Genomic DNA, 56,199 nt, shown 5'->3' with positions numbered 1-56,199 from the left:
TGGCATCATCGGGATCGCCTCCAGGATGTGTAGTTATAGCCAGTTTAGTCCGAAACGGCAAGGACGTACAGCGTCGCCCCGAGGGCACGCCGACTCCCGGGGGAACAGCGGGCAAGGCGAGACCCAGCAGCGACATCGTCGCGATGCGGCTCGCTGACCGCCCCCAGGAAAGCGGCGTGCCGGACAGGGCGGCTCGAAGGGCAATGAAAGCAGATGAAGTTTTTCAGTGCCCTCGGATAGATTCTGAGGGCTTTTCTGCTGCCCGGTGCCTTTGTCGACTAAGTAAATCTGGCCATTCCCGTCTCATACCAAGACGGTCACACTTCATCGTTCGGGCAAGCACGGAGCTGCTGTTTCACACGTGAATCGTTCCCCCTACATGGTGTGTGATGTCCGTCTCCGTCGGTTCGAACACGCCCGCTTCGGTGATGAGTCCGGTGATCAGTTCAGGCGGTGTGACGTCAAACGCCGGGTTAAAGACGGTGATCCCGACCGGCGCCGTCGGTTGTCCGCCGATATGGGTCACTTCTAGCGCGCTCCGCTCCTCGATTTGAATCACATCGTCCGCCGTTAAATCAAACGTCGAGTGCGGGGCCGCGACGTAAAACGGGATCCCGTAATGTTTAGCCAGGACGGCGAGCTGGAGCGTGCCGATCTTATTGGCGACGTGACCCGTCCGTGTGATGCGGTCAGCGCCGACGATGATGGCGTCGACTCCTTTCGCCTGAATCGTCCAAGCGGCCATATTGTCGGTGATGAGCGTGACGTCGATGTCGGCCCGGTCGAGCTCCCAGACGGTCAGGCGTGCCCCTTGGAGGAGCGGCCGCGTCTCACAAGCGAAGACGTTAAACGCGATACCTCGCTCTTTCCCGACGTAAAACGGCGCGAGCGCAGTCCCGTAACGCGACGTCGCGATCGCCCCGGCGTTACAGATCGTCAAGACGTTCCCCCCTGCCGGCAGCACCGTGAGCGCATGCTCCCCGATGGCCCGATACGTGTCGACGTCTCGCTCGAACAGCGCGATGGCCCGATGTTTGATGTCAGTCGCGATTCTTTCAAAGTCGTCTCCGACGTTGAATCCGAGAAGCGACTCGATCACGTTTTGCAGATTGACCGCCGTCGGACGGGTCGCGATCAATCGACGGCCGACGAGGTCGAGCCGGCGTGTGAAGTCCGGGTCATCCTGGAGGCGGACCGCTTCTTTCGCGAGCACGAATGCGCCGAAATAGGCGATGGCCGGCGCGCCTCGGACTTGTAACGTCTCGATGGCGTGCTCCGCCTGTTCGAGCGTCGCGATCGTCACGTACCGCTCTTCATGGGGCAGTAACGTTTGGTCTAAAATGACGAGCTCGTCCCGGTTCGGGTCGAAGCGAATGTTTTGGACTGTCATACGCGTACCCCCGCTAACAGCGTCACTAAATCATCGATCGAACGGATATCGTGGCGCTGTTTAATGAGCGTCGTGCCGAGCGTGAGCGCTTCCCGTTTCCGCTCGAGCCGGACCGTTTCCGGTAACGTCTCGAGGTCAGCGACTCCGGCGAGGCCGATGGCGCGGCGAATCAGTTCGCATCCGGCATAGCCGATCGTGTCGCTAAAGATGGTTTGAAGTAGCTCATCGACGAATCCGTCCGTGTTGAACGGTTCGACCGCCGTCTCAAACTTCGTCCGGAACGTCTTCTCAAACGTCTCCCATACCGTCAATACGTCCGTGAACCGTTCGAACCGTTTGAGTGGGTCATGGAACGTCGATAGCGTCAAATGGGCGACGATTTGCCCGATGTCAAAGCCGAACGGTCCGTAAAAAGCGAACTCTGGATCGATGACTTTCGTCTCTTGTTGCGTCGCGAAGATACTGCCTGTATGTAAGTCTCCGTGCAAGAGCGCGTCGTGTTTCGTGACGAAACCGACTTTCAGTTTCGTGACCTCCACTTTCAATTTCTGGTCACGCCAAAGCGCTTCGACGTCCTGACGGAGCGCGGTTTCGATGTTGTTCGATTCGGCATCTTTGTACGGATCGGTGAAGATCAGTTTTTCAGTGATGTCGCACAGTTCCGGGTTGTAGTAATCCCGTTCTTTCCGCTTCTTCTCAATCGGGCCGGCCGTATAGTCTGACGTCTCAAACAACGTCTGTCCTAAAAACTCACCGATGTGACGGGCGAGTTCAGGATACGTTTTCCCTTCCAAATAGCCCGTCCGGACGATATCAAAGTCGGACAAGTCCTCTAAAATCGTGTAGGCGAGCGTCCGGTCACTGCCGAGAACGACCGGGACGAAACGCGGGACGACGCTAGCGAATTCGCGCAACGCGAGCTGCTCGATCCACGCCCGTTCAAGTGTGAGCGGCCAACTCTCTCCGACGACTTTCGCATACGGTAGCGCCTGCTTGACGATGAGGCTCGTTTCGCCTTGACGGATGCGGAAGACGAGGTTCAAGTTGCCGTCCCCGATCTCCTCGCAATGCGCGATGCCCCCATCTTCGAGTAACCCTAACGTTCTGACGTGCTCGACGACTGTCTGTTCTGTAAATGGTTGATAAGCCATGTCTGTTTCCCCTTTCGGTATATTCCCCACAAAAAAAGCCCCTTTCTCCGCGAGAAAGAGGCACAGCCGTAACGGTTGTTCCTCTCATCTGTCAGACGTATGTCTGGTGGATGTAGCACCGTGCCTACTGGTCGGTTGCTGCGGCGTCATCGGGCCAATTCCCTCTGCCAACTCGCGATAAGAGTGTCATATTCGATTGTGTGAACTTGTTGTGATGAATGTTACTTACTCGAGCACCAAGTTGTCAACGTCAATTTTCGGACCCGGTGTTGTCTTTTCCCGGGCATATATAGAAACAATGAATTCAACTATTTTTTCTCAAAAAAAGGAATTGACGAACCGGATATTGTGTGACAAAATTCAATTAAATTTCACAACTTCAAAATACATTCTTATCAAGAGCAGACGGAGGGGACAAGCCCGATGATGTCGCAGCAACCGACCCGATTGGGCACGGTGCTAATTCTTGCAGCGTAAGCTGAGAGATAAGAGTTCATTTTTTTATGATGACCTCTTGCCTCGGCATGGGGTCATTTTTTGTTTGACCGGAAGGAGGAACGAACATGAGTATTACTGCCACATATGAAATCAGCCGGACGAACCGCGTCGCGACTGTCGCCGAGAAAATCGCCCTTGAACTGACCGTCGGCACATGGACGGAACTGCCCCACCTAGAGCAAGAACAATTAAAGGCGTATCGGGGCGAGGTCGTCTCAACGACGCACACGGAAACGACGAGTCGCTTCACAATCCGTTATCCGCTCCATAACGTCACGCCCGACTTCTCATCCATCTTGACGACGACGTTCGGGAAATTATCGCTCGATGACTCGGTACGCTTGATCGACTTGACGTTACCCGAAACGCTTGCGTCTGAATTCCCCGGAGCAAAGTTCGGTGTTCAAGGCGTTCGTGAGTTGCTCGACGTCCATGATCGCCCGCTCGTCATGAGCATCTTTAAAGGGATCATCGGCCGTGATTTACGCTTCTTAGAACAGCAACTTCGAGACCAGCTCGCCGGCGGCATCGACATCGTCAAAGATGATGAAATCCTATACGATAATCCGCTCACTCCGTCGCTTGAACGAGCTAAAATCGGGGCGGCCGTCATCCAAGAACAGTTCGAAACGACCGGGAAACGTTCGCTCTATGCCATCACGCTCAGCGGTCCGGTGTTCGGGCTACGTGACCAAGCGCTCCGCTTGATCGAGGCGGGCGCGACGGCACTGTTGTTCAACGTCTATACATACGGGCTCGACACACTCCGCGAACTCGCGAGCGATCCAACAATTAACGTCCCGATTTTGGCGCATCCGGCGTTCGCCGGCGCCTTGACCGGCTCGATCAGCCACTCGCTCTTGCTCGGGAAATTGTTCCGCCTCGCGGGGGCCGACTTGACGCTGTTCCCGTCCCCATACGGTTCACTCGCGACACCGTCCGATGAGGCGTTCGCGATTCGGGATAGCAGTGCTCGGCCGCACTGGGCGAAGCCGATTCTACCGGTCCCGTCGGCCGGCATCCATCCGGGGCTCGTCCCGGACATCATCCGTGATTTCGGCACAGACGTCGTCATCAACGCCGGCGGCGGCATCCACGGTCACCCAGACGGCGCGGCTGCCGGGGCCCGGGCGTTCCGACAAGCGATTGAGCAAGTAGTGGGCGTGGCGAGCCAGACGAACGAGCTCGAGGCCGCGCTAAAGGCGTGGTCAAAACAATGACGATTCACATCTTGTGTGACTTCGACGGGACGATCACGGCCGAGGACAACATCATCGCTTTGATGCGGGCGTTCGCACCGCCCGAATGGCACGCGCTCAAAGACGACGTGCTCGCTCAAGACATCTCGATCCGCTCCGGGGTCGGACAGATGTTCCAGCTGTTGCCGAGCGCTGACGCTTCGGCGTACCGTGACTACTTGCTGGACCGCATCACCTTGCGCCAAGGTTTCTCGACGTTTTTGGCAGAAGTCCGGCAACAAGTTTGGAAGTTCGACGTCGTCAGCGGCGGCATGGACTTTTTCGTGTACCCGATCTTGCAAGACCACGTCGCGCCGGACCACATCTACTGTAACGTCGCCGACTTCTCGGGCGAGACGGTACGCGTCGACTGGCCCTACGCCTGTGACGCGCATTGCACGAATGATTGTGGTTGCTGCAAACCGACAATCGCCCGGACGATCGTCGATCCCGTTGATCGCTTGATCGTCATCGGTGACTCGGTGACCGACTTCGAGATCGCCAAACGGGCCGATTTCGTCTACGCCCGTGGGCAACTCATCACGCTCTGTGAAGCAGAAGGCATCGCCTACGCCCCGTTCGAGACGTTCGACGACATCACCCATCACATGAAGGAGGTGCACGTATGAGCGTGACCGCACGTTGGCTTGAACTCGCCGACATTAAAGACGAACTCGCCGCGCGCGACTGGTTCCCCGGAACGAGTGGCAATTTGGCGATTCGTGTCTCCGACGACCCGCTGACCTTCCTCGTCACGGCGAGCGGACGCGATAAACGAAAACGGACCGCGGACGATTTCGTCCTCGTCGACGCGGCCGGCAGGTTACTTGGCGAACAAACTGGCAAACCGTCCGCTGAGACGTTGCTACACGTCGAGGTGTTCAACAAGACTGCGGCGACGTGTTCACTCCATGTGCACACGGTCGACAACAACGTCATCTCCGAGCTCCATGCCGTGAACGGTGAGGTCGTCTTCACGGGGCAAGAGATCATCAAGGCACTCGGGTATTGGGAAGAGGACGCGGTCGTCCGGGTCCCGATCATCGACAATCATGCCGACATCCCGACGCTCGCGGCCGCCTTCGCGCCTCACGTCCATTCAAGCGCCGGTGCCGTCCTCATCCGTAATCACGGCATCACGGTCTGGGGCGAGACGCCGGCTGCGGCGAAACGTTATTTAGAAGCATACGAATTTTTGTTCAGCTACACGTTAAAACTACGCGCCTTAGGCGTCCATTCATAAGGAGGAACTATCTATGGCAACTGTCTATTTCCAACAAACCGAAGAACGTCTCGTCGACCAATCTGAAGTGAACGTATTTTTAGAATCGCGCGGTATTCTGTATGAGCAGTGGGACATCGCTAAACTTCCGGTCGCGCTTCAAGAAAACTACGAACTGACGGACGACGACAAGCAAGCCATCCTCGCAACGTTCCGTGACGAGATTCAAGACGTGTCGGAGCGCCGCGGCTATCAAACGGCCGACGTCATCTCGCTGTCTGACGCGACACCGAACTTGGACGAACTGCTCGTCAACTTCCAAAAGGAACACCATCATACGGACGACGAGGTCCGCTTCATCGTCAGCGGGCACGGCATCTTCGCCATCGACGACGCCGAACGTGGCTACTTCAACATCGAACTCAATCCCGGCGATTTGATTTCGGTCCCGGTGAACACGCGCCACTACTTCACGCTCCAAGACGACCGCCAAGTCGTCGCCGTCCGCATCTTCGTGACGACAGAAGGCTGGGTGCCGATCTACGAGAAGCAAGACGTGACTGCCTAACAAAAAATCCTGCCTTCCGCATACGCGAAAGACAGGATTTTTTTAATGCTTGACCGCTGTCGGTTTGGAAGAGAACCAACCCCAAACAGCAATCCCGACCATGACCGACCAGAAGAACAGTGTCCAACCTAACGAGTGGACAAAACCGTCTGGAAGACCCATGAACGCGAACGGTGTACCGGCAATCAGTTCCTTGAAGCCAGGGTGTTCGAGGACGAGTACCGTCAACTTCACACCGACCCAGCCGACGATGAGGAAGGCGGCCGTCTCAAGTGTCGGACGTTGATGCAGCAGCTTCACGAAGACGCGGGCCGCGAATCGCATCAAGATGACCCCGATGAGTCCACCCGTCAAGACGACGAAGAATTGACCTGAGTCGATTCCACCGATCTCTCCAAGACCGAGCGGCGGCAAGCTGACTGCGAGTGCGACCGCTGCCAAGATCGAGTCGACCGCGAAAGCGATGTCGGCGAACTCGACTTTTACGACCGTCCACCAAAACTCTTTTTTCGTGACCGGCTTCTCGGTAATTGCCGTCTCTTCTTTCGCCTCAGCGGCGAGGTCTTGTCTTGGATCCATCTTGCGCGCCTTGTACGTCATATATAGATGTCGCGCGCTCATCCCGATCAAGTAAAGGGCACCGAGTGCTTGGACTTGCCAGACGTTGATTAAGAACGAGATTAAGAATAATGCGATGAAGCGGAAGACGAACGCTCCTAATAAACCGTAGAATAGCGCTTTCTTCTGTTCTGTCCGCGGCAAGTGCTTGACCATGACGGCCAACACGAGCGCGTTGTCTGCAGATAGTAGCCCTTCAAGACCGACGAGTACGACGATGATCCAGGCGTACTGCAGGATTAACTGCCAATCCATTTAAAAACATCCCCTTTTTTTGTGTGTTCTTTCATATTTAACAGTGATCTATTTTTAAGTTCACAGGAACATTTTATTTCTGTGCGTAAATTAAATCAATCTTCTTTCGTTCAATGTCTGAAGTTTTTTCCGCAGAACAGGTTCAAAGCATGTTCGCGAAGCAAAATGATACCCAGTTTGTATCCATTTCGTGATAAAATCCTAACAAGAACGAGTGGCGGTCATTTGCCCTCTTAAAAAAGGAGAATCCGATTATGTCTACAAGCCATGTCGCTTTACCTACTAAAGCAGAACGACATAAACTATTCGGCTCGGTCCCGCCGGTCAAAGGTACGAAACCGACAGAAAAAGATAAAATGGTCGATCTTCAAAATACACCTAAGAACTTCTTGTTCGCACTCGACAGCGTCGGGATCTCGAACGTCAAACATCCCGTCAACATCGAAACGCCAGACGGCATCCAAGCGACGGTCGCAACGTTTGAATTAACGACATCACTCGTCCAAGATCGTAAAGGCATCAACATGTCACGCTTGACGGAACAGCTCGACGCGTACCATACGCAAGGCTGGACGTTATCAAACCGCTCGCTCATCGAGTTCGCCCAAGAACTCGCCGAGCGTATGGAACAAACGGAAGGTCAATTGACGGTCCGCTACCCATGGTTCTTCAGCCGGAAAGCACCGGCGACGGGCCTCAGCGGTCTTATGAACGCTGACGTCATGCACAACGTGACATACAACCTCGAGACAGGTATGGCGAGCGTGACGGTCGGTCTCGTCATCAACGTGACGACGCTATGCCCATGTTCAAAAGAGATCAGCGAATACAGCGCCCATAACCAGCGCGGCTACATCACAATCGAAGCCGGTCTTGACGAAGCGTCGCTCGACGGCTTCGACTGGAGACTCGCATTGCTCGATGCGGCGGAGTCGAACGCATCGGCACCACTTCACCCGGTCTTAAAACGTCCGGATGAGAAACGGGCTACAGAAATCGCTTACGAAAACCCGCGTTTCGTCGAAGATATGGTCCGCTTGATTGCAGCCGACTTGTACGAGATGAAACAAGTCGTCAACTTCTTCGTCGAATGCCGAAACGAAGAGTCGATCCACCAGCACGACGCCATCGCGTCAATCACGTTCGATAAACGTGACAACTAAAAACGAGTGAAGCCAGATACTTGGCTTCACTCGTTTTTTTATACACTTTGTATGAGGCGGATCGTCAACAAAAGGACAATCAGGACGATCCACACCGCCCAGATGGTGCGCCATCTGTTCCAGTCGAGACGCTTCACGAACGCGTATACCGTCAAATAGAGGACGATCAAGAGCGGAATGACGACCCACGGATTGTCGAGCATCACGCTTCGACGTCACCGTCCCAAGCGAGCATGCCGCCCTCGACGTTGACGACTTTGAACCCTTCCGATTCCAAATAGTCGCACGCCGTCTGGCTGCGTCCGCCCGAGCGGCAGATGACGTGATAGACGTTGTCTTGCGCGAGCTTCTCGGTCACGCCCGGGAATTCAGACAGCGGATAGAGCGGCACGTTCGGGATATGGCCCGCGTCGTACTCGTCTTGTTCGCGTACGTCGATGATGTGGAGCGACTCCCCGTTCTCAAGCTTTTCACGTAATTCGGTTGCATGGATGCTTTGCATGCTGTTTCCCCCTTAAATTGTTATCCCCTACTAGTTTACCTCAGTTTCGTGTCGGACAAACTCCAATTGATGATCGTCTCGTCATCGCAGTAGAAACCTTTCAGACCACAACGTTCGACCATGTCACTTACCCAAGACTGACTGCCGCAAAATAAAGTGAAGTGGCTATCCCATGGCGGTACGATGAGCCAATCATGCTGATAGCCGAAAAACGTGCGATGATTCATGTGCCATGTATCGGCTGCAAGAACTTCTCGAATATTGATAAGATGGCGCTCCGTACAAAATTCGTCGCCGCTCCATATCCATTCTTCTCCCGTCTCCAGAAGCGCCCTTAATACCCGATTCTTTAAGAAATCAGACAGCTCGCCTTCGCCAGGTGGGAGCAAATTCTCGCGCTCGCAAAATTCAATGATTCGATTTGCGCCTTCTTTATCTTCGGCATGCGGTTTCAACGCCCCAATCATCGTTCGGAGTGCGTGATCGATACGTTTGACGTCTTCAAAACCAAGTTGGCGTCGCATGTCTTCCCATGCGACGGCATGAAAATGCTGTTCCACTTCGTTTTTGTTCATCTCGACATATCGGTCAATTGCGGTAGGATCTTCTATCGGTCCGAGAAACGGATGGTACGCGACGAACACTTCTTCAAACACGCCCTCATAGTAAGTTTTAATCGGAAAATCATCTCCACCGCCGAACATGGCGTAGCGATGTCCTTCCGGTAAAGTGATGGCTCCCTCAATCTCCTCCATGTGACCGCCTCCTTTTCCAATAGTTTACAACTACGCATCAAAAAAAGCATCCTCCACTGTGGGAAGATGCTTCTGACTTACGCTTCGTTGCGCTCGTCAATCGCTTGTGCCGCTGTGATGAGCGTCAATTTATAGACGTCTTCTTCATTACAGCCACGCGACAAGTCGTTGACTGGCTTGTTGAGACCTTGCAAGATCGGTCCAATCGCTTCGTATCCACCGAAACGTTGAACCATCTTGTAGCCAATGTTCCCGGCTTCGAGGCTCGGGAAGACGAACACGTTGGCGTTACCGGCAACTTCAGAGCCCGGTGCTTTCTTCGCTGCCACGCTCGGGACGAACGCTGCGTCGAACTGAAGCTCACCATCGATTGGAAGGTGTGGCGCTTTCTCTTTGGCGAGACGCGTCGCTTCGATGACTTTCTCGGTTTCAGGCGACTTCGCCGAACCTTTCGTCGAGAAGCTGAGGAGCGCGACTTGCGGCTCGATGCCGAACGTCTTCGCCGTCAACGCTGACAAGTAGGCGTTCTCGGCAAGGTCGGCCGCGTCCGGTGCGATGTTGATCGCACAGTCCGAGAAGACGTATTGCTCATCGTCACGTACCATGATGAACACACCTGATGTCTTTTTGATGCCTTCTTGCATCTTGATGATTTGAAGTGCCGGACGGACCGTATCGGCCGTCGCATGCATCGCACCCGAGACAAGACCTTCCGCTTTGCCCGTGTGGACGAGCATCGTACCGAAGTAGTTCACATCTGACGACAACAATTCACGAGCTTGTTCAGCCGTCGCTTTGCCTTTACGGCGCTCGACGAACGATTCGACGAGCGTGTCGATATCTTCGTATGTCGCTGGGTCATACTGCGTCAAGTTCGAGATATCAAAGCCGTGTTTCGCTGCGACTGCATCGATGTCCGCTTTCGGACCGACGACGATCGGGTTGACCATGCCGTCATTTTTTAAACGGACTGCAGCTCCAAGGACGCGCTCATCGACGCCTTCTGCTAAGACGATGGTCGGACGAATCGGGCTGACTTTTTGCTTCAACGTGTCAAATAATTTCATGGTAAGTGAACTCCTTTTCGATTGGAAGATATCTATGTTTTCTCTTTAGGACACATTTGTCCGTATGCGTGTTTTATTATACACAGTCCTTTTTTTAAAATAAACTATTCTGCCCATATCGTCATAAATCGCTTGAAATCAGTCATTATATGAATAGAACAGTTATGTATTTATGACTGATACAGGTTGCTGTGAAGCCGTTTACATTTCTGCGTCCGCTTTTCCCCTTTCCTCGTCTCGATTGTGATTAGCCTCACAGACAGCGCCAAATTTGCCAGGCTGTAAAGTGTCTGTGGTAAAATAAACAGCGAAGCCAAGTCTTGAAAGGAGTTTTTTCATGTCAGAACGTCCAGCACCGACAACCGAAACACAGCACGCAGCCGCCACATTAGACGGTTGGTATACGCTCCATGATTTCCGCTCGATCGATTGGACACGTCTAAAAGCAGTCGACAAGGCGGCGCGTCAAGAAATGATTGAGGAGTTCGTCGCCTTCCTCGCCTCGCTTGAAGACGTCGAAACACGCGGAGAAGGCAGTCACGCCTTCTATTCAATCCTCGGTCAAAAAGCGGACGTCGTCCTCATGGTCCTTCGTCCGACGTTCAAAGAGCTCGAGCAAGTCGAACTCGCCCTTCGTAAGACGAAACTGTACGACTTTATGATCCCATCGTACTCTTACGTCTCGGTCATCGAGCTCGGCATGTACCGTGGCTCTGGTGACGGGGATCCGTACGAGAACCCGCACATCCGCTCGCGCTTGTACCCAACGTTGCCAAAAACGGCCCACATCTGCTTCTACCCGATGAGCAAAGCGCGCCGTGACGAGGATAACTGGTATACGCTGTCGATGGACGAGCGGAAAGACCTCATGTACCGCCACAGCATGATCGGCCGCAGCTATGCCGGCAAGATCCAGCAGTTCATCGGCGGATCGACCGGATTTGACGGCTGGGAATGGGGCGTCACGCTCTTCGCGGAAGACTCGCTCCAATTTAAGAAGATTGTTTACGAGATGCGTTTCGATGAAGTCAGCGCCAAATATGGCGAGTTTGGTGACTTCTACGTCGGAAACATCCTTCCAAAAGAAGAACTCGGCACATTCCTCGGTTGATTGAGGTTTACGCATCGACTCCCTCGGGAAACATCGTTGTAGAGGCACTTACAACAATGATCAATGAGGTGAACAACGATGCGCGTGTTCAAGGAATCAGATCGAGACACTGCAAAACGTTTAGATTCGTTCATTGAACGAATGGCCCCGACAGCAGAGCTAGTCCAAATTCGATTTGAACAACAATTACAACATACACAGCGAAAGGGTCAGGCGAAAGCCTGACCCTTATTTTGTCTTCGCGTGAAGCGCGTCGCCAAGGAACGTCGCTAATTCAAGCATGCCGTATTGACCTGCCTGCGCTTCCGCGTCCGAGTTATAGTTCGTGTTCGTGTTGACGTCGTACGCATAGACGTTGCCGTCACGGTCTTCGATGATCTCGATCCCCGCGACCGCGATATTATTTGTTGCTAAGAACGCTTCTAACTGATCGATGATCGGGTCGGCAAACCCGTCGACGATTTCAAATTTGGCCGGCGGCGTCTCGCCGACCGGACAGAATTGGTCTTCAATCGAGCACGCATCCGCCGGGCATAGTTCGAACCCTTCCGACGTGTCGACCCGTACCGCGTAGAGGAACTTTCCGCCGATAAATTCACAGCGCGTGATGAACGGTTTCGGCGCTTCGATATATTGTTGGATGAGCGTGATGCCATCGACCGAGTCCTCGAACGTCGGTCCGTACACATACCCTTTCAACGCCTCAATCGAATGGAACAGCTGCACGCCAAGCCCTTTACCGGCCCGGTTATGCTTCGTGATGAACGGACTCATACCAAGCTTCTCGGCCGCCTCGATGATTTGTTTTTTCCCGACGGCAGCGATCGTCCTCGGCACACGGATCCCTGCTTGACGAAGCGCCGTATATTGGTTGACCTTGCTCACTTCGAGGCGAATCGCCCGTGTCCCGTTGAAGACGGTCCGTCCGTTCGCCTCGAGCCAGGCAAGTACCCCTTCCGTCAGCTCTGGCGCGTAGCGATGCCCGCGCGTATGTGACGAGGCACTCATCCGGTTATAGAACACACCATCCGGCGGCGTCGCTTCGATATCGATGGTTCCTTCATCTAAATGCCACAGTTCATATGGAAGCGATAACTCCTCGAGCCGTTGGACGAGATGGTCCGTCCACTCATTGTTTTCATGCAAGACGTGAATTTTAGCCATATGAATCCCCCTTTGATACTCCTAATGTACCACACCGATATCCGACTATTCCAATTAGCATAATTGATGATACGTTCATTCTTATTTCATAACGGTTTCATGGTATAATGAACTTAATAATCTATATGAAAAGTGACAATTTCAAAGGGAAGTGATGTGTTTGACCGCACCTATTTTAAGTACAGACGTTTCAATCCTCTTGTTCGGCCTCCTCCTTGTCGCAGGAGTTTTGGCCACGCGCGTGTCGACCCGTTTTGGCCTGCCCGCCCTGCTTTTGTTCATGGGCATCGGCATAATCATGGGCAGCGACATCACCGGCTTAATTTTCTTCGATGACTCGAACCTCGCCCAGATGATCGGGATTTCCGCTCTGATCGTTATTTTGTTCGAAGGTGGTCTGCAGACGAAATGGGCCTCGTTTCGGAGTGTCCTCGTCCCGTCCGCCTCGCTCGCGACGATCGGGGTCTTATTGACGGCCGGGCTCGTCGCCGTGGCCGTTCGTTTCGTATTCGGTTTCGACTGGATTGAATCTTTCCTGTTCGGTGCCATCATCGGCTCGACCGATGCCGCCGCCGTGTTCGCCGCCTTCAAAGGAAAGAATATCTCGCCGAAAGTCGGCGCGACACTCGAAACCGAGTCCGGCACGAATGATCCGATGGCGATGTTTTTAACAATCCTCGCTCTCGACTTCATGTTGAAACCGGAAACGACGATTTGGGACGGCATCTGGATGTTCATCCTACAGATCATTGTCGGGGCGTTCGCCGGGTACATGCTCGGGAACCTGTCACGGCTCATGCTCAATCACTTGCGCCTTGAATCAAGCAGCCTGCACGCCGTCCTCATGATTTCGATGGCGTTCATGACGTATGGTGTGGCCGCCTACTTCGCTGGCAGCGGCTTGCTCGCCGTCTATCTTGCCGCGATGATTGTCGGGAATGCCCACACCGCCCATGAAGTGACCATCGTCCAATTTTCGGAGGCGCTCGCTTGGATCATGCAAATTATCATGTTCGTCATCCTCGGGCTTCTCGTCTATCCGAAACAACTGTTCGACCCAGAACTCATTTGGAAAGGGCTGTTGATTTCATTTTTCCTCATGTTCGTCGCCCGTCCGATCGCCGTTTACTTATCGACGATCGCGATGCCGTTCACGCATAAGGAAAAGCTGTTCATCTCCTGGGCCGGCTTAAAAGGAGCGGTCCCGATCGTACTAGCGACGTTCCCGCTCATCGCCGGGATCGACAACAGCCAACTCATCTTCAACGCCGTCTTCTTCGTCGTCGTGACGAGCGCGTTGATTCAAGGAACGACGCTCACACCACTCGCGGCCAAACTGAACCTGCTCGGCCCGGATAAGATCCGCTCGCCGTATACGATCGCGCTCGTATCGAGTAAACAGTCACAGCATCAGCTCGTTCCGTACGTGGCGACAGAAGCGTCATCAATGATTGGACGCACGCTCGCCGACATCACGTTACCGCCGAACACGGTCGTCAATGCGATCGTCCGCAAAGACTATCTGATCCCGCCGACCGGACAGACGAAAATTGAGCCGGGCGACTTATTGTACGTCCTCGCCTCGACGTATCGTCACGACCAACTCGATCGCAAGTTCGGCGAAGACGGGCTTGAACGCGTCGAGCTATGAACGAACAAGGACCGTGCCTCAGGGCACGGTCCTTGTTTTATGATTTGACTCGACGCGCCGATGCGATCAATTCGGCGACGTCTTGCTCACGTCCGGCGTGGAGCGCCTCGACGATGAAACTGCCGACGACGACCCCGTCACACACCTCACCGAGCGCTTGCACTTGGTCTTCCCGATGGACACCGAATCCGGCGAGTACCGGGACCGGAGACCGTTCTGTCAATGACCGTAAATGAGCGAGCAGTTCGTCCGGGAACGCGTCGACTTTTCCGGTCGTCCCTTTGAGCGTCACCGCGTAGACGAACCCTTCGGCCTGACTTAAGATCGTGTCAATTCGTTGTTTGTTACTCGTCAATGTGACGAGCGGGACGACCGCGACCCCGTTCCGTTCAATCCCCGCGAATAGTTCGAGGCTCTCTTCGAACGGCAAATCGGGGATGATGACACCGCTGACGCCGCATGCGGCCGCACGGTCGAAGAACGGCTGGATTCCGAACCGGAACACCGGATTCAAGTATGTCATGAGGACGATCGGGACTGAGAAACGCTCAGTTCCTTCTATTAAACAATCCAACACACTAGAGAGTGTCACCCCGTCCGCGAGGGCCCGCATCCCGGCCGCCTCGATGATCGGCCCGTCCGCTACCGGATCTGAGAACGGGATCCCGAGCTCGATCGCCGTCGCGCCCATCGCTTCGAGCCGCTCGATCGTCGGAATGAGTTGATCGAGTCCGCCGTCTCCAGCCATGATGTAAGGGACGAACGCTGCCCCGTCTCTATTTCGAATCGCTGTCTCTAAGCTCATTTCCGTCCCACCCTTTCTCGAATCGTATGCACATCTTTATCACCTCGGCCGGACAGACAGATGACGAGCAGATCGTCCTCGTCCATCGTCGCGGCGAGCGTCTCGGCATAGGCGAGTGCATGTGACGACTCGAGTGCCGGGATGATGCCTTCATGTCGACTGAGTGACATACATGCCTCTAACGCCGCCTCATCGGTGACCGCCGCGTAACGGACACGCTCGATGTCTTTCAAGAAACTATGCTCTGGTCCGACCCCAGGATAATCGAGTCCAGCCGAGATCGAGTGCGCTTCTTGGATTTGTCCGGCCCCGTCTTGCAGCACGTACATGAGCGAGCCGTGGAGCACGCCGACTTCCCCTTTGGTGAGCGTCGCCGCATGCTTGTCCGTATCGACGCCGCTTCCTGCTGCCTCGACACCGTACAAGGCGACGTCCTCGTCATTCAAGAACGGGTAGAACATCCCCATGGCGTTGCTGCCACCACCGACGCAAGCGATGACGGCATCCGGCAAGCGTCCGGTCTTGTCTAAAATTTGGCGCCGCGTCTCTGTTCCGATCACACTTTGGAAGTCACGCACCATCGTCGGGAATGGGTGTGGTCCAAGGACAGAGCCCATGACGTAGTGCGTATCGTCAACGTGTTTGACCCAGTAGCGTAACGCTTCGTTGACCGCATCTTTCAACGTTCGGCTGCCTGACTTCACCGGAATGACCGTCGCCCCGAGCAGTTCCATCCGAAACACGTTCAACTCTTGCCGTTCGACATCGACCTCACCCATGAAAATCGTACATTCTAAATTGAGCAACGCGCACACCGTCGCCGTCGCCACACCGTGTTGTCCGGCACCGGTCTCGGCGACGATTTTCTGTTTCCCCATCCGCTTGGCGAGCAGCGCCTGCCCGATCGTGTTGTTGATCTTATGGGCACCGGTATGGTTCAAATCCTCCCGTTTCAAGTAGACGTTCGTCCCGAGGCGTCGGCTCATGTTCTCCGCATAATAAAGCGGGGTCTCCCGTCCGACGTATTCGCTGAGCAACGCGTCGAAGCGTTCTTGAAATTCAGGATCTAACTTCGCTTCCTCATAAGCCACCTCGAGTTCTTCAACGGCCTGCATGAGTGTTTCCGGTATATATTTTCCTCCGTACGGGCCGAACTTCCCGTTCACTGGTTGTGTGTACATGGTGTTTCCTCCTTGGCACGTCTGATGAACGTGCGGATTTTATCGATATCTTTCTCTCCATCTGTCTCGACGCCGCTTGAGACGTCGACCCCGTCAGGCCGTAAGTCGTGCATCGCTTGTTTCACGTTGTCGGCCGTCAAACCGCCGGCGAGCCAGAACGTTCGCTGCGGACGTTCCAACTGCAACCAGTCGAGCGTCTCCCCGCTCCCGGGCGTCGGCGCATCGAGTAAGACGATATCCGCCTCCGTCTCGCTGCTCGCTTCGATGATCGGCAGATTGAACTGTCGGAACGTCTCAAGCGGCAACGTGCGCCGGTGCAGCTGGATATCCGTCAATCCACAAGTGATTGCCGTCTCGACCTCATCAAGCGTCGGGTCGAGAAACACTCCGACGACACGGACGTGATTCGGGATCAACTGCCGTAGTCGTTTCGCCGTCGTCACATCGACTTGGCGTGAGCTGTTCGCGAACACGAAGCCGATCGCATCGGCCCCGGCTTCAACCGCCGCCGTCACACTTTCTTCTGTTTTCAATCCACATATTTTAACGAACACGTCTTCAACTCCTCAATCAACGCCGTCGGGTCATCCTGTCGCATAAGCGCCTCTCCGACGAGAATCGCTTTGGCTCCCGCGTCTCGCAGTCGGCTCGCTGCTTCGCCGGTGCTGACTCCGCTCTCACTGACGAAAGCCACGTTCGGATAACGCTTCATCAATTCAACCGATGTCTCGAGCGATACGTCGAACGTCTTCAAGTTCCGGTTGTTGATGCCGATCAACACTTCCCCGAGTTCGAGCGCCGTCTGGAGTTCGGATTCATCGTGCACTTCGACGAGCACGTCGAGGCCGATCAGGCGCGCGTGTTGCTTCAACGCGTGCAGGCGAGTCGGATGTAACGCCGCGACGATCAACAACGCCACGCTCGCGCCGGCCGCTTTCGCCCGGTTGAGTTGTCGTTCATCGATGATGAAGTCTTTACACAGGACCGGGATATCGACGGCGTCAGCGACTTGGCGTAAGTCATCGAACGACCCGTTAAAGTACGTCGTATCCGTCAGCACCGAGATCATCGTCGCACCGGCCCGTTCGTAAACCTGAGCCCGTTCGGCTACATCGAGTTCGGCTCGAATCACGCCTTTTGATGGGGACGCCCGCTTAATTTCTGCGATGATATGAAACCCGTCCGCGACTAACCGCTGTAACGAGATCGGCTCCGTCGCCGTGACCGTGACGTCTTGCATCTGGTTGACCTCTTCGATTTTCGTCCCGATAATTTTCGTCAAGTAACTCATGCACCCACCTCCGTTTTTTGTAGTTGCTTAAGGACGCGGACGGCGTGGCCCTCGTCGATGCTTCGGCTCGCCTCGGCCACACCTTCACGCAACGTCTTGACGGCACCATATGTGCATAACGCGAGTGCCGCATTCAACAAGACGACGTCCCGCGCCGGTCCGGCCGCGCCGTTCAAGACGGCGACGAGCGTCTTCGCATTCTCTTCGGGTGTACCACCTTGTAGCGCCGACAGCGGCGCCCGCATCAACCCGACGTCTCGCGGGTCGACTTGATATCTCGCCGTCTGCTCTCCGTCAAAGAAGAGTACCTCGTTCGCACCAACGAGGCTCGCCTCGTCGAGCCCACCGGCCCCATGGACGACCATGCCCCGTTCGACTCCGAGATGGCGCATCGCCGTAGCCATCTTCTCAATCAAGTCTGGATGGTAGACGCCGATCAATTGCCGTCTCGGCTTGAGCGGGTTCGTCAGCGGACCGATTTGATTGAAGATCGTCGCCGTCCCGAGCCGTTTTCGCACCGGCATGACATGTTTCATGATCGGATGGACGTGTTGGGCGAACAAGAAGCTCAAGTTCGTCCGCTCAAGTTCAGCTAACACGTCGTCAGCACTTTGGACGATCGGGATATTCAACGCCTCGAGCACGTCGGCGCTACCCGACCGGCTTGACACGCTCCGATTCCCATGTTTCGCGACCGGGATACCAAGTCCGGCGAGAACGAACGCGACGGTCGAACTAATGTTGAACGTGTTCGCTCCGTCACCGCCGGTCCCACAAACGTCGAGCACAGGGAGCGTCGTCTCCGGGAACGTCGCCGCTTCACGGATATAATCGGCCAGCCCCGCCATCTCTTCGGCCGTCTCGCCGCGTGCTTTCAATGCGAGAAGCACCTCGGTGATTTGCGTTTCATCCGCTTGAAACAACTCGGAAGCCGCCTGTTTCATCTCGGTCGTCGTCACTTGGTTCGTCAGTAGTCGTGTTAACATGTCCGTTCCTCCTTAAGCGATTTGGGTATAAAAAAACTCCATACGACGTCTGTCGTATGGAGGACGGTATGGACCGCGGTGCCACCTCTCGTTGGATCAATCGATCCCACTTTCCGATGCTATCACATCGTATCCTGATAACGGTGGAAGCCGTCACGGCCTACTAACATTCAGCCGTGCTCTCATGAGCCCATTCACGTGACGGTCTCGGTCAGGATCCCACCACCCCTGACTCTCTGTACGAGACTTCTTCACGCTACTCTTCTCAATCATCGATTTAAGATTTAATTTGAAAAACAAAAAAGGGTCACTCGGTCCAACTCACAGCTCACGCTATGAGAAGGACGAGTAACCCCGTGGTGCCACCTTCGTTGGTTCATGTCGAACCCACTTCACGGACAATCATCCGCTTCCCCGTGATAACGGTGGGTAACCCGCTAAAGCCTACTAAAAATTTCGGTTTAGAGCTCGGAAGTCCATTCGCGACGTCCCACATACTGATTCACACCAACCATCAGCTCTCTGTCATGCGGGGACCGTCGTTACTTCTCTTCGTCGACGCCTTTGTTCGTTTCAGTTAAGTTAACTCGTACTATACCGTTCCCGATTCATCCTGTCAAACAAAAGTGTGCAAAAAAACTTTGCTTCTATAAGTGCGGACGAATCGACCGCATGTTTCAGAACGTCGCAAGTTGACACGTGATTTTTTTGTCTGCTATAGTCGTCCCCAACAACACTTCACTCAACTAAAGGAGATTTGACTTTGGAAACTAGCAAACTAAAACGTGAACTGTCGACCCGACAGCTCACGATGATCTCGCTTGGCAGCGCCATCGGAACGGGCCTCTTCCTCGGAAGCGGCCTCGCCATCCAAACGGCAGGACCGAGCGTGCTCGTCAGTTACGCCATCGGGGCGTTTATCGTCCTCTTGCTCATGGGTTGTCTCGCCGAGATGACCGTCGCTCATCCGACTTCGGGCTCGTTCGGCACGATCGCCGAGCGTTATGTCCATCCGCTCGCTGGCTTCTTGGTCCGTTATTCGTACTGGATCGCCAACGTCCTCGCAATCGGGGTCGAAGTGAGCGCAATCGCGATTTACATGCGCTACTGGTTCCCGGATGTGAACGGATTCGTCTGGGTCGCCGTGTTCGGCGGATTGCTCATCTACGTCAACGCTCGGCACGTCCATACGTTCGGGACGACCGAATACTGGTTATCATTCATCAAAGTCACTGCCATCATTCTTTTCATCGTCCTCGGTGCGGCCGCACTGTTCGGCCAACCGGGCTCACCGATCGAATCGATCACGACCGGAAATGAAGGGTTCTTCGCTTTCGGATTTTACGGCATGTGGGTGACGATCTTCATCTCGCTCTTCAGTTTCCTCGGGACAGAGCTCGTCGCCGTCACGGCTGGCGAAGCGAAAGACCCGGACCGCGCCGTACCAAAGGCGTTGCGGGCGACCGTGTTCCGCTTGACGTTCTTCTATTTGATCACGATCGCCATCATGCTCATGCTCATCCCATGGCAGCAGGCCGGTATCGATCAAAGCCCGTTCGTCCTCGTCATGCAGCAGTTTGATGTGCCTGGCGCGGCTAGCATTTTGAACTTCGTCATCTTGGTCGCCGCCTTGTCGGCGATGAACGCGCAATTGTATGCCTCGACGCGCATGATGTACTCACTCGCCGAAGCCGGCGACGCACCGCGTATCTTCAAAAAAGTAAGCACAAGCGGGATTCCGATGCCTGCCTTGTTCGTTTCGACAGGCGGAATCGTCCTCGCGGCATTGCTTCAAGTGTTCATGGAGACGTCGTATCCGTTCCTCATGGGCATCTCGATGTTCGGGGCGATCTTCACATGGTTCATGGTCTTCGTCTCACACTTATTCTTCCGCAAAAAATGGACGGGGCGTAAACTCCCTGTCCGTATGATTGGCTATCCGTTCTTACCGCTCCTAGGTGCCGGGCTGTTGCTCAGCTTAATGATCACGACATGGTTTACCGATTTCAACATCTTGCTCAAGTTCGGGATCCCATGGTTGGTCGGCTTAACGATCATCTATCTCGTTCGCGAGCGATTCCGTATGACTGACACAAAACAAGACGACATCGAGCAAGCTAAGTGAACTACTCACCACTTATTTGCTTCGCAACTTGAAGTGGGAGCTTCTTGGGAAGACCGTGCTCTTACCAGCCACGGTTGTGGACCAAGCTCGTCGGGCAGTCCCTGCCCTGGAGTGTTTCAGTCGGCGAGACGCAACAGGTTGAGGCTCGCGTTGACGTCGCGGTCATGGTGCGTGCCGCATGCGGCGCATGTCCACTCGCGGACGTGCAGGTCCTTCTTGCCGCCGTTCTCGCCACAGGCCGAACAAACCTGGGTCGAGGCGAACCACGGGTCGGCCTGGATCAGTGTGCGGCCGTGGAACCTGCATTTGTAGGCGAGCTGGCGGACGAACTCGCCCCACCCGGCGTCCCCGATCGACTTTGCCAGGCGGCGGTCCTGCATCATCTCCCTCGGTTTCAGCGTCTCGACGACGACGACTTGGTTCTCGTCGACGATGCGTCGTGACAGCTTGTGGAGGAAGTCATGTCGGCGGTTCCGTACCTTTTCATGCTTTTTGGCCAACAGGAGCCGCGCCTTCTCGCGGTTCCGGCTGCCGGGCTTCTTGCGGGAGAGCGCGCGCTGCGCTCGTCTCAGCCGTTCCTCGGCCTCGCGTAGGTTGCGCGGGTTCGGAATTGTCTCCGTCACGAGCGCGTCGTTCGTCATGACGGCGAAGTGCCCGAGGCCGAGGTCGATCCCGATTTTGTGCTCGGCCGGGACCCACGGCTCGTCGGGCTGCTCGACGAGGAGCGACACGAAGAACTTGTCCGTCTTCGTCATCGACACGGTCGCGGAGCGGATCTCGCCGTCGAAGATTCGGTGCTGTGTGAACCGGATGAACCCGACCTTCGGGAGCCGGACCCGGTCCCCCTCGATGCGGATCGTGCCGTGCTGGTTGTTCGTCGTGTAGGACGCGCGCGCCTTTCGTCTCGACTTGAACACCGGGAAGCCGGCCGTCCCGGCGAAGAACTTCGCGAACGCCGTGTCGAGGTGCAGCTTTGCGTTGGCGAGCGCGAGGCTGTCCGCCTCACACAGGAACGGGAACAGGGGCTTGTAGGAGGCCGGTGTCGGCGGCTTCCGCTTCGACCCGCCGCTCGCCTTCGTCTCCTCGTGGATAGCGATGCGGTCCTCGAGCAGCTTGTTGTAGATAAAGCGGGCGCAGCCGATCGTCCTGACGAGGAACTCGGCCTGTGCCGCGGTCGGGTGGAGCCGGTATTTGTAGCCCTTCAGCATGTCTGCGCCTCCTCTCGACCGATGATCGTGATGAACGCCTTCCTCATCCGATACCCGCGGCGGGGGAAGGGAAATCTGACGGAATCACGAACTTCTGTTCGTCATATCTGTCACAGGGATGGCCAAGAGGTTTATGTACGGGCGATTCATCTCCCACCTACGCTGGGCTATGCCCCAGACGCTTAGAGGTGGGAGAATTCTCGCTTAATTATGTTAAAAATAGTGCCTATCCGCAATGGATGGGCACTATTTTTCCGCAAAAACGAGCACCCGTCGCGATTGACGAGTGCTCGTTTGTTTAGGATTAGAAGAACTGACGTGGGTTGACGGTGCTACCGGCGCTCGAAGACGAGTACGAGTAGCTGCCTTGGTGGATTTCAAAGTGAAGGTGCGGGCCTGAAGAGTTTCCAGTGTTCCCGAGCGTTCCAATGTTTGACCCTTGCGTCACACGCTGACCAGCGCTAACTGATACCGAGTTCATGTGCGCATAGACAGTCGTCCAGACTTGACCGCCAATAACGTGGGCGATCATGACGTGGTTCCCATAAGCGCCACCCCATCCAGCCCGGATGACCGTTCCAGTTGCCGAAGCCCGGATCGGTGTACCGACTGGTCCGGCGATATCGACACCGTTATGGAACGAATAGCCGAACTGTCCGCTTGCCGGTCCGAAACCTTGCGAGAAACGACCAGTCGTCGGTTGAATGAATTTCGCGCTCGATGGTGCCGGTGCCGAAGCTGTCGGCGTAGTCGGTACCGGTTTAGGAGCCGGTGCCGGTTTTGGTGCTGGCTTAGGCTTAGGTGCCGGTGGTGCAGCCGGTTTAGAAGCTGTCACATTATTTTGTGTCGTTTGGTTTGAAGACGACGATGACTGGGAATTAGTATTACTGTTCTGCTTTTTCTGAGCAGCAGCTTGTGCAGCCGCAGCTTTAGCCGCTTCTTCTTGACGTGCAGCTTCAGCTCTCGCTTCTTCGGCTTGTTGCGCGGCCGCTGCTTTGGCAGCCTCAGCTTGGCGTGCCTCTTCAGCTTTACGAGCCGCTTCTTGACGTGCTGCCTCTTCCGCACGACGACGCGCTTCTTCTTCTTCACGGCGCTGTGCTTCGATTTCAGCTGCAATCGCCTCTTCTTGAGCGATCAACGTCGCTTCGATTTCTTGTAGGTCGAAGATTTGCGTTTCAAATTCGATATTTTTCTCTTCAAGTTCTTTAATGCGAGCTTCACGCTGTTTCATCTTCTTCTCGAGTTCGGCTTGACGCGCTTCAAGTGCTTTCTGTTGCTCTAGAAGTGAGGCCCGCTCTGCTTTGAGTGCGGCTTGTGCTTCTTGAAGAGATAGACGTGTCGCTTCGTAGTCGTTGAACAACTCTTGGTCGCTACGTTGGATCGTACCAGCCGTGATCATGCGTGTGATCAAGTCAGAGAAGTTTTTTGATCCAAAGATGAATTCTGCCCAGTTGATTGAACCGCCACCGTTCGTTTGCATCGTGGCCATCCGCTCTTTCATCATTTTTTCTTGAGCGATCATCTTTTTCTCGTAACCTTTAATGTCCACTTCGAGATCTTCAATCTTCATCTCTGTACGTTTGATTTCTTGGCGTTTTGCCGCTACGTCGTAGATGATGTCTTGAAGCTGAGCGTCCATTTTGTTGACTTCTTCTTGTACCTTCGAGATTTCTTTAGTGTTCTGTTGAATTTTCGAAGACGTATTCGATTGATTCTGTTTGACGCTATTTCGTTGCTCTTTAACTTTTTTCTGTTGCTCTTGCTTCTCTTTGATTGTCGTCGAGGCATCGGCTACCGAGTGCGTGCCGAGGAGCAAGGCGCTCAGCGTAAGTGCTGAGACAGTACGTTTCCAATTAATCAATGCAGACATCCTTTCTAATTTGACGGGCTAGTTTTACATACTCTATTTAAGTCGGTCGTTTTTCTATGTAACAAAAACGATTAATTTTTTAGTTTCAACACGACTAATTATATCGAAGTGTCGAATGTTTTCCTGTTAAAGTTATATTTCACTTTGATTACGACAAAGAAGAGGGAAAGCCGTTGGCATTCCCTCTTCTTTGTATTTCAACGTTTTTTCGATTTTTTATGGTTTGAAACGTTTCTGTAATAGTAATTGAAAACCGTAAATCATTTACCTTATTTCAAAAAAGCATATTCCAGCATTTTTTCTAAACTCATCCATTCCCAAAAAAAGTAAAAATGGTCAGTCTGACTTCTCGCTCAAGGCGAAGATGACAGGACTGACCGAACGTTCGTTGCGGGTGTGAAATCGAGGGGTCTCACACGTCTAAGGATACAGACGAAGTGTTAACGCTCGATGGATATTTCGTTACAGTTTGAATGCACCGATAATGACGAACACCCATGCCGCGATGAAAAGAACACCGCCGATTGGTGTGACCGCTCCAAGTTTCGTGATACCTGTAAGCGCCATGACATACAAGCTGCCCGAGAAGAATAGGATGCCGGCAAACATGAGCCAACCGGCTGTGTTGAATTGACTGATGCTCACTTTCGTCAAAATACTAGCAAGCGCAATGATGCCGATCGCATGGATCATGTGGTACAAGACCCCCGTCTGCCAGTTCGCGAGCATATTCGGCGCCAGACGCTCTTTCAATGCGTGAGCCCCGAACGCGCCGAGCGCGACACCGAGCGCCATCAAGGCAGCACCGGTAATGAGTAATAATTTCATATGATTTCCCCCTTATCTCACTTTTCGTGCTGGTAAATTCCACTTCCGATAGTAGGATATCACTCGAAGCGTCGCTACGACAATCAATAACGCATACACCGGAAGTCCGCCTTCGAGCCGGAAGTAGTACGTGACGACCGCGATGATGATCGCCCAAATCGCGTACACTTCCGCCTGCAAGACGAGCGGTTTCCGTCCGGCAAGCAAGTCGCGGACGACACCACCGCCGACTCCGGTCAGGACGGCCGCCGCAATCGCTGCCGACAACGGCAAATCCAATTTGATAGCCACTTGCGCCCCTTGGAAAGAGAACGCGACCAAGCCGATCGCGTCGACGATGACGCCCCATCTTTCCCAATGCGGCAAGACGACGCTCGGGAGCAGGAAGATGAGGAGCGCGACGAGAAAACAGAGAATAAATAAATCGTTTTGTTGCCAAATCAAACTGACGGGGTTGCCGAGCAAGACGTTACGGATTGCCCCGCCGCCGAAAGCCGTCGTGAAGGCGAGCAACCAAACTCCAAAAATATCGTACTTTTCGTCCATCGCGATGATGGCTCCACTCGCCGCGAACGCAATTGTTCCAACGACGTTCAATAATTCCCACTCCATAAACATCCCTTGCCCTTTCTCGAAAGCATTATATGGTAAAGTAAAGATACAAAAAAATCAGATCAGTCGAGCGACTGCTTGTAAAGGATGTCGGTATTTTTATGAAACGAATCGCCTTGTTCCGCATATGGATCATCGTCACAATGTTTGCCCGATTCATCATTAAGATTTATGCATTCTCACGCAAACAGCAGCAAGGTCTCGCCTCTCCGGAAGAGTACGAGGCGCTCATGTTGCAGCTCGCCCGCGAGTATAAACGTAACGCGCTCCGCCTAGAGGGACTGTTGATCAAGCTCGGTCAATTCTTGTCGATCCGGGCCGATTTGCTGCCGCCGTCCGTCCTCAATGAGTTGTCCGAGCTCGTCGACCGCGTACCGACGTCAGGTTGGGATAAGTCTCGTGCCATCCTCGAGGCCGAATGGGGCGTACCGTACACCCAAGTCGTGAAAGACGTCGGCATCGACGCCGTCGCCTCCGCCTCGATCGGGGAAGTCTACGGGGCCACGCTCCTTGAAAACGGGAAACGGGTCGCGCTCAAAATCCAGCGTCCGGACATCGAAAAAATCATCCGCACCGACTTCAAAGCGATGCGAATCGTCACGACGATGCTCAAACGGACGCCGCTCGCCAAATCGACCGACTTAGATAGCTTATATCGCCAAATGATTTTTGTCATCGGGGATGAACTAAATTTCCAAACCGAATTAAAAAACGCGCTGTATTTCAAAGCGAAGTATGCTGAAAACCCAAACGTCTACATCCCGGGCTACTACGATCATTTATGTACGAATCGGATATTGACGATGGATTGGGTCGACTCCCGTCGCATTACAGATATTGCGTTCTTAAAAGAAAACAATATCGACCGCTCCGCTCTCGCCGAACGGCTGTTCACGATGGCCGCGGAACAGCTATTATTCGGCGGACAGTTCCACGCCGACCCCCACCCTGGTAACGTCCAGATCCGGGCCGACGGAACGATCATCCTGCTCGACTTCGGCATGGTCGGATCGTCGACCGCGCAAGACATGGCGACGATCCGAAAGATCTTGCAGGCGTTCATCTCGCTCGATTACGACGGTGTCGTCGATGCCCTCGAAGACTTGCGCTTTTTGTTGCCGACGGCGAATAAACATAACATCCGCCAAGCAATCGAAAAGGCGGTCACATTCTATTTAGAGACCGACATTGATACGGTCGATACAAAATTGATCGAAAAAGTGCTGCAAGATATCCAACTGCTCGTGAAGAACGAGCCGATCCAACTGCCGGCCGAGTTCGCCTTCTTCGGTCGTGCCGCCTCGACGTTGCTCGGGATTTTACAGATTCTCGACCCGAAAATCGATTTGTTCACGCTCGGTAAACCGATCGTGATCCAATGGCTCGAATCAGACGGGACGACGATCCAAAACCGCTACGTCATGACGGCGCTCAACTACGGCAAGAAACTGTTGAACGTGCCGCCGTTGCTCGAGAACTATTTGAAAGAGCCGACCCGGAAACGGTTGTCCGAGCAGGTGATGTTCCAACGCGAGCTCGAATCGAAAGAATTGCTCCATCGCCAGACGTTCAACTCGGGCGTCATCGTTCTCGGATTGTTCGTCGGTCTGTTCGGCTATATCCGGCCTGATGAGTGGCTGTTTTGGTCGGGTGGTGTCGTCTCCGTCGTCGCCTACTTTAACTCAAGGCGCCTCGGTCGAAAGATTCGCCATTTGGCCCGCCAAGATTTTCGTGTCTGATCCCGTCACTCATCTGAGTGACGGTTTTTTGTCGTGCCCCGCTGTAAAATTGTGTATGTTTTTTTAAATCGGGTACTTTTACAGTGTGACACAGACGAAAGGGGAGAACACGATGCGAGCTGAGAACAACTTCATTAACGGTGACTGGATCGAGACGAATGAGACAATCGAGGTCCGGAATCCGGCGACCGGTAACGTAATAGCAACCGTGACAAAGAGTGACGACAGCGAGGCCGGCCTCGCTGTCGACGCGGCCCAGGCCGCTTTAAAAGACTGGCAGCAGCGGACAGCCGAAGACCGGGGCGCCCTACTGCTCGAATGGCATCGCTTGATCGATGAAGAGACGGAAGCGCTCGCGCGAACGATGGTCGAAGAACAAGGCAAACCGCTGAAAGAAGCGATCGGCGAAATCCGCTATGCCAACGGATTCATCGAGTGGTATGCCGCGGAAGGACGGCGCGTCTATGGTGAGACGATTCCTGCTTCTTCAAAAGAGAAACGCATTTTCGCGATCAAACAACCGGTCGGCGTCATCGCTGCCATCACACCGTGGAACTTCCCGGCGGCGATGATCACCCGCAAATTGGCACCGGCTCTAGCAGCCGGTTGCACCGTCGTCTTGAAACCGGCCTCGGCGACACCGCTCACAGCGATCGAACTCGTCAAATTGGCCGAGAAGGCCGGTTTCCCGAAAGGTGTCATCAATCTAGTGACCGGCAGTGCCGCTCGTATCGTCAACGTTTGGCAGCACGACCCACGTGTACGCAAGCTGACGTTCACCGGGTCGACCGAAGTCGGCAAGACGCTCATGCGCGGTGCCGCCGACACGATGAAGAAAATCTCGCTCGAGCTCGGTGGCCACGCCCCGCTCATCGTCACGGCGAAAGCGGACCTCGACAAGGCCGTCCCACAAGCGATTGCGACCAAGTTCCGTAACGGTGGACAGACATGCGTCTGTGCCAATCGGATTTACGTCGAGAGTTCGATCGTCGACGAATTCTCGGAGCGGTTCATCGAAGCCGTGCAAGCGCTCAAGGTCGGGAACGGGCTCGACGACGGCATCGACATCGGTCCGCTCATCGACGAGGCTGCGGTCGAGAAAGTGATGAAACACCTCGAGGACGCCCAAATCCGTGGGGGTGAGATCACTGGCGGTGAACAGCTTGACGGCTTGTTCGTCCGCCCGGCCGTCGTCCGCTACGCGAACGAGGATATGCTCTGCATGAACGAGGAGACGTTCGGGCCCGTCGCCCCGATCGCTTCGTTCAACACGCTCGACGAAGTCATCGAGCGGGCGAACGCCACGCCGTTCGGCCTCGCGTCTTATATCTTCACACAAGATATTAACGAGGCCCTTTACTTGGCGGAATCGCTCGAATACGGGATTGTCGGCGTCAACGATGGCCTGCCTTCGACCCCGCAAGCGCCGTTCGGCGGATGGAAACAGAGCGGTCTCGGCCGTGAAGGCGGTCATCACGGCATCGAAGAGTTTTTAGAAGTGAAATATATTTCGCTCGGACTATAAAAAAACGCCTGTTGAATTTTTTCAACAGGCGTTTTTTCAGTTGTCGAGCCACGTCACCAAATCGTTTGGCGTCGCGATCACATAATCGGCGAGCGCCCACTCGTCCTCGTTCCCGAAGCCGAATCCGGTCAAGACGACCGGGAAATCATGGGCCCGGCCCGCTTCGACGTCCGACTTGCGGTCACCGACCATGACATAATGTGCATCCCCGTGGCGCAGGCGGTGCGCCGTCAAAATATCGGCCTTCTTCTCGCCACCAACCGATTCGAGACATTCAGGTGCCGTCATGAACTGACGGATGCCTTGCGTATCGAGGATCAAGTTCATATAGTGAACGCCACAGTTGCTTGCCGTCGTCAACGTATGCCCGTTCGCGCGAAGCGTCTCAAGCATGTCGTAGATGCCGTCAAACAAGACGTTTTGCCCCGCCATCGCCTGCTCGAGCGTCTCGTGACGAAGTTTACGGATTTGACGGATCTCTTCGCGCGTCGCCTCCGGGATGACGTGCTCCCAAAAGGCGTCCCCAGCCAAACCGTAGCCAGACCGGACCGCGTCCTCGCTCGGCTTTTCAAGATGCGGAAGCTGTTCGAGTGCCTCGTGAATCGCTTTCGTCATCGGAACGGTCGTGTCGACGAGCGTCCCATCGATATCGAATAAAATGACTGCCATGTCGGTATCCCCTCTCTCTTTCCTATTCTCCTACCGTAGCAGACTCGCTTCCAAATCAAAAGTAGAAACATCAGCCCACAAAAAAACGGCTGAACGAAATCGTTCAACCGGTTGTTGCTCAGCCGCGCCAGAAGCTCATGCCGCCTTTGACCGAGTAGACGTCTGTATAGCCCGCACTCTTCAGCATCGCCGCTGCCCGCTGGCTCCGCATCCCGCTTTGACAGATGACGTAAACGGGACGTTCTTTATCTTTTGGGTATTGTGCTGCCGCGTTACCGAACCCTGAGAGCGGTACGTTTTTCGCTTGTTTAATGTGTCCGCCTTTATATTCGTGCGGCTCCCGCACATCGAGTAGTTGAATGTTGCGCTCTTCCGCAATCTTTCGCTTCAACTCGTCCGTCGATACTGTTTTCGTGCTGTTTCGCTTCGTCCACCAAAAATAAATCAATCCGATCACCACTGCGACAAACAAAAAATCAAGCATGGGCACGCCTCCGTTGTTTAAAAGTTTTAGTATCTCCATTATACCCCCTATGGTATATAAGTCAATGTGGACGCCTCATAAAAAAAGCCATGCCACGAGGGCACAGCTTAGAAATCGAGCAGCGAATCGGTTTTAGGTTCGTCTTCATCCTCTAGAGGGATGCCGAGGAATGCGGCCATTTGCCGGTCTAACGGTTGCTTCGGCTCCGCCGAGACGACAGGTGCCTGCGCGACCGGTGCGGCGGGTGTCGTCTCCGCCAACATGAGCTCACAGTAACCCATCAACTTGGCCAGATGGCGCTTTTGCGTCTCTCCGCTCGACTGTTCGATTTGACTCATCACGTGTTTCATTTGCGCGATGACTTGTTGCTCAGTGATCATAGGTCGAACACATCCTTTTCCCTCTCATTTTGAAACAAACCCGTCCCTCACCGCAAGTGTCTTGCTCGGTTCAGTCGGATTCAGACCGTATTTCGACCCATGATGTGAACGCCTCGAAATCGAAACGAACTTGATTGGCGTAAAAATGGGCCCAGCGTGAGATTTGACGAACGAACAACGGCAGCGCCTCTCCGATGGCTTCCGCAATCCGCTCGCTCGCCTCATACTCGAGAACGTTCGCGTCCGCATCGGCCCGGGCATGGATTTTCGCCGTGATCTCGGCTTGGACTTTTAACGTTTCGATCAGCGACGATTCGTTCTTGATGTGCTTCGCTTTCACTTTCCGTTTGTAGGGCGAACGTTGCCGCACGTAATACTCGTTGCCGTCGATCGTGAAGTAACCGAGATACGGGTCTTGGCTATGCACCATGGCACGCTGGGCAGCGATGACCCGCGCACCTTCATGGGACAGACCGTCCTCGAACAACGGATGGGTCAGCAAAAACAAGGACGGGACGGCCGATTGCGCTTGCTTCATCTCTAAGATGACATCCTCGTCATGTTCCTCGTCGGCCCCTTCGATCAAGATATAGTACCGTTCGAGCCCGATCGAGGCCGTCCCGCTCTCGCGTTTAATGGCGATGTCTTTGATGTCGTAATGATCGGCGTGATGGCGATGCTCTCCCGACAACGAGTTCAAATACTCAGGCCACGCCTGTTTGATTTTCGTCGCCGTCTTCTCGCTGACCGGGATTAAGTCATCGCTCGTCGCGAAGTAACGTTCTTCGTCCCGGACTTCGGTCCGTTCCGACATGAACGCGTCTTGCTTCTTCTCTGCCTTCTTGATCACTTTTTTGATGGCTTTAGACGTATTCGCTTTCGTAAACTGCACGTCTCCGTCTTTCCCTTTCGCGTACCGTCTGATGGCGAGCGCATACGTCTCGGCGTACACTTCAATCGCTTCGTTGGAATCGAAGCCCGATTCGGCGGCGAACAAGTCGACAGAAATGGCCATTCTGAGCACATCGAACAAATACGAACCGAGGTATGCCTCATCAAAGTCGTTCACATCATAAATGATCGTCCCGGCCCCGTCCCCGAACACCCCAAAGTTTTCAAAGTGAAGATCTCCTTGGATGAACGTCGGATAGGCCTCGCTCGTATCGAAAGCGAGCGGTACTTTCGCAAAATCGTAATAGAACAAATGCGAGCTTCCACGAAAGAACGAGAACGGACTCGTACTCATCTTGTCGTACTTTTCCCGCCGTGCCGCTTCGGTCAGGTTCCGGATCGAATGATCGTAATAATCTAGAACCGTCGCGATCGTATCACGGCGAATTTGTTGTTTGACGGATGTGAACATGGCTGTCTCCCCTTCATGCGTCGAATAGATGTTTGTATTCCCCGTATCCCGCAGACTCGAGCTCTTCTTTCGGGATGAATCGGAGCGAAGCCGAATTGATACAGTAGCGTAAGCCGCCGAGTTCTTTCGGACCATCGTCAAATAGATGACCGAGGTGACTGTCGGCATGCTTCGAACGCACTTCCGTCCGGACCATGTGGTGCGTCGTGTCCATGTTCACATCGAGCCGCTTCTCTTCGATCGGTCGCGCGAAGCTTGGCCAGCCACAGTTCGACTGGAACTTGTCGCGAGAAGTGAACAGCGGCGTGCCATCGATCACATCGACGTACAACCCTTCCCGTTCCTCATCCCAATACTCGTTTTGGAACGGCGGTTCAGTCCCGTTCTCTTGCGTGACTTTGAACTGCATCGGCGTCAAACGGTCTTTCAGTTCTTGTTTTTGTTTCTTATCGCTCCACGCCTCTTTCACGAACTTGGCGCGACCCGAGCCGACCCGGTACATCTCGTAGCGGAACGGATTTTTCTTATAGTAGTCTTGATGATAGTCCTCGGCTTCCCAAAACGTCTTGGCCGGACGGATCTCGACTTCGATCGGACGTTCGAACCGTCCCGAATTCTCGACTTCTTGCTTCGAGCGTTCGGCCGCGTCCCGTTGTTCTTCCGAATGATAGAAGATGGCCGGTCGATACGATTCGCCGCGGTCGTTGAACTGTCCGCCCCCGTCTGTCGGATCGATTTGTCGCCAGTAAATCCGAAGCAGCTCCTCGTATGAGATGACCTCCGGGTCGAACGTCACTTCGATCGCCTCTAGATGACCCGTCGTCTCCGAACAGACTTGTTGGTAGGTCGGATTGTCGACGTGTCCGCCTGTGTAACCGGACACGACTCGTTCGACACCTTCGTATTTATGAAACGGTTTGACCATGCACCAAAAACAGCCTCCCGCAAATGTAGCTTTTGCCATAATGAATCCCTCCTTACTATGTAGTGTACCCAAAAAAGCACGCCGACAACAAAAAACGAGAACCCCAAACGTGTTCTCGTCTTCAGTCTTCGACCCGGTTCATATGGCGCATCACTAAAAATAAAATCACACCGACGATCGCTGCCCCAAGTATGGTCAACACCAGGTTGTTTCGTGCCGATAATGTGTAAAAGATGGCTAAACCGATTAAGATGAGCGCGATCGGAATGAACGCTCGTTTAAAATGATCCCAATAACGCACGGACAGTCCCCCTTTTCATCTATCATACCAAACTTTTTTGCTATTATAGAGAGGAAGATACAATCACGGCCAGAAGGAGGATCCATCCATGGATTTTGACCAGTTGTGGGCGAACCGCCCAACCTTGTTGTGGGAAGACCGGCTGAACGAAGGCGACGACGTCTATACGCTGTCGGCGATCCTCGCTGTCGACGCCGCGCTCCGGCGTTATACGAGCGCTTTGACCCATTCCGACGGCTCTGAAGCAGCGATCCTCTGGGCAGTCCGCGATGTCGTCCTGCGTTTGAACGGCCTCGACGAAGAGCACGACCATTTTATCGAGACGCTCGAACGTGAGGAGCTGTACGACTTCATCCGAGCCGGTGCAGCCATCGCCGGGTATGAAACCGATGAAGACATCACGGAGGAATGGCGTGAGTGGTAACAGCTTGACGATTCATCGCGATCCAGAGTTTTCATACTTGAATTAATGATTTCTATCTCGCACAAGGGGACACGTGTATGCTCACCATCATCAACTCTTTTTTCATCAACCTTTGTATTCTGTTCACCCTGTTCACCATCTCGTTCTTGCCGTTTCGTAACCGGCCTCGAATGACGCCGCAGTCGTTTTTAAAGTTGCGTATCCTGCTCGGTATCCAGAGCGGTCTCATCGCCTTGATTTTGCTCGCGAACGCGCTTCATCTCGAAAAAATATTGATCGACCTTCGTTCCATCCCGATTATGCTCGCCGTTTTGTTCGGCGGTTGGGTGAGCGGTGTCGTCGCCGGTATGTTGTTTCTCATCGGTCGTTTTTTCATGATAACGGATGGCGAATACGTCGGATTTTACTTAGCTATCGCGACGATGGTCGCACTCGTCCTGCCGACAAGTCTGTTGCGGCTCAAGCTCGACAACACCCGTAACACGCTCCTTGTCTTCACGACGATCAGCGTCGCTGCGTTCGGGTCGGCGCTCTACTATGCCCTCCCGCTCGAACTGTTCTATCCCATTTTATTCGTCTATATCGTTGTGATCTACGCCGGGGCATGTGCCGCTTATCGCTTGCTCCAAGAGCTGAGACGTCACTTTGAGAACGTTCAGCATCAGCAGCAACTGGCCCGTACCGACGCTTTGACTGGTATCGCCAACCGCCGTCTGTTGAATGAGGCGATGGCCAACTTGACCGTCGAGGCGGAAGCGTACGCCCTCATCCTCGTCGATATCGATCACTTCAAACGCGTCAACGACACGTACGGTCATGATGTCGGGGACGACGTACTGCGCGAGCTCGGCATGTTGCTCGTCACCGAAAGTGACGACCGACATCTCGTCGGCCGTTTCGGTGGTGAAGAATTTCTGATCATCATGCCGAACGCTCAAAAGGACGAAGTGTCCCGTCTCGCCGAATCTATACGAGAAAAAGTCTCGACGTTCCCATTCGAGACGAGTGCAGGCACGCTTCACATCACGGTCTCGCTCGGGGCCTGTCATTCGAACGATATCGAAGTTGATAGCGTCTTGAAGCATGCCGACGAAGCGTTATACCACGCAAAAGAATCTGGACGAAACCGTTTCATTTTGGCTTTATAAAGCCGATAACGTTCTCAAAACTTTACTAACTTTGACAGTTTTCCCGCTTTACTTTCAACTAGCGAATCGGTACACTAGGCTAGACTTTGGTTAGAATAAACATAATTAATCATAGATTTGACTAGAAAAAGGGGAAACACATTTCATGACAATATTGTTATCGCTATTCGGATTGATGTTCGTGGGATCGTTCGTCCTTGACTATCAACGTGGCAAGACGTTCCGACAGTCGCTCTTTGGGGGAGTCGACACAATCAAACAGAACTTACTCATCTTTTTACGCACGTCCCTTTCGATGATGATTTTCATCGGGCCGCTCTTGCTTATGTCCATGTTTGCCTTCTCAAAACTTGTGACGTTCGAGACGGTAGCCGCCTTTATGATCGCCGTGCTTAGCATCGGCTTCGCCGAGCGCATCATCGGAATGATCGTCGCCCCGCTCGTCCGGACGTTTTGGCATCAACGCGGCAAGCTGATGCCGCTCTATCTCGATGCTGGACTCTACGTCTTCTTGCTATCGATTCTCATCTTGGAGTTTCTCATGAACATTCCGGGTGTCGAATTGAACGCACCGGCAGTCGCTGTATTTTACGCGTTCGCCTTGTTCTACATCCGTTATTTGTTCAGCTTGATCCGCTTTACACTCAGTAAAGGCGTTCCGTCAAACTGACTCGACTCGTATGACCTCGACCGCAGACATCCCGTCTGCGGTTTATTTTTATTTTTATAATTGACAATGAGAATCGTTATCACTTATACTCGAGTTGTAGCTGCCACAGCTGGACGTAACCGTTCCCCAAAACTTGTTACGGCCCGTGGATTCCCCTCCACGACACTCTTTTTGAAAGCATTGCGACAACCCCCATTTGTTGCACCCAGATTTGCCATATAAAAACGAGCGGCTCTCCGACGGAGCCGCTCGTTTTTTTCGTTCAGGCGAACACATCTTGTTCGATTTGTTTCAACTCATAAAACATGCCGCGGGCGCGCATCAAATCGTCGTATGACCCTGACTCGATGATGCGACCTGCTTCCATGACGATGATTTGGTCGAACCGTTCGAGCCCGGTCAGACGATGGCTGACCATGACGAGTGTCGCCTCGTCCGCCTTCCGGAAGATTTCAGTGAACACATCGGATTCGGTGCGCGCGTCTAACGCCGACGTCGCTTCATCTAAAATCCAGAGCAACCCGTTCTTCAACAACGCCCGGGCGATGGCGAGCCGTTGCCGTTCCCCTCCGGACAAGTTCGCCCCTTTCTCGAGCATTGGCTCATCGAGCGCGAAACCGAGGCGGACGCTTCGCAGCGCCAGCTCCATCTCGTCATCGGAGAAGTCTCCGGCAAGGGCCAAGTTGTCTCGGACGGTACCGAAAAAGAAGTGGTTCTCTTGCATGACGACACTCGCTTGAGACCAGACCGATGTTTGTGTGACCTCATTCAAGCGCTGACCGTCGATTCGTACTTCGCCTGTCTCTGGCCTTACAAACGCGAGCAACAGTTGCAGGAGCGTCGACTTGCCAGACCCGCTCGGACCGACGATCACGGTCTTCGATCCGCGCGGTAACGTCACATCAACTGTGTCTAGGACGGCACGGAACGTATCCGGATAGCGGTAACTTACACGTTCAAACGAAATGTCAGGCGCCGTCTGAAGCGCTATGTCGTCACGGGCCGCTTCTGCAGCCACGAGGTGCTCACTCGGTTCGACGACCTCAAGTAAGCGGTTTGCCGCTTGTTTACTATCGGCGTAGTGACCCGGGAAGACCGCCATCGGTGTCACGTTCTCAAACGCGGTCAATGACATCATGACGAGCATGGCCAAGAACAGGCCGTCCAGTTCGCCATCGACGACAAGGTAGGCACCGATCGCGAGCACGCCCCACGACACGAGCAGTGACGCGGCGACGACGAGCGACGAGTTAAAGAACTGGTTCGTCACGTCTTGGCGCTGTGCGGCGGCGTAACGATCGCTTCGAGCGAGCAAGTCGTCACGGGTCTGGCCGAGCTGGTCGTGCAACAATAAATCGCGGTACCCGTACATCATCTCGGTCACCCCGCTCGACAAATCGCCGCGCAAGGCCCGAATTTCCTGGTCATGCTTCGCTCGGATGCCGGCAAACAAGATCGGAATCAAAAAGCCGGTCACGAACACCCCGAACACGAGCCAAAGGCTGACCGTCATCGAGAAGAACGTGACGAAGAAGATCGTGCTCAAGAAGACGAGCACTAAGATGATTGGCGGATAAAACACCCGCAAAAAGTAGTTTTGAAGGCTTTCGACGTCCCCGACGACACGGGCGAGCAAGTCCCCGCTCCGGTATTTGGCGAAGATGTTCGGCACGAGCGGTTCGAGCTGGCGATAAAACCGGACGCGCAGTTCGCTTAAAATCGTGAACGTCGCCCGGTGTGACGCCAAGCGTTCGCGGTAGCGGCTCCCCGCCCGAATGACGCCGAACAGCTTGATCAGGACGACCGGTACCATGAGCGCATAGAGGGGCGGCACAAGGCCGGCCCGCGACACGAGATATCCACTCGCCGCGAACAAGGCGACAGCCGCGAGTCCTGCCGTATAGCCGAAGAAGATCGAGAGGATGATATCCTTTTTCTCTTTCATCATCCATTTTGTGATCGTCCAAAGTGAGTTCATCCTCTCACCCCTTTCTGTAACGTGAACAAGTCGGCGTAGGCCGGGACAGCGAGCAACTGTTCATGTGTGCCGTTCGCGACGAGGTTCCCCTCGTCCATGAACCAAATCGCGTCCGCTTGCTTGATCGTATGGAGACGGTGCGCGACCGTGACAAGCGTCGCGTCACGCGACAACTCCTCGATCGAGCGCCGAACGATTCTCTCGGTCACCAAATCGAGACCGGTCGTCGGTTCATCGAACAAGATGATACCTGGACGCTTCAAGAAGGCACGGGCCAGGGCGAGGCGTTGCCGCTCACCACCGGACAATCCGTAACCGCCTTCTCCGAGCTCGGTATTCAATCCGTCCGGCAAATTGGCGATGACCTCGACGAGGCCGGCGGCTTCAGCCGCCCGCATGATGTCAGTCTCGTCCGCCGTCTCACCGAGGGCGATATTAGCGGCGAGACTGCCGGCGAACAAATACGGGTTTTGCGAAATATACCCGATTGTCCCGTACCAAGACGTATCGGTGAACGATTCGAGCGGCTCCCCGTCGACGAGGACGCGGCCGCTGTCCGGTTTCACAAGACCGGACAGCACGTTCAACACGGTCGTCTTGCCTGATCCGCTCGCGCCGACCAAGGCGACGTGTGACCGTGCCGGGATTACCCCGCTCAGCGGGTGGAGCGTGAAGCGCCCCCCTTCATATTGGAACGAGACCGCATCGAGAACAAGTTCGGGCGTCCGGTTTGTTAGCGGTCTGTCTCCCCACTCGATGCGGTCGTCCGGGGCGTCGAGCGCCTCGAAGATACGATCGGCCGCACCCATGCTACCACGCCCGGTATGGAAGGCGCTGCCGAGGTCTTTGATCGCTAAATAGTATTCCGGGGCCAAGACGAGAATCAAGAAGCCGGCGAAAAACGTCAAGTTTTGCCAAACGACCATCTGGAGCGCCACTTCTAAGGCGACGACGCCGGTGCTGAGCATCGAGATGAACTCGAGCATGAGCCCTGACAAGAAAGCGGTCTTTAAGACGACCATCGTCGCGTCCCGGAAGTCGAGACTGCTCTTCTCGATCGCTTGCGCTTCTTGCTCGGCACGTCCGTATAGCTTGAGTGTCGTCAATCCTTGAAGGACGTCTAAAAATTTCCCTGAGAACTGGTTCATTTTCTCCATCTGCTCTTCAGACTTCTTCTGGGTCGCGATACCGATGATGATGAAAAAAATTGGAATGAACGGCGCGGTCACCATCATGATGACACCCGAGATCCAGTGCTGACTGAAGACGACGACGAGAATGAGCAGCGGGATGATCGACGTCTGGATGACTTGGGGCCAGTACTGGCTAAAGTAAGCATCGACCTCATCGACCGCATCCATATAGACACTGACTTTCTTCCCGGACTGTCCGGATAGAGACGTCTCGATCGGATTCGATGTGTAGCGGTCGAGCAGTTGACGTCGAAGCGTCCGCTTCGCCCGCTCCGACAAGTTGGCACCGATGCGTCCCGAGACATACCCGAACAAGGCACGTGCGAGCAGCGCGAGCACGAGCCAACCTAGAGACGGGATGACACTTTGGAACGATTCGTTTTTTAAAAATACTCGGTCGACGACGTCGACGATCAAATAAGCCTGAGCCAAGATGGACAACCCGATCATCACCGCGGCGATGACGAGCCCGACGATATGTCCTTTCTCGGCCAAAGCGAGAGCTTGCAGTCGTTTCACTGCGTTCATCCTTTCTAAACGTGCATGACAATTTTTCTTTGTGATGATTCTCACTAATTATAACTGATGTAAGGGTCCATAGCGAACGCTTCGCTTGTCGAGACGTGCAAAAAAACGCCACGAATGGAGCGTGGCGTCAGTGTGTCGCTTGTTCAAAATACTCAGGATGCAACGTCACGAGTTGACGGGCGTCGAACTGGAGAATGTCTTCTTTGCGCAGTCGCGATAAGATGTGGGACACGGTCTCGCGCGATGTCCCCGACAGTCTCGAGATTTCAACTGTCGTGAACGGACAACGTACGCGCACACCGTCGGCTTCTTTTTCTCCGAGGTCTTCAATCAAGTAATGGATCGTATTGATCACCCGGTCGCTCGCACTCGGCGTGATGATTTCCTGAACACGGCGTTCATGAAGGTCAAGGATTCGATTCATCTGACCGACGATGTGCAAGAGCATCGTCGCATTTCTTGAGACGAGCGCTTCAAAGCGATCCGTCGGCATATAAATGACTTCAATATCGGTCAGCGCTTCCGCCGAATGTTGGTAATACGTTTCCGTCAACAGTCCCCGGTACGGAAACAGCTGCTTCGGCTTCAAGTAGTCGGTGTATTGATGGGTCGCCGTTTCATTGCACCGCTCGAGCCTCACATACCCACTGATTAAAAAGTAGACGCGCTCACGTGGGTCGCCTTCCATGAATAAAAGCTGCCCTTTGCGGTACGTTCGACAGTATACGTGCGGTAGCAAGCTCTCTAGCTCGCGGCTCGTGCATTTATTGAAGATATCGAGTTGTCTTAAATCGTCGACTGTCCATTGCTGTCTCATGTTCAATCCCTCGCTTCCCGAACTGGTGATCTTTCTTTTAGTATACGAGACCCAGCTTGTGAAAACGCTTTCAAATTCCGACAGTTTTCTGACAAGACAAAAGAGGGGTTGCCCCCTCTCCTCAGTCGAGCATCAATTCCATGATCGCATCTTGCAAATCGCGTTCGAGTTCAAGCGCATGCAGATCGAACAGCCATGCTTCGAGTCTCGTCTTCGACGCCGCCATCCGGTAGAGGCGGTCTTTCAAATCGTAAGATATCTCGGCGCGGTCAATGAAGCGATACAAGCGCTCCAGTCGATGACCGTTGTTCGTCACCTCGACAGGGAGCGACACCGTCACTTCCTCATCAATTTTACCGAGTTCGTGTCGTAACGTCTGCGTCTCCGGTTTATACTCGCCCAAACCGGTCACCCCGCGTACGAGTAATGTGACGGTCCGGTCTGACGGTAAGACGGACGTGTCGCCCGTGATATGAACGTGCAGGCTGCGCTCGTCCCAGTCGAGGGTGAACGTCGTCTCGGCGTAAGCCCCGGTCTCATAAGCCCGGTCGGTCCCGTTATCCTCATACAGCGTGAACGTGTTCGATGCCCCTGGGAAGACGACGACCTCGAGATCGGTCGGGTTGTCGGTGTCGTTGCGTCCAGAGCGATGAGCGGCCAGCGGGACGATCGCTCCAGCTTTCGCGAACACGGCCTGCTCGTCAAGCCCACGGAACACTCGGATCGACTTATCACCTTCGTAGCGATGACCCGTAAAGAAGTCGAACCAATCGCCTGTCGGCAACCAGACGTTCGTCGCCGCGACGTGAAGCCGCTTGTTCATCGGCTCGACGATCGGTGATACGACGAGTTCACTGCCGAAGTAGTATTCATTCGGCACGCCATACGCCGCTTCTTCGTCGGGATGATCGTAATACATCGGGAGGATGAGCGGGAGCGCATCCTGATGATTACGCCGGTTCATTGTGTACAAATACGGGATGAGTTGGTGGCGGAGTCGTAAAAACGACTTCATCGACCGTTCGGACTCGAGACCGAAGCGCCACGGCTCTTTGCCGTTAAAGATACTGAACGTCGAATGCAAGCGCATGATCGGGCTGAACACCCCGAACGCGACCCAGCGTGCGGCGAGCTCATCGTCTTTCGACCCTCGGTAATGCCCGCCGATGTCGTGGCTCCACCAGCCGTAACCGATATTCGATGCCGTCGCCGTGAAGTAAGGCTGAAACGCAAGCGACGCCCAAGAGATGAGCGTATCTCCCGAGAAACCGACGGGGTAACGATGGCTGCCCGGTCCGGCATAACGCGAGAAGATCAGCGGACGATTTCCGTCTCGGGAAATATCGGCCGCATGATAATGGTTTAACATCCACATCGGGTCGAGCCCTTCCATTTTCGAGGTCGACCCTTGCTGCCAGTCGATCCACCAAAAATCGACGCCGTCTACCTCGTGCGGATGATGCATCTGTTCAAAATACGCTTGAATGAAGCGTTTATCAGAGAAATCGAACGGGATGCGATCCCCGTTCGATGAGTCGATCCCCATCGCTTCGGCCATCGCCACGTATTGGTCTTCGAACGCCCGGACCCCGTCGGCTGGGTGCAAGTTCAGCGTGACGAGCAGGTTCTCTTCTTTCAACCACGTCAAGAAGCCTTTTGGGTCCGGGAACAGATTCTTATTCCATGAGTAGCCGGTCCAACCGCTCCCGTACTCTTCAGGGACGTCGGTGACGTGCCAGTCCATATCGATGACGCTGACCGAGAACGGGATATCTTCTTCTTTGAACCGGCGCATGAGCCCTTTGTACTCGGTCTCGTCATAGCGCCAGTAGCGGCTCCACCAGTTACCGAGTGCTTTTCGTGGCAACAACGGCGTCGGACCTGTCAGCTTATAAAAATCGTGAAGCGCTTGCTTGTATTCGTGTCCGTAGCCGAAGTAGTACAAATCATGGATACCTGTTCGTCTCGGCTCAACGAAGCGGTCGTCTGTCATGAGAAATGAGTCCGAGTCGTCGATGACGGCATAGCCTTGCTTGGAGACGATCCCCTCCCCGAGCTCGGTCGCTCCATCGACATGGTCGAGCGTTCGGGCCGTCCCTTTCAGCGTCCGTTCCGGGCCGTTGAACGTGTAGCGGCTATAGTACGTACTAAAGTTCCCTTTCACGTCGACGTAGAGCGTGTTCGGCGCGAACGGTCCTTTCGTATAATACAGATGAACGTGCTCGGTGATGATTTGCAGTTCACTCTCGTCCTCGATGATCCGGAAGTCAGGGACGTCAAAGTCCCGGTTCCACACGACTTGGGTCGGTCGGTCTTCGAACACACCGTCCTCGGCGTACTCCATCCGGATCAACTGGCTCGTCAATACCGTGAAGCGATAGCAGCTCCCTTGGACGACGGCACGTTCATCTGCAAGTGGCTTCATTTGCTGTGTGTATACGTTCTCCTGTTCAAATAGACGCATAAGTTCGAGCGTTGCCGCTCTTCGTCACATCCTTCCCCCATATTAGTGCAATCGTTTACAGGTGATGATAGCAATGTCAGGTTTGACATACAACAACCCTTCCCCTTGTTCGCGGTTCAAAAACGGCCGGTCCGCGTTATGCACAAAAAAACCGTAGACGAGATGTCTACGGCGTTGATCATTGTTGGAGCGTCGCGGCGAGCCGGACTCTCGTCCCGACGTCTCCTCGGACAGCAGCGTGCGCCTGCTCGAGCGACGTGATGACGGATACGCGTCCCGTTCCCGACTCGGCAAACTGCAAGGCGGCCCGAACTTTCGGTAACATGCTGCCCGGTGCGAACTGACCTTCGGCGATATACGTCTCGAGTTGCTCGTTCGTCGTTTCGGTTAGCGCGGCTTCCTCGGTCGTCCCGAAATTGACGTAGACGTACTCGACGGCCGTCAAGATGAGTAACATGTCCGCTTCGACGAGTTCCGCGAGCTTCGCGGCGGCAAAGTCTTTATCGATGACCGCCTCGACCCCGACGTATCCGTCTGGAGTGTCGATGACGGGAATCCCGCCGCCGCCGGACGCGACGACGATGTGGCCGTTGTCGACGAGGTCACGGATGACCGTATGCTCACAAATCGCTGTCGGGTACGGACTTGGTACGACGCGGCGATAACCGCGGCCCGCATCTTCTTTGAATATGTGACTCGTCGATCGTTCGAGCGCCGACGCTTCCGCTTCTGAATAGAAGGGACCGATCGGCTTCGTCGGGTGACTGAAGGCGCTGTCGTTCGGATCGACGACACAACGCGTCACGATTGGGGCGACGGAACGTTCGAGGCCGCGCGACCGAAGTGCCTTCGTGAGGGCGTTCTCGAACCAATACCCGATCATCCCTTGCGTCATCGCTCCACAGACGTCGAGCGGCATCGCCGGCGTCGCTGCACTGTCCGCGGCCGCCTGTTGCAAAATTAAGTTTCCGACTTGCGGACCGTTCCCGTGCGTGATGATGACGTCGACGCCTTCTTCGATGAGGGCGACCAACGACTGGGCCGTCGCCTCGACGGCCCGAATTTGAGCGCCCGCCGTCGCATCTTTTCCTTGTTGAATCGCATTCCCGCCTAAGGCGATGACTACTCGTTTGTTACGCATGCTCGATTCCCCCGATCATATGACTGAGATGTTGCCTGATACAATCCGTACGACTGCCAAGATCGCGAGTCCGGTCAAGATGCTGGCCACGATCCATTCGGTTTTCGTCAACGTCTTAATTCCGTTCTCACGCTGCGCTTTAATATAGAGCAGCGTCCCTGGTGCATACAGAAGTGTCGTGAGCAGTAAATAGTCGATACCGGCCGCATAGATCAGCCAAATCCCGTAAATCGAGGCGACCGCACCGATAATAAGGTCACGCGTCCGACGTTCGCCAACATTATAACCGAGCCCGTTTTTGGCGACTTTGACTTGGTAGAACGCCGAGAACGCATACGGGATCAAGATGGCGCTCGAAGCGAGTGAGAACGCAAAGTTATAAGCAGCGTCTGAGAACAGGAAGGTGAAGAGGAACAACTGAATCAACCCGTTCGTGAGCCAGAGTGCATTGGCCGGTGCGTTATTTTTATTCTCTTTCGTGAACCATTTCGGGAAGACACCGTCTTTACCGGCGACAAATGGGATTTCCGCCGCAAGCAACGTCCATCCAAGCCAAGCACCGAGTACCGAGATGACGAGGCCCCCGTTGATCAGCATCGCGCCCCACGGCCCGACAGCCGATTCGAGCAAATACGCCATCGCCGGTTGCGAAGCGTTCGCCACGCTCTCAGGGTTCAGCAATCCGAGTGACATGATCGAGATGAGCAAGTAAATGACGAGCGTACCGAGTAAGCCGATGACGGTCGCTTTCCCGACGTCCGAGCGCTTACGGGCCCGGCCCGACAAGACGACCGCCCCTTCGACACCGATGAATACCCAAAGTGTGACGAGCATCGTCGACACGACTTGGTCTCTCACACTGCCCCACGAGAAGCCGCCTTGGCCCCAAAAGTCGAACGTGAAGTTATCGATATTGAAGAAGAACAAGGTGATGGTGATAAAGGCAAAAATCGGAACGAGTTTCGCGATCGTCGTGATGATGTTGATCATCGAGGCTTCGTGGATGCCTCGTAAAATCAACGAGTGCACGAGCCACAACATGATGGAGGCGCCGATAATCGAGGCGATGTTTTGACCACCTTCAAAGATCGGGAAGAAGTAACCGACCGAGCTGAACAATAGTGTGGCGTAGGCAACGTTACCGAGCCAAGCAGATAACCAATAGCCCCACGCCGAGTTGAAGCCAACGAACTGGCCAAAGCCGGCCCGGGCGTAACTGTATACACCGCCGTCTAGGTCAGGACGACGCATCGTCAAGTTCTGAAAACTGAGACCGAGTGTGATAATCCCGATACCGGTGATGACCCACCCGATCAAAATAGCTCCGGCGTTCGCGCCTTGGGCCAAATCGGCCGCCAAGTTGAAGGCGCCCCCTCCAATCATCGAACCGACGACGAGGGCTGTCAGTGCACCAAGACCTAACCGTTGATCTTTTTTGCTAGGACTCGCACCAGCCGAACCACTTGAGTCATGATCTAATTTAGTAGACATATAACTCATCCCTTTCGTTTAGTACGAATGAGGAGGACATGCCTCCTCGTTCGTTAGCGTTCGAGCCATTCAAACGTATCGGTGAGTGTCGCCGCCATGACGGCTTTGATCGTGTGCATCCGATTTTCCGCCTGATCGAACACGTATGAATGGCGGCTGCGGAACACCTCGTCGGTCACTTCCATCTCTTTCAGTCCATATTGTTCATGAATCGCTCGCCCAACCTCGGTCTCTAAATCGTGGAACGCCGGCAGGCAATGCAGAAACATGACGTCTCTATTTCCGGTCTTCTCGACCATGTCCATATTCACTTGGTACGGATGAAGGAGCTTGATCCGCTCTTCATATTCGGCTTCTTCGCCCATCGATACCCACACATCGGTATAGATGACGTCCGCATCAGCGACAGCTTCGTCGATGCTCTCCGTCAAGGTGATGCGTGCTCCTGTTTCAGCCGCGACCGAACGCGCGTAATCGACGACCTCGTCAGACGGCCAGAGCGATTTCGGCGCACAGATTCGCATGTCCATGCCGACTTTGGCACCACCGATCAACAGCGTGTTGCCCATATTGTTGCGTCCATCTCCAACGTAGACGAAACGAATGCCAGCCAAATCACCTTTTTGTTCTTTGACGGTCAAGAAGTCGGCCAAAATTTGCGTCGGATGATACAAGTCCGTCAAACCGTTCCAAACCGGGACCCCGCCATCCCGTGCAAGACCTTCCACCGTTTCGTGAGCGAAGCCACGGAATTGGATGCCGTCGAACATGCGTCCAAGCACGATCGCCGTATCACGGACCGATTCTTTTTTCCCGAACTGGATATCCGATTTCCCGAGGTATTCAGGATGCATGCCGAGGTCGATTGCCGCAACTGTGAACGCACAGCGCGTCCGTGTCGACGGTTTTTCAAACAAGAGCGCCACGTTCTTGCCTTCACAAATCCGGTGGGGAATCCCTTGTTTCTTTTGACGTTTGAACGCTGCCGATAAGTCGATCAAGTAGTTCAGTTCGTCCCGCGAAAACTCGTTAAGCGATAAAAAATGACGACCTTTCAAATCAAAGTTGAACGTTGTGGACATGTGTTTCTCCTCCTCGTTAAATATCTTCACGGATAATTGGACAACTCATACAACGTGGGCCTCCACGGCCTCGTGATAACTCACTCGACATGATTTCGATGACTTCGACCCCTTCTGAACGGAGCAGCTCGTTCGAAACGTAGTTCCGGTCATACGTAACGACGACACCTGGGGCGATTGCGAGCGTGTTCGACCCATCGTTCCATTGCTCGCGCGCCGCAGCGATCGGGTCGCCACCACCACATGGGATCAACACGATTTCCTCTAGGCCGAGAGCCGATTTTAACACTTTCAACAAATCAGTGTGTTGCGTGATGTGCAGCTCACCTTCCGCGTTCAACGTCAGTTCGAAGATGTTCATCTTGCCGCCCGGTCCTTGGATGAACGGATGGATCGTGAACTTATCGTGGTCGACCATCGTGAAGACGGTATCAAGGTGCATGAACGCACGCGACTTCGGAATCTCGATGGCGATGACTTTCTTGAACGTGCCTCCGTTCGCGAGCAAGTTGAGGGCGACGCGCTCGATTCCTTGGGCGGTCGTCCGTTCCGATATCCCGATGGCGACGACTTCTTTTGATAGGACGAGTTCGTCTCCGCCTTCCATCGCGAACCGATAGTCACGATCCGACCAGATCGGGATATCATGCTTCGCAAAGCGTGGATGGTATCTCATAATATATTGCGTGAACAGTGATTCGCGGCGACGCGCCGGTTCTTTCATGCGATTGATCGACAAGCCGTTCCCAATCGCCGCGGCCGGGTCGCGCGTGAAGTACAGGTTCGGCATCGGGTCGAGAAAGAACGGATACGTGTCCTCGATCATCTCGTGCAGATGACGGCGCTTTTCGCGCTTGATCTCGGTTTTACGGATACCGGCCATGACCGTCTCGATCAACTGTTCGTTATCATAAGCGAGTAAATACTCTTTGAGCGTCTCGTATGAACCGTTAATATTTGATTTTGATTCCGAAAGAATGTCGGCGACGAATCGTTCACGTACGCCAGGCAGCGATAACGTCTCTGCCATCAAGTTTTCTAAATAGAGCACCTCGACGCCCCGGTTTTGTAGCACGCTCGCAAAGTAGTCGTGCTCTTTTTGAATGACCGGCAAATGTGGAATGTCGTCGAACAAGAGTCGTTCCAAATACTCCGGCGTCAAATTTTCAAGTTCGCGTCCTGGACGCTTCAATAGTACAGTCTTTAATTCACCAATTTCTGAATACACGTGAATCGGATGTTTCAGCGTCGTATCCCGTGCGGTCAATTGATCCGTCATCGATATCATCTCGCTTCCTCCTAGTGATTCGGGTGTGTTTCTACCCTTACCTTATCAACTTACCCAATTCCGAGGCGGGTAATTCCAGCGTTCTGATTGTGGTCGATTCCACAAAAGAATGGATACAATATGAGTCAAACTGAATGAACAAACGGTTGTGAATCAATGAACAAGGAGAGAGCGACGGTTAGGATGGATACACGATGTATGAACTGTGAATAAAATCCATTATTTTTTCTTTTCAAATTAAGGTACGATAACGACAGGATATGAAAAATGACTTTAGAAAAGGAAGTGAGTCGATGGCCATCGAACGTACAGAACGCGCGCGTCATGAAGCCCAAGTGACAGCGCTCATCCAAAAAGGGGATCCGGTCGATTTCCGCGACGTGTTTTTAACACTTCACCCGGGTGAACAGGCCGACATCTTCATCGAACTCAACCAACCCGATCGGGCGTTTATATACAGCGCTTTATCACCGGAAGAGTACACCGATTTATTTGAAAAATTAGAGCTCGATGAACAACAACAGTTCATCCAAGAAATGCCGCGCCCGTATGCGGTCAGCGTCTTAAACGATATGTTCTCGGATAATGCCGCCGATCTCATGAACGAACTTCCGGACGATTTCATGAACGAACTGTTCGAACAGATGGACGAGACCGAGGCGACCGAGGTCAAAGACTTGATGCGCTATCCGGACGATACGGCCGGTGCCATTATGACGACCGAGTTCATCGTGCTACAGGCCGACAAAACGATCGGGGCGACACTTGAAGAGTTGCGTGACCTCGGTCCTGAAGCTGAGACGATTTACTATTTATATGTAATCGATGTAGACCGACGTCTCGTCGGCGTCGTGTCGCTCCGTGATTTGATCGTCTCCCCGCTCGACCATCTCATCGCTGACATCATGGGGCGGCGGGTCGTTTCGGCCCACGTCATGGCCGATCAAGAAGACTTGGCCCGAACCGTCCAAAAGTATGACTTGCTCGCGCTCCCGGTCATCGATAGCGATGATCACTTGCTCGGCATCATCACCGTCGACGACGTCATGGACGTCATCGAACGCGAGACGACCGAAGACTTTGAAGAACTGTCCGCGACGAAAGGCTCGTCTGACATCAACATGGGCCCGGTCGAGGCAGCGAAAAAACGTGCCCCTTGGATCATCAGCCTCATGTTCCTCGGGATGATCACCGCATCGACGATCGGTGGATTTGAAGATACGCTCGAGACGATTGTTTTGCTCGCCGTCTTCATGCCACTCGTCATGGGATCGGCCGGAAACGCCGCCACCCAGTCGCTCGTCGTCGCCGTACGTTCAATCGCACTCGGCACGATCAACCGAAAAAATGTCGCCAAGATGATTCGCCGGGAGTTCGGAACCGGTGTCCTGCTTGGACTCGCCTGTATGGTCGTTATTTTCGGGGTCATCACGTTCCTGTACGATAGCGCCTTGATCGGCATGATCGTCGGCTTGTCGATTTTCGCCTCACTGAGCGTTGCCACGATTGTCGGTACACTCGTCCCGCTCTTGATCAACCGCCTGAAACTCGATCCGGCCGTGGCCTCGGGTCCATTCATCACGACGGTCGTGGACAATCTCGGATTGATCATCTACTTCACTGTCGCCACTTCATTGCTTCGCTTTTTCTGACACCTGACGTTTCAGGTGTCTTTTTTCGTGTGAGCTTTGTTACGGTTTGTTTACAAAAGCGATGACGGGAAATAATTATCGTGCAAGGCGGGTAATTACGAAAAGTACTTATAGATAAGAAGTAATACAAGGAGGGTTGAACTACCCCCACCTACGCTACGCTTGGAGGTGAGAGATTCCTGGGTCATCCGGTCGAACGACCGGAACCTGACCAGGCTAGCCCCGTCGTCCCGACGGTTGAAGAGGCCAGGATGCGTTCGGCCTCTCGTTTGAGGTTCAGTCCTGCGTTGACATCCCGGTCGTGGCGGGCGCCGCAGCCTGGGCATACCCACTCACGCAAGGCGAGATGTTTCACGTCTTTGTGCCGATGGCCGCAACCCGAGCAGAGCTGGCTCGAGGCGAACGTCTTCCCGACCCTGACCACCTGTTTCCCGTACCAGTCGGCCTTGTATGCGAGCATGCGGAAAAATTCCGACCAACCGACGTCGGCGATGGCATGGGAAGTGACGGCCGGGATTGCCGCCATCATCATGGCACTATTCCTACTGCCTCGCTTTCTCGGCATCGGTATCACGACGATCCCTGAGTTTTTAAGTCAACGCTATGACGAGGACGTCCGGCGCTTGACCGTCCTCTTGTTCTTGTTCGGTTACATGTGCGTCACGATTCCGTCGATGCTCTATTCCGGCGGCCTCGCGGTCCTTCAGCTCTTCGATGTGCCTGAACTGCTCGGGATCAGCTTTGAACAGTCACTTTGGCTCGTCATTTGGTTCATCGGCATCATTCGCGCTATCTACGCCATTTTCGGCGGCCTCCGCGCCGTTTCGGTGTCGGATACACTCAACGGCATCGGGCTCATCATCATCGGCTTCCACGTCATCACGTACTACTTCTTAGTCTGGGGTATGAAACAATGGTTCGGATTTGACCTTGTCATCAACTTCATCCACATCTACGGCATCTTGTTCGTCATCGAGACGAGTATCATGTTGTTGTTCGCCAAACTGCGTCCGATGCAACAAATCAAGCCGATCCGGATCGACCTCGGTCGGGTGAAGCCTTGGCGTCATGCGATCTCGACGTCAATCATCCTCGTCGCCTCGATGGTGTTCGTCTACTTCGTCTTCTCTCCGATCGGTCTCGCCTATGCGGACGGAATCGTCTCGGGCTGGTTCTGGCCGGCGACGCTGACATTGTTCGCCGCGACGAGCGGTCGCGTCTGAGTATCGTACCGGTACTGGCTCCCGAGATACGAGGTGTACTTGAACAACCTTGGAACGACCGAAACCGAGCTCGAAGAAAAAGCGAGCAGCGGATAAACTCTCGACATTTAAATCACCCTTACAGCTGAGTTGTTTCAGCTGTAAGGGTGATTTTTCGTCTGGATATTTTTTCTGCTCGATTCGCCTGTTCGTTCAGTAGCGATAAATCTGTCGACCAATCCTCCCTCCCCTGCTTCCCACCTTTAAAATACTTGTATATCATATTATTACAGGAAAATAACACCTATCATTTTACCATTATTTAGGTTAATGTTTATGTGGGTGATGTCCCTTGATTAAGCTGATTGAAAAATGATGATGTGCAACTACATATCGGAGGGTGACGGTTGGACAAGAGATTGATTGATTTGCAAATTCGAACGTATCAAGATACTGATTTTGACCACATTCAACGATTGAACGAAGCCGAGGGTTGGCACCAACTTGTCAGTCAAAAAGAACAAACAAAAGAAGCATGGAAAAACTCGAACGTCGCTTTCGTCATCGAGTCTGAAACGGGACACGTGATCGCCTATCTTCGCGGTTTGACCGACACAAAAGTCAGCCTTTACGTGTGCGAGTTGCTCATCGCTGCTTCACATCGCCGGCTTGGCCTCGGGGAACGGTTATTGACACACGTCCATGCACTCTATCCTGAGACGCGGCTCGAGATGCTCGCGAGCGCTTCCTCGCATACGTATTATGAACGCTTGAACTTCCGCCCCTTCTACGGTTTTCGAAAAACGATTCACGAATAGGAGAGAATTTATTTGAAACTTGCCCTTGTCACCGGTGCGTCGCGCGGTCTCGGCCGCGCTGTCGCTGAAGAACTGTCGAGACGAAACTACGACGTCATCAACTTATCACGCTCGCAATCACGCGATTTAACGTTCGAACATATCGAAGTCGATTTATCCGACGTGTCGAGTACACTTCAAGCCCTTGAACAAATCAAGCCGCACATCGCTGACGCCACGTCGCTACTCATCATCCAAAACGCGGCGTTGATCGAACCGATTCACCGGGCTGGCCATCTCGACACGGAGCAGCTCACCGCTCACGTTCAGGCGAATCTGCTCGCCCCGATGCTGATCACGAACACCGTCCTCGCTTACGATGTGCCCGTCTCGCTCATCCATGTGACGTCAGGTGCCGCCAAACGTCCGATTTCGGGGTGGAGCGCCTACTGCGGCACGAAAGCCGGACTCGACCACTTTAGTGAGACCGTCGCGCTCGAACTAGAAGGAACGAGACATCGCCTCGCCTTGTTCAACCCGGGCGTGATGGACACATCCATGCAACAGACGATCCGCGCGTCTTCACGAGAAGCGTTTCAAGATGTCGAACAGTTTCAAGCTTACGAGACGGAAGGAAAACTGCGCTCGCCTGAGACGGTCGGCCGCGTCCTCGTCGAGCAGATGATCGACAAGCCGTTTGTCAATGGGAAAACGTACGCCATCCACGACCTCATCTAATTTTTAACCGGGTATAAAAATAGACCAACCCTGTCTCGTTTGACCGGCTACACTAGAGTCAAATCAAATGAGAAAGGGTGGCGTGATGTATGAAGACTATAGCGGGAGGATTGCTGTTTTTCGGGATATTCAGCCTCGTGCTATCGTTCACGATGATTGGAGATATCGCGATCGTCGGAGCGTTGGTGAGCGGTGTGTCCCTGCTGTGTAGCGTCGGGCTGTGGTTCGGTGCTACGGAAGTGATGCGTATCCGTATGGACATGAGCGAAGTCAAAAAAACGTCTTTCCCTTCTGAATAAGGGAAAGACGTTTTGGATTCAGTTTTGGTTATCGGTCTCATCTTCAAAGTCATCATCGGCAAACTCTTCAAAATCGTACTCTTCGAAGTCTGCTTCATCGATAAAGATGTCACGATCATTGACGACGTGAATCGGGCCATTGGCCACATCGATTCGAATCGTCCATGCCCATGGAATGCGCAGTCGGCTATATACGCCCGTCCAGAATTCCATCGATTCTTGCTCGTATCGTTCGAACTCTGTCAGTAACTCTTTAAACGTTACTCCTGACAACTGGAAGTTTGATTCTTGGATTCGCTCGAGCGCGTTATGTGTCGCTTCAAGCTCCGCCGCGCGGACCATCTCTTCGGCAGTCGCCATTTCGAGAATAGTTCCATCTGGTGGCAGAATGTCGTATACGTTGAACAATTCGCCTTCTTCTACTTCTACTTCTTCATCAAACTCATAGTCGTCGTGCCGCATGCTTCATTCCTCCTCACTCTAATTGAATCTACTACATTGTACCATTCCACACCTCGTTATAACGAAACATTCGCGTATATATTTTCCAGAGTGGGGAATGATACAAAGGGAACAGATTTGCCATACAGAAAGGGGCCAATTTACAATGAACGACTCATTTCAAGCACTCGTGCTCGACAAGCGTGATGACCGACTCCATTCCGAGGTGACTGAGGTCGATCTCGACTCACTACCTAAAGAAGAGGACGGCAACGTCCTCGTCGAGGTCCATTATTCGGCACTCAACTACAAAGACGCCCTCGGATTGACCGGATCGGGCAAAATCGTCAGCCATTATCCGTTCATCCCAGGCTGCGAATTCGTCGGGAAAGTCACCGAATCTGATCATCTTGATTTCAAGCCGGGGGACGAAGTCATCGCGACCGGCTTTGGCATCGGTGAGCGTCATTTCGGTGGCTTCAGCCAGTTTGCACAAGTTCCAGGAAATTGGCTCGTAAAATTACCGAAAGGCATGAACATGCGAGATGCCATCACGATCGGGACACCCGGACTGACCGCCATGTTCGCGATTGAGGCACTCGAACACGAAGACGTTCATCCTGGTCAAGAAGTGCTCGTCACGGGAGCATCCGGCGGAGTTGGAAGTTTCTCGATCGCCTTGCTCCATAAACTCGGCTATCATGCCATTGCCTCGACTGGAAAAACAGATTCATCTTATTTAACCGATCTCGGTGCTGAACAGACAATACCACGCAGTGAATTGGAAGGACCCCCCCGACCACTCGCTCGCCAACGGTTCGATGCTGCGATCGACTCGATCGGTGGTAATACACTCGCGAATATTTTAAGCCAAACCCGATACGAAGGAACCGTCGCCGCTTGTGGACTAGTTGGAGGTCACGAACTTCCTGCGACCGTCTACCCGTTCATCCTGCGAGGCGTCCGTCTCGTCGGCATCGATTCGGTCATGCAGCCGATTGCAAGACGAGTGACGGCGTGGGAGCGTCTACACGAGCTGATCGAACCGCACGTACTCAACCAGATGGTGCACGAGATCCCGCTCCATGACGTCCCGCGTCAAGCCGAGGCGATGATGCGCGGTGAGCTGAGCGGCCGGACCGTCGTCCGCATGAACGGTTAAGCATCAAAAAAGGCTGAATCTGGGGATTCAGCCTTTTTTGATGCTTAATAGTGTCATTATAAAGTGAATCCGGCTGGTGCGTCTTTGACGACAACAATGACTTTGCCTTGGTCAAGCTTTTTCTCGAGTTGGTCAGCTTCCGTCGATGAGAATCCGAGTTGTTCGAACTGAGCCCGTAGCTCGTCTCCTTTTTTGCGGAACACGTTTTTTGCTGCCGTCCCTAAACCAACGTCTGAGGCTGTTACGGTATTCGCTTCTGCGTTTTCCGCCACGCGGTCGGTCCGATCATCATCATGAGTGATGACGTAAATGTTTGAGTCGTCTACTCCTTTTGTCTTCATCGATTGAATGGCGGTCACGACTTCTTCATCATTTGTAAATTCTTTGTACAAAACTGACATGTCTGTTCTCCTCCTTCAATTTACGTTACATAGGAGTTATTGCCGTCTTTTGACATATGTACACATTAAAAAACGATGACAAACGTCATCGTTTTATTAAACGGCCGGTTCTTGGCCTTTTAATTTTCTCAGTTCTTCTAACAAAATATCCGATTCATTGAACGGAATCGCTTCGCTGCCGACACGTTCGACATGGTCGTGCCCTTTTCCGACGACGACGATGCGCTTGCCGTCGAGCGCTTGCACGGCCGCATGGTGCAACGCGTCTCTTCGTGCTTCAAACGTCACATAATGCGTGTCCGTGTCGATCCCTTCGAGCAGCCCATCAATGATCTGCTTCGGATTTTCGGTTCGGACATCATGTACCGTCACAATCAAATCGTCCGAATAGCGGCTCGCGATGCGTCCCATCTCGGCCCGCTTCGTCGGGTCACGGTCTCCGGCCGCGCTCAAGACGACGACGAGCTGCCGCTCCCCTTTTTGTAAAGTGGACAGACATTTTTCAAGCCCGTCCGGTGTATGGGCGTAGTCGATATAAATCTCCGCATCTTCCGTGTCAAGCCGCTCGAGACGACCTTTCGGAAGTGTGAGCCCTGGAACATTATCGATAATCGCGCGAAGCATGAGCTCCGACGTCGAGACGAGACCGATGGCCGCGGCCAAGTTGGCAGCGTTGAACGATCCCATAAAGTGAACAGGCGCTTCGATCGTCATCGCGTTCATTTTGATGCGGACGGTGTGACCTAGCCAGATGACTTGAATATCGGCCGGGACGTCTGCGTGCGTACTGTACATGACTTTCCGCCGTGTCGGTGCGAATGCGGCCATCGTCTCGCTCGCCGGGTCTTCCGCGTTCAAGATGATGGCGTCGCCGTCCGTCGTTTCGACTTGTTCGAATAGACGCGCTTTCGCCCGTGCGTATTCATCCATTGAACGGTGGTAGTCGAGGTGGTCGTGCGTCAAGTTCGTAAACGCCGCTGCATGGAAGCGGACTCCTTCGACGCGCCCTTCCATCATGGCGTGCGACGATACTTCGACGACACAGTCGGTCACCCCGGCATCTGCCATTTCGGCCAAGATTCGGTGCAAGACGACGGCTTCTGGCGTCGTGTTAGGCGTCTTTAACTTCTTATCTTTATAACGGGCTCCAATCGTACTGACAATCCCGACCGGACGTCCTGATAAACGAAATAAATCATATGTTAACGTAGCAGTCGTCGTCTTCCCGTTCGTACCGGTGACGCCGTAAATTCGCATCCGATGGGACGGGTGGTCGTAAAACGCGCTCGCCACCACTCCGGCCGTTCGTTTCGTATCGGCAACGACAATGTTCGGCACCTCGAGGTCAAGCGGAGATTCAGAAATCACCGCGCTCGCTCCTTTAGAGACAGCGTCTTCGGCGAATTCATGTCCGTCCACCGTATAACCACGGATGCAGATAAACAAATTCCCTGGACTGACCTTTCTGGAATCTGTTTCAATTCCGGTCACCCATGGATCACATTCGATATCATCCATCTCATTTCCTAGAATGGCGGATAAATGTTTCGTCCTCATGCTGTGTACTTCCTTTCTCATGGGTGTCGCTAGGTTAACAAACCTTATCGTCATGGTACTAGATTTTAGGCTGCAATAGAGATGACAAATATATTACTTCCCTTTTTCATAGGAAAACATACGTCTAACCAAAAAATTCCTAGCCCATAACGGGACTAGGAATTCATTTCGCTATCCGTGAACCGAAGTCCTTGTTCAGCGAGAGCAATCTCTAACAATCGAAACACACTCGGTCCGACACTATGCATCACGGCGATCTTCATTCTCGGATAAACCGTGAGTTGTTCGAGCGCATCAGTAGAAGCGGAAACGTGCGCGCGTTCTGCCGGCGCCGAACATTTGGGAAGTGGCGTCATCCGACTCCCTCTTCCCCTTCAAATTTTCGGTCGATCGTCGGGAGACAGGCAAGGATGCGCTCGATGCAAAATGTTCGCCGGGCTTGCTTCATGATGTCCCATGCGACCACCCGTTCCCCTTGTAGCTTCATCAACTTGACCCGTCGCTTCGAGATGACCCCATGACGATCCACATACATCAATTCGACGACCCGGCCCATCCGCATCCAACGCGTCACTTCATCCTTCATCCTGTACCCTCCTTTGTTACATTCATTATACAGAACATTTGTTCTTATTTCTAATCTAAAGGTGTACGTTTGAGTAATTTCCCGTATGCTAGAAGAAACGAATCTTTTGTGAAAGGGGTACGCCCGTCATGACATACGTCATGTTGGCCGTTTTGGCCATCTTCTTATTTATTTCCATGATTTTTGCCGCCAAGGCGTTGCCGAACTTGAAAGACGTCTTATTCAACCGCGGAAGCTTGTTCGGTCAAGAGAGCGAGACCGTCACGTGCCCGAACTGTAAACAGACGTTCAAACGGGCACCGGGCAGTAGCCAAACTTGCCCCCACTGCTATCATTCATTTTGACCTAAAACACCCGAAGACCCGCATAAATGAACTGCTCCCCGTCAAGTAGACAGGGCAAATAATGAAAACCAGCCTAGGCGGCTTGAGACCTGTATTCGACAGGGCTCAAGCCGTTTAGTCGTTTCTGGAAACGATCGTGGTTGTAGAACGA

Annotated in this window: 57 protein-coding genes, 1 pseudogene, 2 riboswitches and 2 other annotated features; of the genes and pseudogenes, 20 read left to right on the top strand and 38 right to left on the bottom strand. The window is 53.8% G+C overall.

Annotated features, from left to right (window positions below; all coding sequences use genetic code 11):
- Nucleotides 1-355: 355 nt before the first annotated feature.
- Complete coding sequence (mtnA, locus tag EVJ30_RS11615; protein ID WP_131458852.1) at nt 356-1,390, bottom strand: S-methyl-5-thioribose-1-phosphate isomerase; 1,035 nt, start codon at nt 1,388-1,390, stop codon at nt 356-358.
- Nucleotides 1,387-2,541, bottom strand: a complete 1,155-nt coding sequence (gene mtnK / locus EVJ30_RS11610; RefSeq protein ID WP_131458851.1) for an S-methyl-5-thioribose kinase — start codon at nt 2,539-2,541, stop codon at nt 1,387-1,389. The genes mtnA and mtnK overlap by 4 nt, the downstream gene beginning before the upstream one ends.
- 81 nt (nt 2,542-2,622) lie before the next feature.
- A riboswitch (SAM riboswitch) is annotated at nt 2,623-2,725 on the bottom strand.
- 205 nt (nt 2,726-2,930) lie between these two features.
- Nucleotides 2,931-3,033: riboswitch (SAM riboswitch) on the top strand.
- Between the two features lie 71 nt (nt 3,034-3,104).
- On the opposite strand from mtnK, the gene EVJ30_RS11605 reads away from it, so the two are divergent.
- The 4 genes from EVJ30_RS11605 to EVJ30_RS11590 are packed head-to-tail and all read left to right on the top strand — an operon-like array spanning nt 3,105 to nt 6,067.
- Nucleotides 3,105-4,259: a 2,3-diketo-5-methylthiopentyl-1-phosphate enolase gene (locus EVJ30_RS11605; protein WP_131458850.1), complete on the top strand. Its 1,155-nt coding sequence runs from the start codon at nt 3,105-3,107 to the stop codon at nt 4,257-4,259.
- The gene (locus EVJ30_RS11600) at nt 4,256-4,906 is read left to right on the top strand and encodes a 2-hydroxy-3-keto-5-methylthiopentenyl-1-phosphate phosphatase (RefSeq protein ID WP_131458849.1); all 651 of its coding nucleotides are present in this window, start codon (nt 4,256-4,258) and stop codon (nt 4,904-4,906) included. The genes EVJ30_RS11605 and EVJ30_RS11600 overlap by 4 nt, the downstream gene beginning before the upstream one ends.
- On the top strand, nt 4,903-5,520 hold the full coding sequence (locus EVJ30_RS11595; protein WP_131458848.1) for a methylthioribulose 1-phosphate dehydratase: 618 nt from the start codon (nt 4,903-4,905) through the stop codon (nt 5,518-5,520). Before EVJ30_RS11600 ends, EVJ30_RS11595 begins: the two co-directional genes overlap by 4 nt.
- A gap of 13 nt (nt 5,521-5,533) precedes the next feature.
- Nucleotides 5,534-6,067: a cupin domain-containing protein gene (locus tag EVJ30_RS11590; protein ID WP_131458847.1), complete on the top strand. Its 534-nt coding sequence runs from the start codon at nt 5,534-5,536 to the stop codon at nt 6,065-6,067.
- 42 nt (nt 6,068-6,109) lie between these two features.
- On the opposite strand, the gene EVJ30_RS11585 is transcribed toward EVJ30_RS11590, so the two are convergent.
- A complete protein-coding gene (locus tag EVJ30_RS11585; RefSeq protein ID WP_131458846.1) occupies nt 6,110-6,940 on the bottom strand; it encodes a TerC family protein in 831 nt (276 codons plus the stop codon).
- 254 nt (nt 6,941-7,194) lie between these two features.
- On the opposite strand from EVJ30_RS11585, the gene folE2 reads away from it, so the two are divergent.
- Nucleotides 7,195-8,103, top strand: coding sequence for a GTP cyclohydrolase FolE2 (gene folE2, locus EVJ30_RS11580; RefSeq protein ID WP_016508342.1), 909 nt, complete (start codon nt 7,195-7,197; stop codon nt 8,101-8,103).
- A gap of 38 nt (nt 8,104-8,141) precedes the next feature.
- On the opposite strand, the gene EVJ30_RS15185 is transcribed toward folE2, so the two are convergent.
- The 4 genes from EVJ30_RS15185 to pta form a co-directional block, all read right to left on the bottom strand.
- Entirely contained in the window at nt 8,142-8,309 is a 168-nt protein-coding gene (locus EVJ30_RS15185) for a hypothetical protein (protein ID WP_161567604.1), read from the bottom strand.
- Nucleotides 8,306-8,605: a rhodanese-like domain-containing protein gene (locus tag EVJ30_RS11575; protein ID WP_016508292.1), complete on the bottom strand. Its 300-nt coding sequence runs from the start codon at nt 8,603-8,605 to the stop codon at nt 8,306-8,308. Before EVJ30_RS11575 ends, EVJ30_RS15185 begins: the two co-directional genes overlap by 4 nt.
- A 35-nt stretch (nt 8,606-8,640) precedes the next feature.
- A complete protein-coding gene (locus tag EVJ30_RS11570; protein ID WP_131469196.1) occupies nt 8,641-9,360 on the bottom strand; it encodes a DUF2711 family protein in 720 nt (239 codons plus the stop codon).
- A 77-nt stretch (nt 9,361-9,437) separates the two neighbouring features.
- Nucleotides 9,438-10,427, bottom strand: coding sequence for a phosphate acetyltransferase (gene pta / locus EVJ30_RS11565; RefSeq protein ID WP_131458844.1), 990 nt, complete (start codon nt 10,425-10,427; stop codon nt 9,438-9,440).
- Between the two features lie 337 nt (nt 10,428-10,764).
- Here pta and hemQ point away from each other — a divergent pair, with 337 nt between their 5' ends.
- Nucleotides 10,765-11,538 carry a hydrogen peroxide-dependent heme synthase gene (gene hemQ / locus EVJ30_RS11560; RefSeq protein WP_131458843.1) on the top strand — a complete coding sequence of 258 codons (774 nt, stop codon included), beginning with the start codon at nt 10,765-10,767 and terminating at the stop codon, nt 11,536-11,538.
- 228 nt (nt 11,539-11,766) lie between these two features.
- Here hemQ and EVJ30_RS11555 read toward each other — a convergent pair whose 3' ends face one another.
- Nucleotides 11,767-12,702, bottom strand: a complete 936-nt coding sequence (locus tag EVJ30_RS11555; RefSeq protein WP_131469194.1) for an ATP-grasp domain-containing protein — start codon at nt 12,700-12,702, stop codon at nt 11,767-11,769.
- 154 nt (nt 12,703-12,856) lie between these two features.
- Here EVJ30_RS11555 and EVJ30_RS11550 point away from each other — a divergent pair, with 154 nt between their 5' ends.
- Nucleotides 12,857-14,353: a potassium/proton antiporter gene (locus EVJ30_RS11550; protein WP_131458841.1), complete on the top strand. Its 1,497-nt coding sequence runs from the start codon at nt 12,857-12,859 to the stop codon at nt 14,351-14,353.
- A 37-nt stretch (nt 14,354-14,390) separates the two neighbouring features.
- Here EVJ30_RS11550 and trpA read toward each other — a convergent pair whose 3' ends face one another.
- From trpA to trpD, 5 genes are read right to left on the bottom strand one after another with little or no spacing between them, the layout of a single operon-like run.
- The gene (trpA, locus tag EVJ30_RS11545) at nt 14,391-15,158 is read right to left on the bottom strand and encodes a tryptophan synthase subunit alpha (protein ID WP_131469192.1); all 768 of its coding nucleotides are present in this window, start codon (nt 15,156-15,158) and stop codon (nt 14,391-14,393) included.
- Nucleotides 15,155-16,339, bottom strand: coding sequence for a tryptophan synthase subunit beta (gene trpB, locus EVJ30_RS11540; protein ID WP_131469190.1), 1,185 nt, complete (start codon nt 16,337-16,339; stop codon nt 15,155-15,157). Before trpB ends, trpA begins: the two co-directional genes overlap by 4 nt.
- Nucleotides 16,321-16,893 (bottom strand): phosphoribosylanthranilate isomerase, encoded by a 573-nt coding sequence (locus tag EVJ30_RS11535; RefSeq protein WP_131469188.1) that lies wholly within the window; start codon nt 16,891-16,893, stop codon nt 16,321-16,323. Before EVJ30_RS11535 ends, trpB begins: the two co-directional genes overlap by 19 nt.
- Nucleotides 16,869-17,630 carry an indole-3-glycerol phosphate synthase TrpC gene (trpC, locus tag EVJ30_RS11530; RefSeq protein ID WP_131469186.1) on the bottom strand — a complete coding sequence of 254 codons (762 nt, stop codon included), beginning with the start codon at nt 17,628-17,630 and terminating at the stop codon, nt 16,869-16,871. The genes EVJ30_RS11535 and trpC overlap by 25 nt, the downstream gene beginning before the upstream one ends.
- Nucleotides 17,627-18,616, bottom strand: a complete 990-nt coding sequence (trpD, locus tag EVJ30_RS11525; protein WP_131458837.1) for an anthranilate phosphoribosyltransferase — start codon at nt 18,614-18,616, stop codon at nt 17,627-17,629. Before trpD ends, trpC begins: the two co-directional genes overlap by 4 nt.
- Nucleotides 18,617-18,672: 56 nt before the next feature.
- Nucleotides 18,673-18,898: a binding site (T-box leader), on the bottom strand.
- A gap of 55 nt (nt 18,899-18,953) precedes the next feature.
- Nucleotides 18,954-19,184: a binding site (T-box leader), on the bottom strand.
- Nucleotides 19,185-19,373: 189 nt separating this feature from the next.
- Here trpD and EVJ30_RS11520 point away from each other — a divergent pair.
- Nucleotides 19,374-20,741: an amino acid permease gene (locus EVJ30_RS11520; RefSeq protein WP_370250913.1), complete on the top strand. Its 1,368-nt coding sequence runs from the start codon at nt 19,374-19,376 to the stop codon at nt 20,739-20,741.
- 116 nt (nt 20,742-20,857) lie between these two features.
- Here EVJ30_RS11520 and EVJ30_RS11515 read toward each other — a convergent pair whose 3' ends face one another.
- The 4 genes from EVJ30_RS11515 to EVJ30_RS11500 all read right to left on the bottom strand — a co-directional run bounded on the left by EVJ30_RS11515 (nt 20,858) and on the right by EVJ30_RS11500 (nt 25,265).
- Complete coding sequence (locus EVJ30_RS11515) at nt 20,858-21,949, bottom strand: RNA-guided endonuclease TnpB family protein (protein ID WP_131469184.1); 1,092 nt, start codon at nt 21,947-21,949, stop codon at nt 20,858-20,860.
- A 304-nt stretch (nt 21,950-22,253) separates the two neighbouring features.
- The gene (locus tag EVJ30_RS11510; RefSeq protein WP_131469182.1) at nt 22,254-23,819 is read right to left on the bottom strand and encodes a murein hydrolase activator EnvC family protein; all 1,566 of its coding nucleotides are present in this window, start codon (nt 23,817-23,819) and stop codon (nt 22,254-22,256) included.
- 462 nt (nt 23,820-24,281) lie between these two features.
- Nucleotides 24,282-24,647 carry a DUF423 domain-containing protein gene (locus EVJ30_RS11505; RefSeq protein WP_016510107.1) on the bottom strand — a complete coding sequence of 122 codons (366 nt, stop codon included), beginning with the start codon at nt 24,645-24,647 and terminating at the stop codon, nt 24,282-24,284.
- 12 nt (nt 24,648-24,659) lie between these two features.
- Nucleotides 24,660-25,265, bottom strand: coding sequence for a trimeric intracellular cation channel family protein (locus EVJ30_RS11500; RefSeq protein WP_070329139.1), 606 nt, complete (start codon nt 25,263-25,265; stop codon nt 24,660-24,662).
- Nucleotides 25,266-25,360: 95 nt separating this feature from the next.
- On the opposite strand from EVJ30_RS11500, the gene EVJ30_RS11495 reads away from it, so the two are divergent.
- Nucleotides 25,361-26,998: an ABC1 kinase family protein gene (locus EVJ30_RS11495; protein ID WP_131469180.1), complete on the top strand. Its 1,638-nt coding sequence runs from the start codon at nt 25,361-25,363 to the stop codon at nt 26,996-26,998.
- Nucleotides 26,999-27,110: 112 nt separating this feature from the next.
- The gene (locus EVJ30_RS11490) at nt 27,111-28,523 is read left to right on the top strand and encodes an NAD-dependent succinate-semialdehyde dehydrogenase (RefSeq protein WP_131458831.1); all 1,413 of its coding nucleotides are present in this window, start codon (nt 27,111-27,113) and stop codon (nt 28,521-28,523) included.
- A gap of 36 nt (nt 28,524-28,559) precedes the next feature.
- On the opposite strand, the gene EVJ30_RS11485 is transcribed toward EVJ30_RS11490, so the two are convergent.
- The 6 genes from EVJ30_RS11485 to EVJ30_RS11460 all read right to left on the bottom strand — a co-directional run bounded on the left by EVJ30_RS11485 (nt 28,560) and on the right by EVJ30_RS11460 (nt 32,645).
- Nucleotides 28,560-29,192: an HAD family hydrolase gene (locus EVJ30_RS11485; protein WP_070329142.1), complete on the bottom strand. Its 633-nt coding sequence runs from the start codon at nt 29,190-29,192 to the stop codon at nt 28,560-28,562.
- 118 nt (nt 29,193-29,310) lie between these two features.
- Nucleotides 29,311-29,676, bottom strand: coding sequence for a rhodanese-like domain-containing protein (locus EVJ30_RS11480; RefSeq protein WP_070329175.1), 366 nt, complete (start codon nt 29,674-29,676; stop codon nt 29,311-29,313).
- A 107-nt stretch (nt 29,677-29,783) separates the two neighbouring features.
- Nucleotides 29,784-30,056, bottom strand: a complete 273-nt coding sequence (locus tag EVJ30_RS11475) for a DUF5327 family protein (RefSeq protein ID WP_131439374.1) — start codon at nt 30,054-30,056, stop codon at nt 29,784-29,786.
- A gap of 70 nt (nt 30,057-30,126) precedes the next feature.
- Nucleotides 30,127-31,419, bottom strand: coding sequence for a DUF2252 domain-containing protein (locus EVJ30_RS11470; RefSeq protein WP_131469178.1), 1,293 nt, complete (start codon nt 31,417-31,419; stop codon nt 30,127-30,129).
- Nucleotides 31,420-31,432: 13 nt separating this feature from the next.
- A complete protein-coding gene (msrA, locus tag EVJ30_RS11465) occupies nt 31,433-32,383 on the bottom strand; it encodes a peptide-methionine (S)-S-oxide reductase MsrA (RefSeq protein ID WP_131458988.1) in 951 nt (316 codons plus the stop codon).
- An 82-nt stretch (nt 32,384-32,465) separates the two neighbouring features.
- On the bottom strand, nt 32,466-32,645 hold the full coding sequence (locus tag EVJ30_RS11460; RefSeq protein ID WP_016510109.1) for a hypothetical protein: 180 nt from the start codon (nt 32,643-32,645) through the stop codon (nt 32,466-32,468).
- An 88-nt stretch (nt 32,646-32,733) separates the two neighbouring features.
- On the opposite strand from EVJ30_RS11460, the gene EVJ30_RS11455 reads away from it, so the two are divergent.
- The 3 genes from EVJ30_RS11455 to EVJ30_RS11445 all read left to right on the top strand — a co-directional run bounded on the left by EVJ30_RS11455 (nt 32,734) and on the right by EVJ30_RS11445 (nt 34,887).
- Complete coding sequence (locus tag EVJ30_RS11455) at nt 32,734-33,069, top strand: hypothetical protein (protein WP_131458989.1); 336 nt, start codon at nt 32,734-32,736, stop codon at nt 33,067-33,069.
- A gap of 77 nt (nt 33,070-33,146) precedes the next feature.
- On the top strand, nt 33,147-34,217 hold the full coding sequence (locus EVJ30_RS11450) for a diguanylate cyclase (RefSeq protein WP_131469176.1): 1,071 nt from the start codon (nt 33,147-33,149) through the stop codon (nt 34,215-34,217).
- Between the two features lie 145 nt (nt 34,218-34,362).
- Nucleotides 34,363-34,887 (top strand): hypothetical protein, encoded by a 525-nt coding sequence (locus tag EVJ30_RS11445; RefSeq protein ID WP_070329148.1) that lies wholly within the window; start codon nt 34,363-34,365, stop codon nt 34,885-34,887.
- Nucleotides 34,888-35,149: 262 nt separating this feature from the next.
- Here the strand turns inward: EVJ30_RS11445 and cydC are convergent, their stop codons facing one another.
- The 8 genes from cydC to arcA form a co-directional block, all read right to left on the bottom strand.
- Nucleotides 35,150-36,865, bottom strand: coding sequence for a thiol reductant ABC exporter subunit CydC (gene cydC / locus EVJ30_RS11440; RefSeq protein ID WP_131469174.1), 1,716 nt, complete (start codon nt 36,863-36,865; stop codon nt 35,150-35,152).
- On the bottom strand, nt 36,862-38,586 hold the full coding sequence (cydD, locus tag EVJ30_RS11435) for a thiol reductant ABC exporter subunit CydD (protein WP_131458991.1): 1,725 nt from the start codon (nt 38,584-38,586) through the stop codon (nt 36,862-36,864). The genes cydC and cydD overlap by 4 nt, the downstream gene beginning before the upstream one ends.
- Nucleotides 38,587-38,713: 127 nt before the next feature.
- Nucleotides 38,714-39,403: a Crp/Fnr family transcriptional regulator gene (locus EVJ30_RS11430; protein WP_070329176.1), complete on the bottom strand. Its 690-nt coding sequence runs from the start codon at nt 39,401-39,403 to the stop codon at nt 38,714-38,716.
- Nucleotides 39,404-39,524: 121 nt separating this feature from the next.
- On the bottom strand, nt 39,525-41,867 hold the full coding sequence (locus EVJ30_RS11425; RefSeq protein ID WP_131458992.1) for a glycoside hydrolase family 31 protein: 2,343 nt from the start codon (nt 41,865-41,867) through the stop codon (nt 39,525-39,527).
- A 178-nt stretch (nt 41,868-42,045) separates the two neighbouring features.
- A complete protein-coding gene (arcC, locus tag EVJ30_RS11420) occupies nt 42,046-43,008 on the bottom strand; it encodes a carbamate kinase (protein ID WP_131458993.1) in 963 nt (320 codons plus the stop codon).
- Nucleotides 43,009-43,023: 15 nt separating this feature from the next.
- Nucleotides 43,024-44,499, bottom strand: a complete 1,476-nt coding sequence (gene arcD / locus EVJ30_RS11415) for an arginine-ornithine antiporter (RefSeq protein ID WP_131458994.1) — start codon at nt 44,497-44,499, stop codon at nt 43,024-43,026.
- A 53-nt stretch (nt 44,500-44,552) separates the two neighbouring features.
- Nucleotides 44,553-45,581: an ornithine carbamoyltransferase gene (argF, locus tag EVJ30_RS11410; protein ID WP_131469172.1), complete on the bottom strand. Its 1,029-nt coding sequence runs from the start codon at nt 45,579-45,581 to the stop codon at nt 44,553-44,555.
- Nucleotides 45,582-45,597: 16 nt separating this feature from the next.
- Complete coding sequence (arcA, locus tag EVJ30_RS11405) at nt 45,598-46,827, bottom strand: arginine deiminase (protein ID WP_070329178.1); 1,230 nt, start codon at nt 46,825-46,827, stop codon at nt 45,598-45,600.
- A gap of 335 nt (nt 46,828-47,162) precedes the next feature.
- On the opposite strand from arcA, the gene mgtE reads away from it, so the two are divergent.
- Complete coding sequence (mgtE, locus tag EVJ30_RS11400) at nt 47,163-48,521, top strand: magnesium transporter (RefSeq protein WP_131469170.1); 1,359 nt, start codon at nt 47,163-47,165, stop codon at nt 48,519-48,521.
- A gap of 184 nt (nt 48,522-48,705) precedes the next feature.
- Here the strand turns inward: mgtE and EVJ30_RS11395 are convergent.
- A pseudogene (locus EVJ30_RS11395) lies at nt 48,706-49,017 on the bottom strand (zinc ribbon domain-containing protein); the annotation flags it as partial.
- Here EVJ30_RS11395 and EVJ30_RS11390 point away from each other — a divergent pair.
- From EVJ30_RS11390 to EVJ30_RS11375, 4 genes are all read left to right on the top strand, one after another.
- On the top strand, nt 48,980-49,744 hold the full coding sequence (locus EVJ30_RS11390) for a sodium:solute symporter family transporter (protein WP_370250905.1): 765 nt from the start codon (nt 48,980-48,982) through the stop codon (nt 49,742-49,744). The pseudogene EVJ30_RS11395 and the gene EVJ30_RS11390 sit on opposite strands and share 38 nt — an antisense overlap.
- A 386-nt stretch (nt 49,745-50,130) precedes the next feature.
- The gene (locus tag EVJ30_RS11385) at nt 50,131-50,541 is read left to right on the top strand and encodes a GNAT family N-acetyltransferase (RefSeq protein WP_236635499.1); all 411 of its coding nucleotides are present in this window, start codon (nt 50,131-50,133) and stop codon (nt 50,539-50,541) included.
- 12 nt (nt 50,542-50,553) lie between these two features.
- Nucleotides 50,554-51,258, top strand: a complete 705-nt coding sequence (locus tag EVJ30_RS11380; protein ID WP_131458997.1) for an SDR family NAD(P)-dependent oxidoreductase — start codon at nt 50,554-50,556, stop codon at nt 51,256-51,258.
- An 89-nt stretch (nt 51,259-51,347) separates the two neighbouring features.
- Nucleotides 51,348-51,557 carry a hypothetical protein gene (locus EVJ30_RS11375; protein ID WP_201738333.1) on the top strand — a complete coding sequence of 70 codons (210 nt, stop codon included), beginning with the start codon at nt 51,348-51,350 and terminating at the stop codon, nt 51,555-51,557.
- 18 nt (nt 51,558-51,575) lie between these two features.
- Here the strand turns inward: EVJ30_RS11375 and EVJ30_RS11370 are convergent, their stop codons facing one another.
- A complete protein-coding gene (locus EVJ30_RS11370) occupies nt 51,576-52,019 on the bottom strand; it encodes a hypothetical protein (protein ID WP_070329160.1) in 444 nt (147 codons plus the stop codon).
- A gap of 145 nt (nt 52,020-52,164) precedes the next feature.
- On the opposite strand from EVJ30_RS11370, the gene EVJ30_RS11365 reads away from it, so the two are divergent.
- Nucleotides 52,165-53,160 (top strand): MDR family oxidoreductase, encoded by a 996-nt coding sequence (locus EVJ30_RS11365; RefSeq protein ID WP_131459120.1) that lies wholly within the window; start codon nt 52,165-52,167, stop codon nt 53,158-53,160.
- A gap of 56 nt (nt 53,161-53,216) precedes the next feature.
- On the opposite strand, the gene EVJ30_RS11360 is transcribed toward EVJ30_RS11365, so the two are convergent.
- From EVJ30_RS11360 to EVJ30_RS11345, 4 genes are all read right to left on the bottom strand, one after another.
- Complete coding sequence (locus tag EVJ30_RS11360; protein WP_131459119.1) at nt 53,217-53,561, bottom strand: YflT domain-containing protein; 345 nt, start codon at nt 53,559-53,561, stop codon at nt 53,217-53,219.
- 96 nt (nt 53,562-53,657) lie between these two features.
- Complete coding sequence (locus EVJ30_RS11355; protein ID WP_131459118.1) at nt 53,658-55,118, bottom strand: UDP-N-acetylmuramoyl-L-alanyl-D-glutamate--2,6-diaminopimelate ligase; 1,461 nt, start codon at nt 55,116-55,118, stop codon at nt 53,658-53,660.
- A 155-nt stretch (nt 55,119-55,273) separates the two neighbouring features.
- Nucleotides 55,274-55,474, bottom strand: a complete 201-nt coding sequence (locus EVJ30_RS11350; protein WP_131469168.1) for a helix-hairpin-helix domain-containing protein — start codon at nt 55,472-55,474, stop codon at nt 55,274-55,276.
- Nucleotides 55,471-55,704, bottom strand: coding sequence for a hypothetical protein (locus tag EVJ30_RS11345; RefSeq protein WP_131459116.1), 234 nt, complete (start codon nt 55,702-55,704; stop codon nt 55,471-55,473). The genes EVJ30_RS11350 and EVJ30_RS11345 overlap by 4 nt, the downstream gene beginning before the upstream one ends.
- A gap of 128 nt (nt 55,705-55,832) precedes the next feature.
- Between EVJ30_RS11345 and EVJ30_RS11340 the strand changes: the two genes are divergently transcribed.
- Complete coding sequence (locus EVJ30_RS11340; protein ID WP_236633483.1) at nt 55,833-56,048, top strand: zinc-ribbon domain-containing protein; 216 nt, start codon at nt 55,833-55,835, stop codon at nt 56,046-56,048.
- Nucleotides 56,049-56,121: 73 nt separating this feature from the next.
- Here EVJ30_RS11340 and EVJ30_RS15450 read toward each other — a convergent pair.
- Nucleotides 56,122-56,199: IS3 family transposase (locus EVJ30_RS15450; RefSeq protein WP_131469088.1), on the bottom strand; the 78-nt coding region annotated here is incomplete at its 5' end.

Source organism: Exiguobacterium sp. SH5S13 (assembly GCF_004337085.1).
Lineage (GTDB): Bacteria > Bacillota > Bacilli > Exiguobacteriales > Exiguobacteriaceae > Exiguobacterium > Exiguobacterium aurantiacum_A.
The sequence above is the reverse complement of the archived record's forward strand: the minus strand, read 5'-3'. Positions and strand labels throughout refer to the sequence as shown.

Bases quoted from the DNA above. Each gene is read 5' to 3' on its own strand.
- mtnA (WP_131458852.1), bottom strand. From the start codon at position 1,390: ATGACAGTCCAAAACATTCGCTTCGACCCGAACCGGGACGAGCTCGTC.
- mtnK (WP_131458851.1), bottom strand. From the start codon at position 2,541: ATGGCTTATCAACCATTTACAGAACAGACAGTCGTCGAGCACGTCAGA.
- EVJ30_RS11605 (WP_131458850.1), top strand. From the start codon at position 3,105: ATGAGTATTACTGCCACATATGAAATCAGCCGGACGAACCGCGTCGCG.
- EVJ30_RS11600 (WP_131458849.1), top strand. From the start codon at position 4,256: ATGACGATTCACATCTTGTGTGACTTCGACGGGACGATCACGGCCGAG.
- EVJ30_RS11595 (WP_131458848.1), top strand. From the start codon at position 4,903: ATGAGCGTGACCGCACGTTGGCTTGAACTCGCCGACATTAAAGACGAA.
- EVJ30_RS11590 (WP_131458847.1), top strand. From the start codon at position 5,534: ATGGCAACTGTCTATTTCCAACAAACCGAAGAACGTCTCGTCGACCAA.
- EVJ30_RS11585 (WP_131458846.1), bottom strand. From the start codon at position 6,940: ATGGATTGGCAGTTAATCCTGCAGTACGCCTGGATCATCGTCGTACTC.
- folE2 (WP_016508342.1), top strand. From the start codon at position 7,195: ATGTCTACAAGCCATGTCGCTTTACCTACTAAAGCAGAACGACATAAA.
- EVJ30_RS11575 (WP_016508292.1), bottom strand. From the start codon at position 8,605: ATGCAAAGCATCCATGCAACCGAATTACGTGAAAAGCTTGAGAACGGG.
- EVJ30_RS11570 (WP_131469196.1), bottom strand. From the start codon at position 9,360: ATGGAGGAGATTGAGGGAGCCATCACTTTACCGGAAGGACATCGCTAC.
- pta (WP_131458844.1), bottom strand. From the start codon at position 10,427: ATGAAATTATTTGACACGTTGAAGCAAAAAGTCAGCCCGATTCGTCCG.
- hemQ (WP_131458843.1), top strand. From the start codon at position 10,765: ATGTCAGAACGTCCAGCACCGACAACCGAAACACAGCACGCAGCCGCC.
- EVJ30_RS11555 (WP_131469194.1), bottom strand. From the start codon at position 12,702: ATGGCTAAAATTCACGTCTTGCATGAAAACAATGAGTGGACGGACCAT.
- EVJ30_RS11550 (WP_131458841.1), top strand. From the start codon at position 12,857: ATGTGTTTGACCGCACCTATTTTAAGTACAGACGTTTCAATCCTCTTG.
- trpA (WP_131469192.1), bottom strand. From the start codon at position 15,158: ATGAGCTTAGAGACAGCGATTCGAAATAGAGACGGGGCAGCGTTCGTC.
- trpB (WP_131469190.1), bottom strand. From the start codon at position 16,339: ATGTACACACAACCAGTGAACGGGAAGTTCGGCCCGTACGGAGGAAAA.
- trpC (WP_131469186.1), bottom strand. From the start codon at position 17,630: ATGAGTTACTTGACGAAAATTATCGGGACGAAAATCGAAGAGGTCAAC.
- trpD (WP_131458837.1), bottom strand. From the start codon at position 18,616: ATGTTAACACGACTACTGACGAACCAAGTGACGACGACCGAGATGAAA.
- EVJ30_RS11515 (WP_131469184.1), bottom strand. From the start codon at position 21,949: ATGCTGAAGGGCTACAAATACCGGCTCCACCCGACCGCGGCACAGGCC.
- EVJ30_RS11510 (WP_131469182.1), bottom strand. From the start codon at position 23,819: ATGTCTGCATTGATTAATTGGAAACGTACTGTCTCAGCACTTACGCTG.
- EVJ30_RS11505 (WP_016510107.1), bottom strand. From the start codon at position 24,647: ATGAAATTATTACTCATTACCGGTGCTGCCTTGATGGCGCTCGGTGTC.
- EVJ30_RS11500 (WP_070329139.1), bottom strand. From the start codon at position 25,265: ATGTTTATGGAGTGGGAATTATTGAACGTCGTTGGAACAATTGCGTTC.
- EVJ30_RS11495 (WP_131469180.1), top strand. From the start codon at position 25,361: ATGAAACGAATCGCCTTGTTCCGCATATGGATCATCGTCACAATGTTT.
- EVJ30_RS11490 (WP_131458831.1), top strand. From the start codon at position 27,111: ATGCGAGCTGAGAACAACTTCATTAACGGTGACTGGATCGAGACGAAT.
- EVJ30_RS11485 (WP_070329142.1), bottom strand. From the start codon at position 29,192: ATGGCAGTCATTTTATTCGATATCGATGGGACGCTCGTCGACACGACC.
- EVJ30_RS11480 (WP_070329175.1), bottom strand. From the start codon at position 29,676: ATGCTTGATTTTTTGTTTGTCGCAGTGGTGATCGGATTGATTTATTTT.
- EVJ30_RS11475 (WP_131439374.1), bottom strand. From the start codon at position 30,056: ATGATCACTGAGCAACAAGTCATCGCGCAAATGAAACACGTGATGAGT.
- EVJ30_RS11470 (WP_131469178.1), bottom strand. From the start codon at position 31,419: ATGTTCACATCCGTCAAACAACAAATTCGCCGTGATACGATCGCGACG.
- msrA (WP_131458988.1), bottom strand. From the start codon at position 32,383: ATGGCAAAAGCTACATTTGCGGGAGGCTGTTTTTGGTGCATGGTCAAA.
- EVJ30_RS11455 (WP_131458989.1), top strand. From the start codon at position 32,734: ATGGATTTTGACCAGTTGTGGGCGAACCGCCCAACCTTGTTGTGGGAA.
- EVJ30_RS11450 (WP_131469176.1), top strand. From the start codon at position 33,147: ATGCTCACCATCATCAACTCTTTTTTCATCAACCTTTGTATTCTGTTC.
- EVJ30_RS11445 (WP_070329148.1), top strand. From the start codon at position 34,363: ATGACAATATTGTTATCGCTATTCGGATTGATGTTCGTGGGATCGTTC.
- cydC (WP_131469174.1), bottom strand. From the start codon at position 36,865: ATGAACTCACTTTGGACGATCACAAAATGGATGATGAAAGAGAAAAAG.
- cydD (WP_131458991.1), bottom strand. From the start codon at position 38,586: ATGAACGCAGTGAAACGACTGCAAGCTCTCGCTTTGGCCGAGAAAGGA.
- EVJ30_RS11430 (WP_070329176.1), bottom strand. From the start codon at position 39,403: ATGAGACAGCAATGGACAGTCGACGATTTAAGACAACTCGATATCTTC.
- EVJ30_RS11425 (WP_131458992.1), bottom strand. From the start codon at position 41,867: ATGCGTCTATTTGAACAGGAGAACGTATACACACAGCAAATGAAGCCA.
- arcC (WP_131458993.1), bottom strand. From the start codon at position 43,008: ATGCGTAACAAACGAGTAGTCATCGCCTTAGGCGGGAATGCGATTCAA.
- arcD (WP_131458994.1), bottom strand. From the start codon at position 44,499: ATGTCTACTAAATTAGATCATGACTCAAGTGGTTCGGCTGGTGCGAGT.
- argF (WP_131469172.1), bottom strand. From the start codon at position 45,581: ATGTCCACAACGTTCAACTTTGATTTGAAAGGTCGTCATTTTTTATCG.
- mgtE (WP_131469170.1), top strand. From the start codon at position 47,163: ATGGCCATCGAACGTACAGAACGCGCGCGTCATGAAGCCCAAGTGACA.
- EVJ30_RS11390 (WP_370250905.1), top strand. From the start codon at position 48,980: ATGCGGAAAAATTCCGACCAACCGACGTCGGCGATGGCATGGGAAGTG.
- EVJ30_RS11375 (WP_201738333.1), top strand. From the start codon at position 51,348: ATGAAGACTATAGCGGGAGGATTGCTGTTTTTCGGGATATTCAGCCTC.
- EVJ30_RS11370 (WP_070329160.1), bottom strand. From the start codon at position 52,019: ATGCGGCACGACGACTATGAGTTTGATGAAGAAGTAGAAGTAGAAGAA.
- EVJ30_RS11365 (WP_131459120.1), top strand. From the start codon at position 52,165: ATGAACGACTCATTTCAAGCACTCGTGCTCGACAAGCGTGATGACCGA.
- EVJ30_RS11360 (WP_131459119.1), bottom strand. From the start codon at position 53,561: ATGTCAGTTTTGTACAAAGAATTTACAAATGATGAAGAAGTCGTGACC.
- EVJ30_RS11355 (WP_131459118.1), bottom strand. From the start codon at position 55,118: ATGAGGACGAAACATTTATCCGCCATTCTAGGAAATGAGATGGATGAT.
- EVJ30_RS11350 (WP_131469168.1), bottom strand. From the start codon at position 55,474: ATGACGCCACTTCCCAAATGTTCGGCGCCGGCAGAACGCGCGCACGTT.
- EVJ30_RS11345 (WP_131459116.1), bottom strand. From the start codon at position 55,704: ATGAAGGATGAAGTGACGCGTTGGATGCGGATGGGCCGGGTCGTCGAA.
- EVJ30_RS11340 (WP_236633483.1), top strand. From the start codon at position 55,833: ATGACATACGTCATGTTGGCCGTTTTGGCCATCTTCTTATTTATTTCC.